The sequence below is a fragment of the Streptomyces sp. NPDC003027 genome, assembly GCF_053591435.1.
In genome coordinates this window covers 1-56,900 of sequence record NZ_JBSFTU010000029.1, presented here as the reverse complement: position 1 = coordinate 56,900, position 56,900 = coordinate 1, and the positions used below count along the sequence as shown (strand labels likewise).

Below are 56,900 nucleotides of genomic sequence, written 5' to 3'. Positions count from 1 at the left end.
GGGCGTCTTCAAGAAGCTCTGGGCCGGGATCTTTTTCACCTCGGGGGCGGCCGGCCCCTCGGGCCTGCCGGGGACGGGCACGGCGGGCGTGACGCCGGACGGGACGGCACCGGACGGGACGGCGCCGGGTGGTGCGGGGTCGGACGGTGCGGGGTCCTCCGAGGCCGGGGCCGGGTCCCCCGGGGGCGCGACCCCGGCTACCGCCACCCCCGCCACCGCTCTCGCGTCCGCGCAGCCCTCGGCCTGCGGGCGGTTCACCCCCGAGCTCTGCTCCCTCTACGAACGCGTCGCCGTCGCCGGGAAACCCGACGCGGCCGCCCGTACCCTCCTGGAAGCCCGCAGCCCCTCCGCCGTCGGCGACCGCATCAAGGTGCCCGCCCTGATCGTGCAGGGCCAGTCCGACTCGCTCTTCCCGCTCTCGCACGCCGACGCCATGGCGAAGACGATCGCCGCCAACGGCGCCCCCGTCGCCGTCGACTGGATCGCGGGCGGCCACGACGGCGGCAACCGCGAGACCGACCGCGTCGAGGCACGGATCGGTAACTGGTTCGACCGCTATCTGAAGGACGACAAGGGCGCCGACACGGGCCCGGCCTTCCGCGTCAGCCGCGCCGGAGGGGTCGACTCCACCGACGGCCAGGCGCTGCTGCGCGGAGCCGGCGCCGACGCCTACCCGGGGCTGTCGGCCGGTGCCACCTCCGTCCCGCTCGTCGCCGCCCGCCCGCGGACCTTCCACAATCCGGCCGGCGCCAACCCGCCCGCCATCTCCGCCGTTCCCGGCGTCGGCGGCGGACTCTCCCAGCTCTCCTCCCTCGGCGTCGGGCTGTCCCTCGACTTCCCCGGTCAGCACGCCCGGTTCGAGTCCGAACCCCGGTCCGCGCCGCTGCGGATCACCGGCGCGCCGACCGTCCGCGTCAAGGTCACCTCGGACAGCGCCGACGGCTCCGCCGTCCTGTTCGCCAAGGTGTACGACGTCGGGCCCGACGGACGTCAGCAGGTGCTGCCCGCCCAGCTCGTCGCCCCCGTCCGGATCGAGGGCGCCCGCCAGGGCAGGAGCGTGGAGCTGACCCTGCCCGCGATCGACCACGAGGTCGAGGCCGGGCACCGGCTGCGGCTGGTGCTCTCCGCCACCGACCTCGGCTACGCCTCCCCGGCCACCCCCGCCGCCTACACGGTCGCCGTCGAGAGCGCGCTGACCGTGCCGACCGCGCCCGCCGTGGCCACCCAGGCGACCGGAATGCCCTGGTGGGTGTGGGGCCTGCCGCTGATCGGTCTCGTGACCGCCGCCGGCCTGCTGCTCACCTCCCGCCGCCGGGTCGCTGCGCCCGCCCCGGACCCCGAACTCGCCGCCGTACCGCTGCAGATCACCGGGCTGACGAAGAAGTACGCCAGATCCGCCGACCGGTACGCCGTACGGGATCTGTCCTTCCGGGTCGAACAGGGCCAGGTCCTCGGTCTCCTCGGGCCCAACGGCGCCGGGAAGACCACCACCCTGCGCATGCTGATGGGCCTGATCACCCCCGACGACGGCGAGATCCGGGTCTTCGGGCAGGCGATCCGGCCGGGCGCCCCGGTCCTCTCCCGGGTCGGCGCCTTCGTGGAGGGTGCGGGCTTCCTGCCGCATCTGTCCGGCCGGGACAACCTGGAGCTGTACTGGAAGGCCACCGGCCGGCCCGCCGAGGACGCGCACATCGAGGACGCCCTGCGGATCGCCGGCCTCGGTGACGCGCTCGCCCGGGCCGTACGGACGTACTCCCAGGGCATGCGTCAGCGGCTCGCCATCGCCCAGGCCATGCTCGGACTGCCGGACCTGCTGATCCTGGACGAGCCGACCAACGGACTCGACCCACCGCAGATCCGCGAGATGCGCGACGTGATGATCCGGTACGCGGCCGGGGGCCGGACCGTCATCGTCTCCAGCCACCTCCTCTCGGAGGTGGAGCAGTCCTGCACCCATCTCGTGGTCATGGACCGCGGGCGGCTGGTGCAGGCGGGACCGGTCGCCGAGATCACCGGCGAGGGCTCCGCCCTCCTGGTCACCCTGGGCGGGCCGGTCTCGGACCCGCTGGTCGACAAGGTCGCCGCACTGCCCGGGATCGCCTCGGTGGTCCGGGCCGACGACGGGCTCCTTGTCCGGCTGGACGGCGCGACCCCCACCGCCCTGATCGGCGAACTCGTGCGCCTGGACGTGCCCGTGACCGGTGTGGGGCCGCACCGGCGCCTTGAGGACGCGTTCCTGACCCTGATCGGAGGAGGATCCGCATGAGCACGACCGCGGAACTGGTGGAGACCGCGCCCGGCTACCGGGCGCGGCACACCCTGCCGCTGCGCGTCGAGGCCGTACGGCAGCTCAAGCGGCGCCGCACCCTGGTCATGGGCGTGGTGCTGGCGGCCCTGCCGTTCGTCCTGATCGCCGCCTTCGCGATCGGCGGCGGCCCGGACGGCAACGGCAACAACCGGATCACCCTGATGGACACGGCGACGGCGTCCGCCGCGAACTTCGCGGCGACGTGCCTCTTCGTCTCGGCGGGCTTCCTCCTCGTCATCCCCGTGGCGCTGTTCTGCGGGGACACGGTGGCCTCCGAGGCCGGCTGGTCCTCGCTGCGCTATCTCCTCGCCGCTCCCGTGCCCCGGGCCCGGCTGCTGTGGTCCAAGCTCACCGTGGCCCTCGGGTTCAGCGCGGCCGCGATGGTGCTGCTGCCCCTGGTCGCCCTCGCCGCGGGCACGGTCGCCTACGGCTGGGGCCCGCTGCGGCTCCCCACCGGCGGTTCGCTGCCGGCGGCGGAGACCCTGCCCCGGCTCGCTCTCGCCGTCGCCTTCGTCTTTGTCTCCCAACTGGTCACGGCGGGCCTCGCCTTCTGGCTCTCCACCCGCACCGACGCCCCGCTCGGCGCGGTCGGGGGCGCGGTCGGCCTGACGATCATCGGCAACGTCCTGGACGCGGTGACGGCGCTCGGCTCCTGGCGCGACTTCCTCCCGGCCCACTGGCAGTTCGCCTGGGCGGACGCCCTCCAGCCCCAGCTGGAATGGTCCGGCATGGCGAAGGGCGCGGCGGTCTCGGTGACGTACGCCCTGATCCTCTTCGCCCTCGCCTTCCGAGGCTTCTCCCGCAAGGACATCGTGTCCTAGTTCCGCTCCGGAGAGCCCCCCGACCTGTCACAGCCACCCCCGTCGAGCCGCTTCCGCGCCCGCGCGGAAGCGGCTCGACGTGCCCAGGGCGTGCATCAGCTCGCCGACCCGGCGGCTGTATGTGCGGGACGACATGCCGAGGCGGGCCGCGGCCGCCTCGTCCGTGAGGCCGGAGAGGAGGGCGTCGAGGACCGGGCGGAGCTGCGGGGGCAGTTCGCGCGGTGGCGCGCCGGCGCCGGCCAGTTCCTCGCCCGTTTCCCAACTCGTGTGATGGGCGCGGACCAGGGCCTGGACGACGACCGGGTCCCGGATCAGGAGCAGGCCGTTGTAGAGCAGCTCCAGATCGAGCGGGACGGCCGCGACCGTACGGTCGACGAGGATCATCTTGAAGGGGATCGCGTCCGTCAGCCGGGCCCGACCGGGGACGTCGACCGTGCCCGCCACCTGAGGGAGTGCGTGGCGGGGCACGATCCGTCTGACCTCGCAGGCCCGCTCCGTCGCGGCCCGCATACACGCTCCCGCCAGCTCCAGGAACGGCTCGGGGATCGCCCGGCCCGCGGAGGCGGCCGGGTCGTCGAAGGTCAGCAACTCGTGCCGCGTCGAGGCCGCGAGGCCGGCCAACACCGCGCTGATCCGGCGCATTCCGCGCACCGGCCGTCCCGCCGGCCGCTGCGCCTCCGGCGCGGCACGGCTCATCGCCGCCCGGGCGAGCATCACGGAGCCCGCAGTCTCTGACACCGCTGACCACCCCCGCCCGATCGGTGTGCCACTCCATGTACGCATGTGACTGCGCACGGTGACAACCCCTGTTGAAAAGGATGGCGAGTCCATGCCACGGTGGTCTGGGCCCCGCCATGATGGGCCCATGGCCACCCTGTTGCTCGCTCTCGCCGTCGCCTCCACCGGTCTCTACGCCGGTTTCATGCTGATCTTCCTCACCGGGATCATGCCCGCGCTCGCCCGGCTCGACGACGCGGATTTCGTCACCGCCATGCGCCGGATCAACCAGTACGTTCCCCGGGCGGTGTTCCTGATCGTCTTCCTGGGCGTCGTGGCCTTTCCCGCCGCCGCGTTCCTCGTGCCCGTCGACGGGCGTACGGACACGCAGAAGTGGCTGGTGCTCGCCGGGTCGGTCTGCGCCGTCCTCAACCATCTGGTCACCATCGGCGGCAACATCCCGCTGAACACGGCGTTGGCGGCCTCCGAGAGCACGGGCGAGACCCCGGCGGCGGTACGGGCGGCCTTCGAGAAGCGGTGGAACGGCTTCCATCTGATCCGTACGGTGCTGATCACCGCCGCGTTCGGGCTGCTGATCGCCGGGGCCCTGGCCTGAACCGGGGGAGCGGGTCACCGATGTGAGCCGGGGCGGGCCACTCAGGGGGGAGCGGCACCGGCTCGGCCTTCTCCCCCGTGGGCGGCCCGCCCGCCGGATCAGCCCGCGGAGCGCCCCGACCGGTACACCGCGTCCCAGTCCGTCGCGAGGACGGTCGCCGCGTGGGCGGCCGACGCCAGGGTGATGTGACGGTGCCAGCCGCGGAAGGAACGGCCCACGAAGTCCCGCAGCCCCGCGCCCTCCCCGACCTGGGTGAAGTCGCGCTCCACCCGCCGCGTCAGCTTGGTCAGGCGCAGCAGCGTGCCGACCGTCGACCCCGTCAGATCCGTGATCCAGATCCGGCTCACCGGCTGCCGCGGGTCGTCCCACTCGCCCAGCAGCAGCAACGGCCGCGCCCGCTCACCGGGCGGCGCCGGCAGCGCCACCCGTACGACCGTCGCGAGCGAGGTGCGCGACGTCCGGGAGGGCGCCGCGGTGTCCAGCCAGCCCACCGGCCGGCGCAGGCCCTTGAGCGATTCGAGGATCTGCTGCGCCGGCAGCGGTCCGGCGCCGAAGCCGGGCATGGCCCGGTCCGCGACCGACAGCCTGCAGGAGGCGCCGATCCGGGCGATCACCGGCACCCGGGCCGCGGCCAGCCGGTTCAGCGCCGTCCGCGCCGTCCCGCCGCGGAGGTCGATCAGCAGCGGCTTGCGGATGACGTCCCGCCAGCGCGCGGTGTCGAGCGCCGCCGCGACCGCACACTCCTCGAGCGTCTCCTCGCCCGCCCCCTCCGGAACGTCCGCGCGGTCGCGCCGCGTCCGGTCCTTGACCCAGAGATCGGGCAGGAAGAGGCGCCAGTTGACCGGCACGCTCAGCTCCTCGGAGGCGAACCACACCCCGAACGCCTGCTGCCCCTGGACGACCTGCCCCCGCTCCGGGTCGAACCTGCGGTCCACGCCCACCGAGTGCTCCCCGGCCTTCGGTATCGGCATCGACCGGACCACCCACGCCTGCGGGCAGCTGTTCCGCTCCAGGACCCCGGCGAGCGCGGACCGCATCGGCCGCCAGTCCCAGGTGGAGCTGGAGATGAAATGGTGCAGACTCTGCTCGGCGGCGGGGCCACCGATCTGTGCGGCGATGTTACGGATCGACTTGCGGCCCTGTGCGGTCAGCAGCCCCCGAAGGTACTGCTCCGCCTTCAGGCGCTGATCGCGCCGGGGAAACCCCGAGAAGAGCGTGGCGCAGAGCTCGTCGTAGACATCGTCGGTCACCACGTTCCGGTACGGCGCCGGCTGCGGCCCCTGCTCGGTGCGGTGCTGGATCCCCAGTGATTCGAGAACGGTCCTGCGCTTGGTTGCGACGGAAGTACTCACGACACTCCTGCCCGACGGTTTCGCAGCTCCCTCCAGCTGCCCCTCCACCGTCGCCCCTCGGGTGCCTCGCGGACGAGGTGTACCCGGCACCCCTCTGGGCCGCCGGATGGTGGCCGGACCACCAGGGGCGGGGCTCGGCCGCGAACGTGTCACCCGGAAGTCTGTTCACCGTCCGGCGCGGAACCGATCTGACAGACTCCGCACGTCCGCTTTGACGCGGGTGCGGGACGGGCCGACCATCGCAGGACGAGGCGGCACGGGCCGGTCCCTGGTTAATGCCCCAGGCCAGGGGGCCGCGCCTGTCCGCCTCGCTCAGTCGGCGTCCCGCGCCGCCCCGGATGGACGGGGGTGTTGTGGACGTACGGAGAAACCCCCGTACCGCGTCTGGGAGTTCTTGCCCCGATACATCGAGGGCGAAGTCCGCGAGGCTGGACGGCTCCGCCACCCGGCGCCCAGGCTCGTGATGCTCGGCCCCCACCGCCCCGAACTGGGCTCGCACCTCTTCGCCCCCGGCGGCTGCGACGCGCACAATCCGGGCACCGCCTGCGTCTTCACCGGCGATCTGTACGGCGGGGACTTCCCCCGGCTCGACCATGACGACGCGGGCCGGGCGGCCGCGCTGCTGGACTCCTGGCCGATTAGCCTGGCGGGATGGGATTCCGCGGGCAGCTGCCGGCCGTCGCGGCCGTGGCGGCCGGTGGCGCCCTCGGCGCGGCCGCGCGCTATGCCGCGGTGCTTGCCTGGCCCACCCCGCCGGGCGCCTTCCCCTGGACGATCCTCACCGTCAACGCGGCCGGCTGCGCGGCGATCGGCGTCCTGATGGTCCTGGTCACCGAGGTCGCCGCCACACACCACCGGCTGCTGCGGCCCTTCCTCGGTACGGGGGTGCTCGGCGGCTTCACCACCTTCTCCACGTACGCGCTCGACACGCACTCCCTGCTGACCGCCGGGGACGCGCCCCGGGGCATCCTCTATCTGGGAGCGACGGTGGTCGTGGCCCTGGCCGCCGTCCGGGTCGCGACCACGGCGACCCGTGGCGCTCTGGCGAGGAGAACGCGATGACGAGACTGGCGGGCAGGGCCCTGCACGAGGGCCTGGTGATCCTCGACGACTGCGAGGTCATCCGCTACGCGGGCCGGGAGCGGCCGGGGTGAACTGGCTCCTGGTGATCGCCGGGGCGGCTGTCGGCGCACCCCTGCGCTATCTCACCGACCGCGCGGTCCAGTCCCGCCACGACTCCCTCTTCCCCTGGGGCACCTTCACGGTGAACGTGGCCGGCTCCCTCGTCCTGGGCCTGCTCACCGGCGTCTCCTCCGCCCAGACCCACCTGCTCCTCGGCACGGGCCTGTGCGGGGCGCTGACGACGTACTCCACGTTCTCGTACGAGACGCTGAAGCTGTACGAGAGCGGTGCCCGCGGCTACGCCCTGGCGAACGTCGCGGGGAGCGTGGCCGCCGGTCTGGCGGCCGTCTGGCTGGGAGCCGGAACGGCCGCGCTCCTGTAGGTCTTTCCTCGGCCTCCTGGCTGCTCAGCCGAGCGATCCCAAGGGAACGGAGAACAGCACCCGTTCCGGCACGACCTTGTCCTGCCAGCCGCTCACGCGCGGATCGACCCAGTTCGCGCCGGCGTCGGCGGCCCATTCGGTCTGGCTCCGGACCGTCTTCGTGCTCCACCACAGCGACATGCCCTGTGAATGCTTGGCCCAGCACGCCGTCGGCGCGTCCGTGCCGGTGCACGTCGTGGCGGAGGCGCCGTTCAGATCCTGCCGCCACGGCACACCGTGCTGTCCGGCGCCGCCGCGCGCCTTGGGCACGTACCAGCGGCGGACACCGGTGGTGGGGTCCTGTACGAGAGTGCTCCCTGGACGCCGACGACCTTCGTCCGGTACGCCTCGGCGGCCCGCACCAGGCCGGAGGAGTCCGCGGCCAGCGGCATGCCGCTCTCCGAGGGCGCGGCGAGGCCGTAGCGGAACAGCCGCGCGGGCTGGGTGCCACCGGAGGAGAACCACTCGTTGGCCACGATGCTGTCCGGGGTCGTGCTGCGGTCCACGGAGACCGAGGCGAAGCAGGGGACGCCGGCGCTGTCGGCAGCAGAGCACTTGGCGCTCAGGCCGTACGACCCGATCGCGGGCATGACGGACTGATAGCCGTGGGCCGAATAACCTCCGCTGACGCGGCCGATGGCATCGCCGCTCACGGTCGCCTGCAGGATGTGCTTCATCGAGAAGACGAACATCGCGTTGTTGCTGTGGTCGCCGTTGGACGCCGTGACGATCAGTTTGTCGCCGTACCACGCCATGCCGTGATGCCCTGAGGAAGCCATCGCTGCGTGTAGGCGTCGCCCTCGGCCCAGCAGTACGCGGAGGCCGCCGTGGGCGCCTTCGGAAGCGCCGCCGTCTCGGCGGCGTGGCACGCGGGGTCGCTGCTCGGGGTTCTCATCCGGTGGTTCGCGCTGCGCAGCACGGTGTCCACGCCCACGTTCGGCAGCCGCGCGTCGAGTTCGGCGACGGTGCTCGCGGACACCCGGCGTTCGGCCAGCTCCAGCTTCGACAGCTCCGCCGCCGACGTCACGGCCGTGAGAGCGCCCGGATCGGCCTCCACCGCCCCGGCACCCGAGGGCGCCAGCAGCACGACGACGATGCCGGCGACGACGGCGAGCCGACCGCGCCGGCGGGTCGATCGGTGAGGTCTCCGCACGGTCGGGGCCGCCTTGTCGGTCGGAGCGGGGAGGACCCGGGCCGTCCATACGAGACGGCACGCATTGTCAAAGATCACGGGACCGGCCGGCTGCCCCACTTTGCGCCCTGGCCGGCAAAAAAGACCCTCCCGAAGGGAGGGTCTTGATAAAAGCGCCCCCGGCAGGACTCGAACCTGCGGCCAAGTGCTTAGAAGGCACTGGGTGGGTGGGGGAGTGGGGTAGCTCTGACCTGCACGAATGCGCCCAAGGGCCCGCCATTCCCCGGAACTTCGGGTGATTTCGGGACGGCGAAGAAGCGGCGGCCCTGGACGTCGGCGTCATTTGCCTGGCACAAGCTCCAAGAGGCGACCCACGCGGTGCCAGCCGCCGACCAGGATGGCTGCCAGTACAGAGCACCCGACGATGAGCCAGGGGCGCAGGTCGTCGTTCACTCCCAATGCGGGGAGTGTCGGAGAGGCCCCGATTGCTGCCGTCATGGCAGCGATGATGACCAAAGCCACGTGCGCGGACTCCCGCAGCGCGGTGCGCGTCGCGGACGCGGGGGTGACCCCTGAGAGGGCCGCTTCTGGCAGCAGGGCTCCGATGCGGCCCTCTGCAGAGCGTTCCGCGATCGTGGCCAGCATCGCCCCGAGCTGTGGTAGCGCGCTATCCGGCTCTGCGTCGATCTTCAGGGCCTCGGCTCGCAGGGCTCCGGCAACTAGCGCCGCGTGTGAGCGCGCAGCCGCACGCCTGACTGATCTGCGAGGGATCGTCCCGGCATGACGATGAGCGCGAAGGATGGCATCCTCTGCCGCCCTGAGTCCCCAATCGAGATCCCGAAGCTGCGAAGCACGGTCTCCTGGTGGCTGTCTGTACGCCGCCGCGCAAAGGTTGAGGGCATCCAAGGTCCGCATCGTCGCTTGGTGGCGGAAGATGGCTCCTTGTGCCATCCGGCGTTCCATCAGCCACCACACTGGCACTACCAGAGGCGTGGACACTACGACCACGAAGACGAGGCTGCCCCAGCCGTGGGCGGGCTGGTTCGCGACTTCAGGGCGGAGCTGCCACAGAACGTACTTCATCGCCCGTGCAGTCGAGTCGGCTCCAGCGGACTGGGCCAAGTTGTGGAGAAGGATCACCGATGGCTTGATCATCTTCAAGCCCATCAACGCGGCGAAGAGAGCCACGCCCATCGATCTGTATGGTGCTGTCTCGAGAGTCATCCGTGTGTTCCGTAATGCCCTGCGGGTGTGCGGGAAGGACCTTTCCGCCACGCGAAGCGTTTGAAGCGAGGCCCTGAAGTCGCGTACCCGAGTGCGGATCACCCGCTGGTTGACACGGAGACGCCAGGACTTGATCTTCGATCGCGCTTGTGAGACATGCGGAGATATCTGTGCTGGGGTCGTGCGTAGCCAGGCTCAAAGCATCCCTCTCTCGGTACCGATGGACTGATGGTGCCCGGGACGCGCGACTGCTGTGTCTCCTCTAGAAAAGGATCTGCGGCTGGGCTGGGCACGGATGCTGGCAACTGAGGCGGAGTCGGGGCTGGATGAAGGCCGGCCATGCTGTGTCGGGACCCTAGCCGCACCCCCGTAGTCGGGCAGAGCGACAGCGATCCACTCTGCCCGCCCTGGGCGCTCTGACAGGAAGCAGTCCTTCTGCGCAGGGTGACGCGCCGGCGCGGACGCATTCGACCGTGATTCGGCATCGCATCTTTGTGGAGGCAGCCTGGCGCACTCATATGGGTAGAGCGTGTACATCACCTTGGGAGCTCGTGACGTACATGACGCCATCGCTGATCGCGGGGGAGCCGTGGGGGTCCGGACTCACAAGAAGGTCTTGCGATCGGACCTTTCGGCCTGTTGGGAGCTTCCAGCTGGCCAAATTCGCGGCGCGGTCCGCCGTGAACAAGGTGTCACCCGCAACGAGCGGTTGGTGGAGGAGAAGGCCCTCAGTCTTCTTCTCCTTAGCCCATAGGCGGGCTCCAGTCCTCGTGTCGAGAGCTACGAGCCGTCTGTCTGTGTCGCCGAAGATCAATGTCCCATCTGCGACGACCGGCGCCGAGGCGAGACGGGCCTTTGTGTCGAACGACCAAAGAAGTTGTCCGCTCTCAGGGTTCACCGCCACAATCCTCTGGTGTGCTGAGGGACCGTTCGGCTGCACGACCGCATATACGCCTTGGTCCGTTACCGCCCAACCCGGGGACAGAGGAGCGTCGGTCCTGTACGACCAGACCTCACGTCCCTTGGCGACGGCCACTATGCGATCTGCACCAGGGCCTGTTGTGGCGCCCGACGCCTGAGATTCCCTGGCCATGAACAACACGTATCCGGCGGCGGCCTGGGGTCTGGAGACGATAGTGAGCTTGTTTGTGGGAAGAGACCAAAGGGGCCTGAGGTTCGACGGATCGAAGGCGTGCAAGCTGCCATCCTGAGCTGGCGCGTACAGCACATCATTCGAAACGCTCAGCAATCCGTCGCGGACCAGTACCGGATGAGACGCGCGGGGCTTTCCGGTCCGCAGGTCGACCGCATATAGACGGCCGTCTTTGCCGGGGAAGTAGGCGGTGTCCCCATGAAGGGCAGGGCTGCCGGGGTACCGCATCTGGATCAGACCAGACCGCTGCCGAGACTCGAGGTCGATCACATGCAGCCTGTATGCCTCATGTACCACCAATAGACCGTCGGACAGGATGGGCTGCCGAGCGGGACGGGAGGCAGCACGGGTTTGCCAGGGCTTGGGCTTGTGCCGCGCCCGGGGCCCAGCGGACCTGCGGCTCTGGCTATCCGCGCGGTCTGGGGACCGCTGCTTCCGCTTCTTCCGAACCTTGGCCAGTGCGATGTCGTACTGCATCTCGCCACCCATACGAGGGTTTTGCGCGGCCCCCTCCTGGTGAAGACGCTCACAGGCATACCGATAGAGCTCCTGGAGAGTGACGAAACCGTCGCCATTGAGATCAGCGGCACCACTGGAAATGCCTTCGATGAGCATCCCTGTGAAAAGGGACGGTGCGGGCGTACCAGCATCAGGGTGATGCCCTTCCCAAGCCCTCTGCGACCTGGTGCCAGCAGTGATGACGACGCGACCGTGGCCGGCCAGCGCCTCCTCGAATCTCGCCGATTCGTCGCTCTTCGCCCCTGGAAGAAAGAGGCCGCTGTAGCAGCAGTCGAGGATCACGACGATGCTCCGTGCGCGGCATTCTTCGATGGCATCGTGGATGTACGACGCAGGGATTGTCGTATAGGCGGGTCGCTTGGGATCCGTTTGACGGATGGCGAAATGCAGCTTGTCGTTACGGTTCAAGATCCCGTGACAAGAAAGGTACAGGAGGCGCACGTCGTCGCCCCAAGCGGTGAGGAAGAACTCGTAAATCGCCCGCTCCAGCGTGGAGCGGTCGGCATCGATAAGTGTTTGGACCTCGAACGCGCCGATCTCGGGATCACGTAGGAGTGTGTCCAAGCGAGTGCAGTCCACTTCAGGTGAACGGAGTGCTGGCAGGTCCGGATGGTCGTATGTCCCCGTCCCGATGAGCAGGGCACCACGGTTTCCTTTGCCGAACGACTGTGTGGTCATATTTGTCAGGTCTGCTCGGTGGAACGTTCTTCGGTCTGGCGCTCGGCTGGGACCTCGCGGTTAGCGAGGAACTGGTCGATCAAACGTTCCCGCTCAGCAGTCGAGGCGTCACTCAACTCGATCACGCGGCCTTCCAACTCCACCTTGATGCCGCGCACAGGCCTGTTCTTCAGCCAGGTGTCGGCGAGGAGGAGAGCTTGACGCAGGGCAAAGGACGCGGCCGTGACGACAACCGACCCGGCGGCGATCAGCTCGCCGCTCTTGGCCCCGTTCGAGATACCTCCTGCGGAACGCCCCGACCGTACGTCCACTACATCCAGCTCTTCGAGAGCACGGCGCAACTGGCTCCCAAGACGTAGCAGCTCGTCATCGTCAGAGTCGGCAAGCCCCAGAAGTTCCAACCGTACGATCTTGTGCATAGTCCCACCCCACTGTCAGCGCTCTGTGCGCTCGACATTTTACGGAGAGAGTTGGCTGGGCTGGGACGAACGTCGGGACTGGGGCGACAGCCTTCTCCTGGTAGGCACCCGGAGGCCGATCGGCATTTGAGGTTGTCGGGGCGCCACCCATCAGTTGAAGGACCCGCACCGTCCCCGTCCCCCCGCTCTCGTCGCGAGCCTTCGGGGCCTGATCGCGCGCGATCAGCTGAAGCCCGGCGACTTGCTCTTCCCCGGAGAGAAGGGCGGCCTCCTGGCCGGCTCGGTCTACCGGCGCATCTGGGCCAAGGCCCGCGAGGCCGTCCTGCCGGAGCACGAGTACAACTCGCCCGTCGGCAAGCGGGTGTACGACCTCCGGCACACCTGCCTGACCACCTGGCTCAACAACGGCATCCCGCTCGCCCAGGTCGCCGAATGGGCTGGCAACAGCGTCCCGGTTCTGCTCTCCACCTACGCCCGCTGCATCACCGGCCAGATCGCCGAACTCCAGCAGCGCATCGAAGGACCTCAGACTCTCCCGATCATGCTGCTGCCTTCAGGCTCGGTTTCTGGGCGTCGCGCACTCCCTCGAGCACAGGGCTTCGTTCGCTGAGAGCAACACGGAACACCTTGAGGCTGTTGGGCTGAGTACTTGGTGATGGATGTGGCCCGTAGCCGCCGGAGACGGCATAGGCGAGACGGCGCGGGCCAGTGCCATTCACTTTCCCCGCTAGGGCTTCACTGAGCCTGCTGCCTCAGCTCTTTGAGGCGAGAGCGCATCTCCTTGCGTACGGTGCTTCGTTGCTGTGGATCGTGGAGGAGATCCTGACGCCGACGACCGTCCGGACCGGCCTCGCGGAGCCACGCCACGCATTCTGCCGTGGCGTCGAGAGGTTTCACCTCGTCGTCCTCGCGCTCGGTGCACCACTCCTCGATCAGGTCGGCCTCCTCATAGACGCCAACGTTGGCTTCCTGGAACTGGAAGGTGGGGACGAGGACACGGCTGAAGTGCTTGACCCGTCGTTGCAGCAGCAGGTTGATGCCGAAGTGGCTCAGGCAGGCGATCCTGGTACCGGCCTCCAGCTGCGTTGGCGAGACGTGGTAGCACTTGTCAAAGAACGCGGCACACGGCTGTGCGCGGCCGTGTGCCCGCGGGTACGGCTCAGGGAGGAACATGCGGTTGAAGCTGCCGTTCCACTGCGCCCCCTGGACGGTAGTGACCTCAGCCACTGTCAGGCGGTGCGTGAGGTTGACACCGTCGGTCCGCAGCGAGCACGGATGGTCCAGGATCATGGCGGTGATCAGCCGTGTGGTGCCGTCCGCGTCGGATATCGACACGCCTTCAAAGACGTCCCCGGTGAGGACAGGGCGCGCGGTGACGATGTCGTCGCCGCACGCGTAGTACAGGTCGGCCGGGTCCGTTGGCCGCTCCATTTCCTGCGCCACTCGTCACGCTTCCCTCAGGCGGATGGACATTGCGCTGTCGGAGTCGAGGTATACCTCGAAGTCGGATCGGTACCGCTCACGCCAAGCAGGGTCATGAGCAGTGAGGATCTCCTCTACGTCGCTGTGCCCGCTGGCGTGGTCCAGGACGAGATCGGGCCTGTTGTCCGCAAAGAGGTCGATCGGGGTGATGGGAGCCTTCGAAGTGAGAGGCATCTCGAACCAGGAGGCAACCTCCTGGATCAAGTAGTGCTCCGCGATTTGGTCGCAGAGCGCGAGCAGGCTGGCCAGGTGTCGGCGATTCTCCCCGCTAACTCCACCTTGACGACGCCACTTCTGGATGGCGGGGACACTGACCCGCAGCATGCGGGCGATGTCCCGCCAGGAGAAGCCGAGGTCAGAGAGTTCTACGAGGAGGGCGGCGGGGGCTTCCTTGGCGCGCTCGTTGGTCCGCTGCTGCCAGTCGCGGAACAGCAACGCCCTGTGGAACTCTGCGGTGTTCTCGTATACGTCCTGCGCTTGAGAGCGGAGTGATCCAGCCGTCTGAGTCAGATGAGACAGTTGGTTAGACGAGGTGGCCGTGGGTTCTTGGGGCTCTACCAGGCTCTGAGGGGATGGCGCAGTGGGCAGGCTCAGCGCGCGGTGAATGTCAGTGGTCATGGCGCAGGACCTCCTTGCGGTATTCGTCAGTGATCAGCTGCTCGAAGAGCTCGTACGCCGCCAGCCCTGCCTCATCGAACCGGGGTTGGATGAGGGCCCACTCCAGCGGCGGCGTTTCACTGTCAGGCATCCAGTAGCAGTCGAGGTCGACCAGATAGAAGGGACCTGGCGGCGGGGTGGGGCGTCGCAGGTCGCCGGCGGGGTCGACGGCGTAGCCGTCGAAGTTGCCATGACGTAGCACGATGCCTGCTGACGGGGTACCGAAGACGGCCATCCCTTGCCAGGACTGCGGGTGGCTGTTCTGGGCGGTCCGCAGACCGGTAATGCTGGTGAGTGGCGCAGTGATCCACTTGTTCCAGCTCAGGGGCCCTTCGATGTCTGGCACTCGTACCTCGTTGATGTACCGGATGCCAAGGCGCTCGATACCGTCCGCGGGTGCGACAGCCTGGCGGGCGCTGACAGCCTGGCGGAGGAGCTCTCTCAACGCGCTGCGGCGTTCGTACCGGGTGGTTTCGACGACGATTGCATCGTTCCGGAAGGTGATCGAGGCTGCGTTGTCGCGAGCCATGAAGCGCGGATGGACACGCTGGTCCTGAGTCACCCCGGCGTTCGTCATGGTGACGCTTACCTGGCGGGCTGGCCGGAGCAGAGGAAAGGACTCGGCGAGCAGTGCCTTCAAGGCCGCTTGCTGAGCATCTGAGAGCGGCGGTGTGCCCGTATGGCGAAGCTCGACGACGGTGAGCGCCAACGGCGGATTCGGATAGATCTCCCGGTTCCCCATGTCAACCAACCTATCGAGTAGAAACCGAAACGACAACCGTAGATGCAACTGATCGTCGCATGTCTGCCCGTGTGGGTGAACGCGGCCTGTGGGCGTGCCCTTAGCCTCAGAGCGCCCCTGGTGGGTGGTGTAGGAGTGCCGCGTGAGGCGGGTGCGGTTTGGCGCCTGCGGCTACGCGTAAAGCGTGCTGCTGGCGTCGAGGCTCACGCGTTGTGTGGCATGCTGCCAACTGGTCAACGGGTCTGCATGTAGGAGCAAGTCGAGGTAGCGAGCGGCTTCAAACTTCGGGAAGTTTTCGGGAAAGCCAGCCGCCGGAGGCCGCCTCTGGCCGGTTTCAGCCGGACAGATCAAGCCATTCAGAGCCCTTGCTCTGGCACGTCCGCCTCCGGCCGGAAACCACCCCTGACCAGCAAAAAGACCCCTCCCGAAGGAGGGGTCCCGCTGTGCGCCCCCGGCAGGACTCGAACCTGCGGCCAAGTGCTTAGAAGGCACCTGCTCTATCCACTGAGCTACGGGGGCCGGGTGGTGGCCCGGTGGCCGGAGCCCCCTGGTGGGTGGGGTCTGGCCTGCCCGGGTCAAGGATAGGGCTCCGATCGCCTTGGCCCGGTTGCTTCACCTGCGTGGCACGATGTGGAGGTTCAGTGAAGCGGAACGATAATCGCAGGCAGGTGCGATTCCCGCAGCGCTTTTCGCGCCACTTGGCCCGGGTGTTGTGCACTCGTTATGCCTGAGGCGCGCGTCATCGGTTGTTCGGTCGGCGCGTAGGACCGTTATACGCTTCAAAAAGGCTCCAAAATTGGGCATTCTTCGCATGTGGTGACCTTGGACGAACGGCCTCAGCTGATCGACGCACTCTCCGCCCTGCGCGACTGTGTCGCCGCCGTGCGTCTACCCCTCCCCCTTCCAGGCGCCCCCCGCGCCCGGCAGACCCGTGCCGAGCTGCTCGCCCAGCTCGACGACTACCTCGTCCCCCGCCTCAAGGACCCCGACGCCCCCCTCCTCGCCGTCGTCGGCGGCTCCACCGGAGCCGGGAAGTCCACCCTCGTCAACTCCCTTGTGGGGAGGCGGGTCAGCGAGGCCGGAGTCCTCAGGCCCACCACCCGCACCCCCGTCCTCGTCTGCCACCCGGAGGACCACCACTGGTTCGCCGGGCTGCGCGTCCTCCCGCAGCTCACCCGCGTCTGGCTGCCCCAGCAGGACGACGACAACCCCGCCGAGGACCCTCCGGAGGACAACGCGCTGCGCGTCGAGACCTCCTCCGCCCTCGCCCGCGGGATCGCCCTGCTCGACGCGCCCGACATCGACTCCCTCGTCGTGGAGAACCGATTGCTCGCCGCCGAGTTGATGTGCGCCGCCGACATCTGGGTGATGGTCACGACCGCCTCCCGCTACGCCGACGCCGTCCCCTGGCACCTCCTGCGGACCGCGAAGGAGTACGACGCCACCCTGGTCACCGTCCTCGACCGCGTCCCCCACCAGGTCATCGGCGAGGTCTCCCGGCAGTACGAGGCCCTCCTCGACAAGGCCGGGCTGGGAGACGTGCCCCGGTTCACCATCCCCGAACTGCCCGAGTCGACCGGCGGCGGCAGCGGCCTGCTGCCCGACAACGCAGTCGCCCCGCTGCGCGCCTGGCTCGCCCACCGCGCCCAGGACCCCGCCGCCCGCCAGCAGGCCGTCGTCCGCACCGCCTCGGGCGTGATCGACTCCCTCGACACCCGGATGCCCGAGCTGGCCGCGGCGGTCGCCGCCCAGTACGCCGCCGCCGTCCGCCTCGGCGGCGCCGTCGAGGCGGCGTACGAGGAACAAGGGGAGCGGGTCCGCCGCCGGTTGCAGCACGGCGCCGTCCTCGCCGGCGACGCCCGCACCCGCTGGCGCGCCTACCCCCGCGACAGCTCCGCCGAAGAGCTCCTCGACGCCCTCGCCGAATCCCTCGCCGCCCTCGTCCAGTGCGCCGTCGACGCCGCCGAGGAGCGGGTACGGGACGCCTGGCGGCGCGAGCCGGCCGCCGCGGCGCTCCTCGCCGCCCACACCGGGCCCGACCGGGAGACGGCCGAGCGGATCGGCGTGGTGGTACGGCGCTGGCGGCGCGTCCTCGAAGAGCTGGCCGAGGACGAGGTACAGGCCATGGAGCGCGCCACCGCCCCCCGTACCGCCATCCCCGACGCCGAAACCGTCGCCGCCCTGCTCGCCGCCGCCCTCCTCGGCGGGCGCCGCGCCCGGGGCGCCGGCGAACGGCTCGCCGAAATCCTCGGCGCCCAGGGCGCCGTCCGCCTGCGGGACAAGGGCGGCGAACTGGTCACGACGTACCTCGACCGCGCTCTGCACGCCGAACGCGACCGGCTCCTCGCCCCCCTCGACGCCCTCGACGTGACCCCCGAGCCGCAGGCGGAGCTGATCGCCGCGCTCTCCGTACTGCAGAAGGAGAAGTGAGGACCGGTGAGCAGCAGCACGGTGGACGACCGCTGGGACGACGGCCTGATCGCGCGCAGAGCGGCCGAGCGGGGCGGCGAGAGCACGCTCGCCGGTGACGAGGAGCGGGCGGCGGAGCAGGACGGCCTGCCGCCCCTGGGAGGCCGGTACGGAGGCTCCCTGCGCGCCCGCCTCGACGCCCTCCACGAACTCGTCGGCCTCTCCCGTACGAGACTCGACACCGAGACCCTCGCGGAGGCCGGACGCGTACTGGACGAGGCCGCGGCCCGGCAGCGGCTCTCCGCCCGCCATACCGTCGTCGCCATCGCCGGCTCCACCGGCAGCGGCAAGTCCACCCTCTTCAACGCCCTCGCCGGGGTTCCCGTCTCCGAGACCGGCCTGCGCCGCCCCACCACCGCCGCGCCCATCGCGCTCAGCTGGTCCGAGGGCTCCGCCGGACTCCTCGACCGGCTGGCCGTGCCCAGCCGGCTGCGCCGCCGCCCCCTCGCGGGCGGCGCGGCCGACGAGGACCTGCAGGGGCTGGTCCTCATCGACCTGCCCGACCACGACTCGGCCGTCACCACCCACCGCGACCAGGTCGACCGCGTCCTCGGCCTGGTCGACGCCGTGATCTGGGTCGTGGACCCCGAGAAGTACGCCGACGCCTCCCTCCACGAACGCTATCTGCGGCCGCTCGCGGGCCACGCCGAGGTCACCTTCGTCGTCCTCAACCAGATCGACCGGCTGAGCGGCGAGGCCGCCGATCTCGTCCTGGACGATCTGCGGCGCCTGCTCGACGAGGACGGTGTGGCGCTCGGCGAGCACGGCGAGCCCGGCGCCACCGTCCTCGCCCTCTCCGCACTCACCGGCGAGGGCGTGGGCGAACTGCGCGAGCTGCTGGGACGGTTCGTGCAGGAGCGGACCGCGCCGGCGCTCCGCCTCTCCGCCGATGTCGACGCGGCGGCGAACCGGCTCCGCCCGGTGTACGTCGCCGAAGGCCCCACCGGCCTCGGAGAACGCGCCAGGGAGGCCTTCTCGGCCCGACTCGCCGTGGCCGTCGGCGCCACGGCGGCCGGCGAGGCCGCCGAACGCGTCTGGCGCCGCAGCGCCATCCGCGCCTGCGGCACCCCCTGGCTGCGGCTCTACCGCTGGTACGAGCGGATCCGCGAGCACGGCTCCACCGACCCGCGCCTCCAGCCGCCGACCGAGGAGGAGCTGACGGCACGCCAGCGCGTGGAGCAGGCCGTACGGTTCGTCGCCGAGGACGCCTCGCGGGGGCTGCCGGCGCCGTGGGCGCTGGCGGTGCGCGAGGCGGCGGTACGCGGAGCGGAGGGGCTGCCCGAGGCACTCGACGAGCTCGCGGCGCGCGTCGGGGACCCGTCGGCCCGCCCGCCCCGCCCGGCCTGGTGGCCCGCCGCCGTACTGGCCCAGGTGCTCATGACGCTCCTGCAGTTCTTCGGCGCGCTGTGGCTGGTCGGCCAGATCATCGGCGTCGTGGAGCCGGGACTCCTGCCGCCCGTCCTGATCATGATCGCCGGCATCGTCGGCGGGCCGCTGGTGGAGTGGGCGTGCGCGGCCGCCGTCAAGGGGCCGGCGCGGCGGTACGGGCAGGAGGCCGAGCGCAAGCTGCGCGAGGCGGCGGCCGCCTGCGGCCGGGCACGCGTGCTCGACCCGATCTCGGCGGAGCTGATGCGCTACCGGGAGGTTCGCGAGCAGTACGTGACGGTGTCCGGGACAGGGGCGGGCGCGCGGGTCACCCGGCTCGGCGGCGGGCGGTGGGGAGGCATCCGGTCCGGCGCCCGGATGAGGTGAGGCGTCCGGCCCGGTGCGCGAGGCGTCTTCGGCTCCGCGCCCGGATGCGGTGAGGGTCTGGTTTCACCCGGGTGGGTGACGAGGTTGTCCCCAGGCGCTCGACCGTCCACAGCCGCCGACGGGTTCCGCTCGACGGGTCCACCCTGAAGACCGGGCCGACGACTTGGACAGGGGGAGGGCCATGAACGACACGACGGTGACACTGGTCGGGAACGTGGCGACGGGCGTGGAGTACCGGGACACGGCGACGGGAGGGGTGGCGAGGTTCCGCTTCGCGGTGACCGCGCGCCGCTGGGACCGGGAGCGGGGCACCTGGTCCGACGGACACACCAGCTTCTACACGGTCTTCGCCTGGCGGGCCCTGGGCGCCAACCTCGCCGCCTCGGTCTCGGTGGGCGAACCGCTGGTCGTGCACGGACGGCTGAAGGTGCGCGAGGAGGAAAGAGAAGGCCAGCGCAAGACGTTCGTCGACATCGACGCGCTGTCGGTGGGCCACGATCTGTCACGCGGTACGGCGGCGTTCCGGCGCGTGGTGAAGGGAGAGCCGCGGCTGACGGAACGCCAGGAGAACGGCGCCTCCGGCCCGCCCCGCGACCCGTGGGACACCCGCCCGGAGCCGGTGGCGGAGGAGCCGACCCCCTCGGAGAGGCCCGTACCGGCGCCGGCGGCGCGGGAGCCGCAGGTCCTGGAGCCCGCGCCCTGACCGCGAGTTGAGGGGATATATCGACACCGCGACCTGCGCTTCTACGCGAATCGGACCTCGGTCATAACGATTCCGAGACGGAATGGTTATCAGACCGTACGGGCGGGCACCGGGGGCTTCCCCGTCCCTAGGATTCCCGGGTACTCATACGGGACTTGAGTCTGCACCAGAGCCAGTCTCGAGCCTGTTGGGTCTGTGAGTCTGCTGGCGAAGCGCTCCCCCCACGCGGATCGACCATCGACGCGGAGCAGCTCGCCCGGAGGGGAAATTCATGTTTTCTGTTCGGAGGCGCGGCACCGCCCGCCTTGCCGCCGCGACCGTGGTCTCGGGCCTCGTCGCGGCGGGTGCGATAGCCGTCGCGGGACCGGCGATGGCGGACGACGGGCCGCAGAGCTCCGGTGGCGCGACCGCCACGCTCGGCAAGCTCGCCGTCTACGACACCGTGAACGTCGCGGGCAAGGGACAGGTCTCCGCCGGTCTCTTCGAGATGAAGGTCACGCCGGGCGGGGCGCTGCAGACCTACTGCATCGACTTCCACACCGACGCGCTGAAGGGCCAGGAGTACAAGGAGGTCGGCTGGGACCAGTCCTCCCTGCACAACAACAAGGACGCCGGCAAGATCCGCTGGATCCTGCAGAACTCCTACCCGCAGGTGAACGACCTGGCCGGCCTGGCCAAGAAGGCCGGTGTCGCCAACCTCACCGAGAAGACCGCCGCCGCCGCCACCCAGGCCGCGATCTGGCACTTCTCCGACGACATCGACGCCGTGCCGGTCGACGCCAACGCCAAGGCGCTCACCGAGTACCTGGAGAAGAACGCGCAGAACCTGGAGGAGCCGAAGGCATCCCTCAGCCTGTCGCCGTCGTCCGTCGCCGGTAAGACCGGTGAGCGCCTCGGCCCGATCACGGTGAGCACCAACGCCGCCTCGGCCGCCGTCTCGCTCGCCCCGGGCGCCCCCGAGGGCGTCAAGCTGGTCGACAAGGACGGCAAGGTCGTCACCAACGTCGCCAACGGCGGCCAGGTCTTCTTCGACGTTCCCGCCGGTGCCGCCGACGGCGCCGCCGAGCTGACCGTCCAGGCCGACACCACCGTCCCGATCGGCCGCGCCTTCGTCGCCACCAAGGTGAAGAGCCAGACCCTGATCCTGGCCGGCACCAGCACCTCCACGGTCAACGCCAAGGCTTCCGCGACCTGGGCGAAGAAGGGCGCGATCCCGGCCGTCTCGGCCGTGAAGAACTGCGCCAAGGGCGGCCTGGAGGTCACGGCCTCCAACGAGGGTGACGAGGACTTCACCTTCGAGCTCAAGGGCGTGAAGTACACGATCGCCGCCGGTTCCTCCAAGACCGTGACGGTCCCGCTGGCCGAGGACCAGGCGTACGACTTCACGATCACCGGCCCGAACGGCTTCGAGAAGACCTTCAAGGGCGTCTTCGACTGCAAGACGGCCACCCCGGCCCCGACGCCGTCGGAGACCCCGTCCACCGAGCCGTCCCCGACCACCCCGGCGGGCACCACCGGCGGCACGGGCACCGGCACCACCTCGGGCGACCTGGCCGAGACCGGCAGCTCCAACGCCACCCCGATGATCGCAGGCATCGCCGTCGTCCTCGTGGTCCTCGGCGGCGGCGCGGTCTTCTTCCTCCGCAAGAAGAACGCGGCCGGCCAGTAAGACCGTGAACAGCCAGTGACGCGGGGCAACCCACAGTCACCGAAGGCCCCGGTGCGCACCGCGCGCACCGGGGCCGTCGCCGTACCCGGAGGAGTACGGGTTTCCATCGCGGGGTGGACGTCAGGCAAGATGGGGTGTATCTGCCCACTCACTCTTTGCCGGACGGTTTCTCTTGGCTGAGTACATCTACACGATGCGCAAGACGCGCAAGGCGCACGGCGACAAGGTCATCCTCGATGACGTGACGCTGAGCTTCCTGCCCGGTGCGAAGATCGGTGTGGTCGGCCCGAACGGTGCCGGAAAGTCCACCGTCCTCAAGATCATGGCCGGCCTCGAGCAGCCGTCCAACGGTGACGCGTTCCTGTCGCCCGGCTACACCGTCGGCATCCTCATGCAGGAGCCGAAGCTGGACGAGGCCAAGACGGTTCTGGAGAACGTCCAGGACGGCGCGGCCGAGATCATGGGCAAGCTCAAGCGCTTCAACGAGGTCGCCGAGCTCATGGCGACCGACTACTCGGACGCGCTGATGGACGAGATGGGCAAGCTTCAGGAGGACCTGGACCACGCCAACGCCTGGGACCTCGACGCGCAGCTGGAGCAGGCCATGGACGCGCTGGGCTGCCCGCCCGGCGACTGGCCGGTCACCAACCTCTCCGGTGGCGAGAAGCGCCGCGTCGCGCTCTGCAAGCTGCTGATCGAGGCCCCGGACCTGCTCCTCCTCGACGAGCCCACCAACCACCTCGACGCCGAGTCGGTGAACTGGCTGGAGCAGCACCTCTCGAAGTACGCGGGCGCCGTCGTCGCCGTCACGCACGACCGGTACTTCCTGAACAACGTCGCCGAGTGGATCCTCGAGCTCGACCGCGGCCGCGCGATCCCCTACGAGGGCAACTACTCCACGTACCTGGAGAAGAAGGCCACCCGTCTCAAGGTCGAGGGCCGCAAGGACGAGAAGCGCGCCAAGCGCCTCAAGGAAGAGCTGGAGTGGGTCCGCTCCAACGCCAAGGGCCGTCAGACGAAGTCCAAGGCGCGCCTCGCCCGTTACGAGGAGATGGCGGCCGAGGCGGACAAGATGCGGAAGCTGGACTTCGAGGAGATCCAGATCCCGCCGGGCCCGCGTCTGGGTTCCGTGGTCGTCGAGGTCAACAACCTTTCCAAGGCGTTCGGCGACAAGGTCCTCGTCGACGACCTGTCCTTCACCCTGCCCCGTAACGGCATCGTCGGCATCATCGGCCCGAACGGTGCCGGCAAGACCACGCTGTTCAAGATGATCCAGGGTCTCGAGGCCCCGGACTCGGGCTCGGTCAAGATCGGCGAAACCGTCAAGATCAGCTACGTCGACCAGACCCGCGCCAACATCGACCCCAAGAAGACGCTCTGGGCCGTCGTGTCGGACGAGCTGGACTACATCAACGTCGGCCAGGTCGAGATGCCGTCGCGCGCGTACGTCAGCGCCTTCGGCTTCAAGGGGCCGGACCAGCAGAAGCCCGCCGGTGTCCTCTCCGGTGGTGAGCGCAACCGCCTGAACCTGGCGCTCACGCTCAAGGAGGGCGGCAACCTGCTGCTCCTCGACGAGCCCACCAACGACCTCGACGTCGAGACCCTGTCCTCCCTGGAGAACGCGCTCCTGGAGTTCCCCGGTGCGGCCGTGGTCATCTCCCACGACCGTTGGTTCCTGGACCGGGTGGCCACGCACATCCTGGCGTACGAGGGCGACTCGAAGTGGTACTGGTTCGAGGGCAACTTCGAGTCCTACGAGAAGAACAAGATCGAGCGGCTCGGCCCGGACGCGGCCCGTCCGCACCGCGCCACGTACAAGAAGCTGACCCGAGGCTGAGCGTGCGCCATATCTACAGCTGTCCCCTGCGCTGGTCGGACATGGACGCCTTCGGGCACGTCAACAACGTCGTCTTCCTGCGGTATCTGGAAGAGGCGCGGATCGACTTCATGTTCCGGCTGGCCCCGGGCGACGGTTCCCCGTCGTTCTCCGGCGGGTCCGTCGTGGCCCGGCACGAGATCGACTACGTACGCCCGCTGGTGCACCGGCACGAGCCGGTCACCATCGAGTCGTGGGTCACGAAGATGGGCGCGGCGTCGCTGACGATCGCGTACGAGATCAAGGATCCGGACGTCGTGTACGTACGGGCCTCGACGATCGTCGTGCCCTTCGACCTGGAGGCGCAGCGGCCGCGCAGGATCACCGCGGAGGAGCGCTCCTTCCTGGAGGAGTACGTCGACGACGGGATGACGTCCGCCGCATGATCGCGCCGCTGCACTTCGCCGACGCCAGGGAGGCGGCGGACCTCGCCGCCTTCCTGGCCCGGCTGATCCACTACGACCGCGCCGCCGCCGTCCGCCTCCAGGCGGGGGGCGGGGCGCTGGCCGTGTTCGGACGGCCGCCGTCCTTCGAGGTGCTCGCCATCCGTACGGCTCGGCTCGTCGACGCGGTGGGTCTGGACGTCACGGTCTCCGCCGGTGAACTCCTGGAGGGGATCGAGGAGTCCGCCGGCAAGGCGGTCGTGCCGGACGCCGTCACGGGACCGCCGTGGGCCGGTGTCCTGCCGCCTCGGGGCGGCTGGGAACCGGTCACCGGAGTACCGGGCGGCGCGGAGCTGCGCGGCGCCGTCGCGGCGGCGGTCGCCGAGTTCCGGGCACGGGACGAGGAGCTGCCTGAGGAGCGGCGGACGCGGGCCGAGCGCGACCGGATCGGTCGCGAGATCTGGTCGCGGACGGTGGCGGGTACGCGGCTCCCGCTGCGTGCCGTCCACGCCGCCCAGTCGCTGGGCTTCCTCCCGCCGCACGAGGTGCCGGTCGCGCTGCTGGCAGCCGGCCCCTGGCTCCGGCTGCGTACGCCCTACGGCTCGATCGCGCTGCGCACGGTCACGCCGTCGCTGAGCGTCTCCCCGGCGTCACGCCACTGACCGGTCCACCGGTCACGCCGTGGTCGCGCCCCCAGGGCTTCCCTTCCCGGGGCTTCACTCCGCCGCGTTCACCATCGAGGCCGCCGCGTACGTGAGGTAGTTCCACAGCTGCCGCTCGTGCTCGGGGGCGAGGCCGAGCTCGTCCACGGCGTCGCGCATGTGCTTCAGCCAGGCGTCGTGCGCAGCCCTGTCGACCGTGAACGGCGCGTGCCGCATCCGCAGCCGGGGGTGGCCGCGGTGGTCGCTGTACGTGCGGGGGCCGCCCCAGTACTGGATCAGGAAGAGCACGAGCCGCTCCTCCGCCGGTCCGAGGTCCTCCTCGGGGTACATCGGGCGCAGCAGGGGGTCCTCCGCGACGCCCTGGTAGAAACGGCGGACCAGGCGACGGAAGGTCTCTTCGCCACCCACCTGCTCGTAGAAGGTCTGCTCCTGAAGCGTGCCGCGCGGAATCTCGTTCACCGCTCCATGGTCTCAGATGCCCCGGCCGAGTACCGGAGGTCTAGGACGCCCGCCCGGAACCGGGCCGGATGCTCGCCTCCGGGGCTGTCGCGCAGGACAGTGGAGGCATGGGCGCACAGGTGGATGTCTTCGCCGAGGAAGGCGAGCGGGCGCGGCAGGCTCTCGTACGGGAGATCGAGACGTACGGGGTGCTGCGCGACCCCGCCTGGCACGCGGCCTTCTCCGAGGTGCCCCGCCATCTGTTCGTCCCCTATTACTACGTCTCCGGGGTCACCGGGTACGAACGCCTCTGGTCCGGCCACCCCGACCCCGCCCGCCGCGCCCGCTGGCTGCGCGGCGTCTACCGCGACGAGCCGCTGGCCACCCGCGTACGGGACGGGGAGCTGGTCTCCTCCTCCAGTCAGCCCTCCCTGATGGCGCAGATGCTGGAGGCGCTGGAGATACGGGACGGGCACGACGTCCTGGAGATCGGCGCCGGCACCGGCTACAACGCCGCCCTGCTCTGTCACCGGCTCGGCGACGAGCACGTCACCACCGTCGACCTGGACGAGGAGATCACCGAGTCCGCCCGCGCCCATCTCGCCGCCGTCGGCTGCAAACCGGCGGTGATCACCGGCGACGGTGCGCGCGGCTGCCCCGAGCGCGCGCCCTACGACCGGGTGATCGCCACCTGCACCCTGCCCTCGATCCCGTACGCCTGGCTCGCGCAGTGCCGCCCCGGCGCCCTCGTTCTGACGCCGCTGTCCACGGGGCTCGTGCTGCTGCGGGTCCGCGACGCCGCCCACGCGGAAGGACGGTTCCTGGCCACCTCCGCGTACTTCGTCGCGCTGCGCGGCGGCAACGCGCGCTTCGGCCGTGGGCGGCCGATGGGGCTGCCCAGGCAGGCGTACGAGGACGACCGGTTCCGGTTCCTGTTCACGCTGGCCGAGGAGAGCCTGGACGCGCGCGAAGCGCTCTCGCTCTGGCAGCGCGAGGGGCGGCCCGGGCGGGAGCGCTTCGGAGTGACGGTGAGCGAGGGCCGGCAGTGGGCGTGGCTCGACGACCCCGCCGGGCCGTACGCCTGGCCGCTGCCGAGCCCGTGACCCGGGCGAACCGGTGGTCCGGGCCGTCCGGTGTCAGCCGCGGCGGACGGTGATCGTCGTCCAGGCGCCGACATGCACCCGGTCGCCGTCCTGGAGCGGGACGGGGACGTAGGGCTGGATCGGCTCCTCGGCGCCATTGATCGTGGTGCCGTTGGTGGAGTTCTGGTCCACCACCGCCCAGGAGCCGTCCGGCTGCTGCACCAGTACCGCGTGCTGGTGCGAGACACCCGGGTCCTCCGGCGGCACCGACAGGTCGATGTCGGGCGACTCGCCGGTGGACTGCCGGCGGCGGCCGATGCTGACCTGGTTGCCCTGGAGCGGCAGATGCTGCTCGGGGGAGTACGCGGGCAGGTTGAGACCCGTCGCCTCCGGGCCGCTGCGCTGCATCATCGCCAGGAAGTACTCGCGGTCCGGGCCGATGTAGGCCGACCAGCCCATCGGCTGCGGGTGCTGCGGGTGCTGGGGGTGCTGCGGCTGGGACTGCTGCTGCGGCTGTGACTGCTGCGGCGGGTACGGCTGTTGCTGTTGCTGTTGCTGCGGGGGCGGCGGTGGAGGAGGTGCCTGCCGTCCCTGCGCCTGCGAGGGCGGCGGCAGCATCCAGTCGTCGTCCGCCCTACTGGGCGCCGGCTGCGGGGGAGCGGACGGCGGAGGGCCCTGCGGGAACGACGGCGGCGCGGGCGGCTGCCCGTGCTGGAACCCCTGAGGGGGCTGCTGCGGCTGCTGCTGCTGTATCGGGGGACGCTGCGGGGGCGCCTGGTGGTGCGTGGGATCGGCCGGCAGCGGTTCCGCGGGCCGGTTCATCTGCGAGGGCCGCGAGCCCTGGTACTCGTACGGATCGGGCTGCCGCGGCGGGGACTGGAAGCCCGGCGGCAGGTTCAGCCCCGGGGGCGGGCCCTGCTGCGGGGCCGGTGGAGCCATCGGCGTGTAGGAAGTGGCCGTGTTCGTGAGGAAGTTCCAGCGGCACTCCTCGCAGAACGGCGCCATGTGCTCGCGCGGCGTGCGGCACTGCGGGCAGAGCTCCGCCTGCGCGGTCGCGTTCGGGTCGCCGCCCGGACCGAAGCCGGCGGAGGCCGGCGGCGGGCCACCGGGGCCGGCCGGATGACCAGGGCCCCCGGGACCACCTGGGCCGCCGGGCCCGGGATAGCCGTAGGCGGGAGGCGGCGGCGGGGGAGGCGGCGGTACGGCACCCGCAGGCGCACCCGCCCCGGCCATGCGATGGCCGCAGACCTCGCACCAGTCGTCGGAGACCGACTGGTGTCCGTTCGGGCAGGTCGGCATGTCGGTGCTTCCCCCTCTCGTCGTCCGGCTCCCTGGCCGGCGGGCTACTTCTTCACGCGAACGGTCTTGGTGGAGCGCGTCTCGAGAGTCATCTCGTCCGCTTCCGCGACCTTCGCCTTCAAACGCACAGTACCCGTCGCCGCGTCGACGACGTCCACCACCTTCGAAAGGAGTTTCGCCGTGCCCTCGTTGCCGGAGGCGGCCGCCAGCTGCACCGCGCGGCCCAGCTTGGCGGTCGCGCCGTCGTGGTCGCCGGACTTGCGGGCGTTCAGGCCCTGCTGGATGACCTGGGCCAGTTCGACCTGGCCGGTGTAGTGCGCGACCTGCGGATTGATGGACGTCGACATGGCCATGTCGTCCGTCCACACCGCCCGTACGAGCCCCTGGGACAGGGTCCGCGGAGCGCCGCCCGCCGGGTCCGGGATGATCAACGAGACACGGGCGGCGAGCATCTCCTGCCCGATCTGCGCCTGCGGCACCCGCACGCGGATGTGGTAGTCCCGGGACTCGTCGCCCCACGAGCCGGTGGGGTAGTCGCCGGCCCGCGGGCCCGCCTCGGTGCGCCGGCCGGTCAGCTCCTCGACCGTCGGCGCCACCTGCTTCACGAACGTGATCTCCACGCCGACCGGGGTCCACAGGCGCAGGGCAACGTCCGCGACCTCCTTGACCTCCCAGTCGGTCCCCACACCGCGCGCGTCGCAGGTGAACCGTCCGGCGCAGGCCTCCAGCGCGGCCCGCAGGTCCTCAGGCGACTCGTGCTCGTTACGGCCGTCCGTGAGCAGGATGCCGTGCCGGATGGACGCGTCGGCGGAACCGAGCAGCCGGTCCGCGATCCCCAGCCACGTGCCGATCGCCGTACCGCCGCCCGCGCTCAGGCGGCGCAGCGCCTCCTTGGCCCGGGCACGGGTCGTGCCGTCGGCGACGGCGAGCCGGCCGTCGCCGGGATAGACCTCCTTCGCCTCGTGCGTACCGGCGACGACCGCGAAGGAGGTGCCGTCGCGCAGGGCGTCGATGGCGGCGGCGGTCGCGTCCCGCGCGCCTCGCATCTTGGTCGGCGGGTATTCCATCGAACCGGAGCAGTCGACCATGATCACCACGGCGGCGCCGGCCCCCGCACCCGGCCGTGCGTCGGCGAGCGCGCCGCCGCTGGTGCCGCCGCCGGTCGAGGTGACCGTGACGATGGCGCTGACATCGCGGCCGCCCTCCGGCAGGAACTCGTTCTGGTACACGTCCACCGAGAACTGCGGCACGGTCGACTTGGAGAAGTTCGCCATCTGATTCGGCTCCTCGACAACAACGGGCACAACAACGGCGTGAGGACGGGGACGGGCCGGGGGCTGGCGACCGCTCAGGCCGATCCTGCCCCTCGGGATCCCACGGTGAACGGCAGGAGCGCCACTGTTACGTTGTCGTGGCCGCCACCGTCCAGCGCGTGCCCGACCAGGACCTGGGCGCCGTGCAGCAGCCGACCGGCGGAGTCCGGCGGCACGACCCGGGCCATGTCCTCGGCGGCCTCGGCGTAGTTCCACAGCCCGTCGGTGCAGACCACGACCACGCCGGAACGGTCCGGTTTGAACGCGGCCGTGTGCGGGGCCAGTTCGTACGCGTCGGCGCCCAGCCAGCCGGTGATCGCGTGGGCGCGCTCGTCGGCGTACGCCTCCGCCTCGTTCATCAGGCCGGCCGCGACCATCTGCGCGGCCCAGGAGTCGTCCTCGGTGAGCCGGGCGGGCGGCGCGGTGCGGTCGTCCGGCACCCAGTAGACCCGGCTGTCGCCGATCCAGCCGACGATCAGCAGCCCGTCGGCGACGATGGCGCCGACGATGGTGCAGGCCGGAGCGTTCTGGTGGCGGTGCGGATCGTGCTCCATGGCGTCCTGGCCGGGCTGCTCGGCCAGCGCGTTGACCGCCTCGGCGGCGGCGACGATCGCCTCGTGCATGGCCTGCTGGGGGTGTGTGCCACGGGGCAGGGCGGCGAGCAGCGACCGGCCGGCGGCGTCCGCGGCGGCGGCGGAGGCCTCGTCGGGACGGGTCGCCGAGGAGACGCCGTCGCAGACGATCGCGAGGGTGGCCGGGGAGCCGTCGGGCAGCGCGGTGGCGGAGACGGCGAACGCGTCCTCGTTGCGGTGGTGGCGCAGGCCGCGGTCGCTGACGGCGGCGACCGTGGAGAGCTCCTGCTCCATGTGGTCGCGCTCGCGCGGCTGCGCGTGCCCGCAGTTCTCGCAGTACCCGTCGGCGTCCACCCGCCCGGCCCGGCACGCCACGCACACCTTGGCCCCGGCGGCGGGCCGCGCGGCGACCGGCTGCGGCGCGGCGGGCTGCGCGGCGGCCCGCGGGTCGGGCGCGGCCAGGGTGAAGTCCCCTTCCGTGGAAGGGGACGGGGAGGAAGGCGGCGCGGGGGGCGGGGAGGGCACGGGGCCGGTTGCCGCGAGTGCCGCGAGGCCGTCCCCTGACGTCGCCGCCGCGTGCGGCCCGTCCGTGCGGACCGGGATGGTCGGCAGGTCCCGCGCGGGCGCCGGGCCCGCTTCACCGGCCGCCGGCGCCTCCTGGCCGGAGCCGCCGTGCGCGGGTGCCTGCGGGGGCAGGTCGTGACCGCCCGAGTCCATGACGGGCAGGTCGCCCGGGTGCTGGGTCGAGGTGGACAGCGCGTACGGGTCCCGGGGCGGGGCCTCGGGCCAGTCGACGGGGGTGCCGATCGCCACCGTCGGGCGGTCGGACACCGGCTGCGGTGCCGGTACGGCCGTCAGGTCGTATCCGCACGCCCCGCAGAACCGGTCGCCCGACTCCAGTGGTTCCGCGCAGCCGGGGCAGGCGGAGAGTTGGTGCTGGGGCTTCTGGGACATACTCACACCCACGTCCGGGGACGGAAACGGTTGGCCCGCTCCACCAGTTCGATCCTCTCCTCGCCCTGCTGAGCGAGCCGGGCGAGCACCCGGTACGAGCGTTCGAGGCCGAAGCGCAGACCGCGCTCGTCCAGTTCACTGCCGAGCAGCCGCGTGCCGCCGGGCCCCGCTCCGGGACTCCCGGAGAGTACCCAGTCGAGCGCGGTCCCGAGCACCTCGGTCGACAACCGCTCCCGGCGCACCGCGTCCAGGCCGAAGCCCTGGAGCGCGGAGACCTGCGCCGCGGCCGCCGTCAGGTCCTGGCCGAGCGGCTCGTGCGCCGCGCGCCGCCGCAGCCGCGCCCGCACCGCGGCCACCCGGGCCGCGGTGTAGTGGATGGACGCCTCCGGTACGGACTCCAGGGTGCGTACGGCTCCGGCCCGGTCGCCGGCCGCCAACCGGACGCGGGCGAGCCCGAACGCCGAGCTGACGAAGCTCGGGTCGGTCGCCCACACCAGGCGGTAGTACTCCGCGGCGTTGTCCAGCTGGCCGAGCACTTCGGCGCAGATGCCGAGGGCGAGCTTCGGCGCGGGTTCGCCGGGGAAGGCGTCGTAGACCGCGTCGAACGAGAGCGCGGCGTTCTCGTGGTCGCCGGTCACCAGGGATGTGACGCCCCGGTACCAGACCACCCGCCAGTCGTCCGGGTGCCGCTCCTCCAGCGTGGCCAGGGCGCGCCCGGCCGAGTCGGGATCGCCCATCTCCAGCCGGGCGCGCAGTTCGCGCAGCCGCAGCTCCAGGGAGGGGGCGGGCGCGGTGTGCAGGGCGCCGATCAGCTCGGCGGGCGCGGCGGCCGTCAGGCCCGCCAGGAGACCGGCGTTGGGGTCGCCGGGGTCGACCCGGGGCACGGGCAGCGCGAGCGCGGCGGCCCCACCGTCCAGCGGGACGAGGAACGGCCCGCCGACCTGAACCCCGCCACCCGCCAGAGCCCCGGAAGGCCCGGCCGCCGCGGGGGCTCCCGCCAGAGCGCCGGAAGGCCCGACCGCCGCGGCTCTCGCGCGTCCCCGTCCGCCGCGCGGGCCCCGGGCGCCGAGGACCGAGACGTCCTTTGCCGGTTCGGCGAACAGCTCCGTGTCCGTGACCCGGACCTCCGTGCCGAACAGCGTCGACAGCGCCGGCCGCGGCCGGCCCGACTGCAGGGCGACGACCTCCCGCAGCACACCCGTCAGCTGCTCCGCCATCTCCTGCGCGGAGGCGAACCGGCGGGCCGGGTCCGGATCCGTCGCGCGGACGAGGAGCCGGTAGAAGGACTCGTACGTCCGGAAGACCTGGATGTGGTCGGGCTCGGGCAGCGAGTCGGCGAAGACGTTGGTGTACCCCTGGAAGTCGAAGGTGAGGACCGCCAGCGTGCGCGCCACCGTGTACAGGTCGCTGGCGACCGAGGGCCCGACCGCCGCCACCTCCGGCGCCTGGTAGCCGACCGTGCCGTAGATCGCCGACTCGTCGTCGTCCATCCGCCGCACCGCGCCCATGTCGATCAGCTTGAGCTGGTCCTCGGTCTGGATGGCGTTGTCGACCTTGAAGTCGCAGTACAGCAGGTTGCGGCTGTGGAGATGCCCCAGCGCCTCCAGCGCCTCGATGCCGTACGCGCACGCCTGCTCGACCGGCAGCGGATCGCGTCGGCCCTCCGGCGTGCGCCGGTCGTTGGCGATCTCCTTGAGCGACTTGCCGCCGACGTACTCCATGACGATGTAACCGTCCAGGGAGCCCGTGCGCTGGTCGAGGTGCTCGACGAAGTTGTAGATCCGGACGATGTTGGAGTGCTCGATCTCCGCGAGGAAGCGGCGCTCGGAGATCGCCGCCGCCATCGCGTCCTGGTCGCCGGTGTCCAGCAGGCCCTTGAGCACCACCCAGCGGTCGGAGACGGCCCGGTCGACGGCGAGATAGACCCAGCCGAGACCGCCGTGGGCGAGACAGCCCGCGACCTCGTACTGCCCGTGCACGATGTCCCCGCCGCGCAGCTTCGGCACGAAGGAGTACGGATGCCCGCACTTGGTGCAGAAGCCCTCTGTGCGGCCCGGCCGCTCGCCGCGCGAACGGCCCACCGGGGCGCCGCAGTCCGAGCGCGAGCAGAATCGCTTCCTCTCTGGAACCTCGGGGTTCTTCATCACCGCGCCGCGGGGATCGGGGCGCGGCACCTCGGGAATCGTCACCAGGCCCGCGCCGAGCCGGTTGCGCCCGGACTGGCCGGTCGACGAGCCGGAGCTGCGCACCGAGACGGAACGGGCGGTGCTCGTCCCCGACAGCGACCGCGACAGTCGGCCGGAGACCGAGCGCCGGGAGGTCGAGGAGCGCGAGGAGGCGCGGGAGGAGGCGCGCGAACCGCTGCGGGACGAACCGGTGTCCGCGCCGGTCCTGCCCGGCACGGCCATCCCGGTCGGGGTGGACCGCAGCAGCCCGCCGGGCGGGACGACCGGGGCGAGCCCGCAGGTGTCGCAGTACAGCTCGCCGCCGCCCATGTCCTCGTACGAGCCCTCGCACGAGGGACGCTGACAGGTGTTCACCGCTGACTCCCCCTGGCGTCTCTGGGCCCGGACAGGACCTCCGCCGCGGCCTGCTGGTAGCGCAGCACCGCCTGCTCGGCGACCCGCAGGTCGCACGGCGCGCTCCACAGCATCCGGCGCGCCAGGTCGTACCGCTCGATCAGCAGCGGGTCCTCCGCCGCGCCCAGCCGGGCCACCTTCGCCCGGTACGCGTCCAGCCGGCCGCGCAGCTCGGCGCGGACGGCGAGCGGGGCGGTGACGGCGGTCAGGGACTCGCGGGCCCGCATCAGTTCGTCCTCGGCCTCCCGCTCCAGGGACTCCAGGAGCGGGGAGAGCCGGTGCCACTGGGCGTGCCTGCGGTACTCGGCGGCGGTCGCGAGCCGCTCCTGGAGGGCCGTCGGCGGGCCGCTGACGGCGGGCACCTCGGAGGCGGCGATCTTGGCGAGGACCTCGCCGCGCGCGGCCCGTGCCTCGGCGAGGGTGCGGTCGGCGCGCGAGAGCACGTCGCGCAGCCGCAGCAGCCGCTCCTCGGAGTCCTGCCGGACCGCGAGCACCGCCTCGATCTCCCGCCGCACGTCCTCCAGGGCGAGCGCCGCCCGGTCGTACCGTGTGGTGTCGGGCCGGCCTCCGCCGGGCGCCGAACTGCCCGCCGCCGGCCGCCAGAACGCCAGCGGGTCGGTGACGACCTGCGCGCGCAGCGCGGTCAGCTCCGCCGTGATCTCCTCCAGCTCGTCACCGGCCGGGTGCTCCCCGGGCCGGACGCCGACCGAGTGCGCGAGCGAGCGCGTACGCCGCAGTTCGGCGGCGAGCAGGTCTATCCGCGCGGGCAGCGCCGACCAGACGGCGTCGGCGGTCACCACCACGTCGAGCGAGGCCGCGTACAACTCGTTCATCCGGCTCACCAGACGCTCCAGGGTGAAGCTCTCGGAGAGCCGTGGCGGGCCGTCGAGCGACGCCGGGAGCCCCTGCTGCCCGTCGGACACGTGCACGCTCTCGCCCCGCAGCCGCTCGGTCAGTTCGACCAGTTCGGCCGGGCCGGGCCAGCGGCGGCGGGAGCGCAGCTCACGGACGTCGTCCAGGGCGGCGGTGTACGCGTCGAAGTAGGTCCAGAGCCGGGTGATCGTCCTCTCGGTGGTCTGCCAGCGCTCCCTGGTCGTGCCGGTCAGCTCGGCGCCTTCGAGCAGCCTGCGGCCCGCGTGGTCCTGGAGCGCGAGGAGCGAGTCCTCGATCGCCTTGTGCTCCGCGCCGAGCCGCGCCAGCGCACGGTCCACCTCGTCCCGGTCCATTACCGGCCCGGGGGGTCCCGCGACGCCCATCGATCACCTCTCGCTCTACTTGTACTTCGGTGCGGGGGGCCCGGATATCCCGGGCAGGTCCGCCTTCAGCCACTTGGCGTACGCCGCCGTCCAGGCACCCTGCCGGTACCGGACGAGGACCTGGTTGACCCGGCGGACCAGGTCGTCGTTGCCGAGCTTGGCGGCGACGCCGTAGTACTCGGTGGTGAACGGGCTGCCCTTGAGCTCGACGGCCGGGTCCTGGGCGGCCTGCCCGGCCGCCAGGGCGTTGTCGGTGACGACGGCGTCGACCTCGCCCATCTGGAGCCGGGCGAGGCAGTCCAGCTGGTTGGGGACGGTGAGCAGGTCCTTGTCGTGCTCGGTGCCGTCGCCCTCGTCCCTGTACAGGGCGCCGAAGGAGTCGTGCTCCAGGGCCTCGTAGGCGGTCGAGCCCTCGGCCGTGCAGACCCGCTTGCCGCGCAGCGAGGAGTCGTACCCGGTGATGGGGGACTCCTTGGGCGCGAGGACCTGCTGCCCGGCCTGGAAGTAGGCGGTGGAGAAGGCGACCTGCCGGATCCGCTTGCAGTTGATCGTCATCGTGCGGACGACGAGATCGACCTTGCCGCTCTCCAGGGCGGCGATCCGCTGGTTGGTCGGAATGGCCCGGAAGACGATCTTCTGGTCGCTGCCCAGGATGTCCGTGGCGATGGCCCGGGCCAGGTCGATGTCGAAGCCCTCCAGCGCGCGTGTGCCGGGGTTGCGGTACCCCCAGCGGTAGCTGGACTGGTCGACGCCCACGACGAGCCTGCCGCGCTCCTTGATGGCGGCGATCGAGGGGCCGTCGGCGCCGGACGGGGTGAGCGAGGCCTCCGGGTTCTCGCAGGTGTCCGCCCTGACCGGCATGCCGGTCGCGAAGCCGGCACCGGGGCCGGAGACGCGGGGCGGACCCGCCCGGCCTGCTCCGCCGTGCGCCAGCGGCAACAGCGTGAGCGAGGCGGTGAGTCCGCAGGCGACGGCCATGGCGGCGACCCCGCCCCAGCCGCGCAGCCGCGCCAGGGGACGCCGCGGAGCCTGGTGGCGCGTTCCCGTGCCGTCGACGCCGTTGTGCATCCCGCCCCCTCTCACCGGTACTCCGACAGCCTGCGGTTGATCCCCAGGATTGCACCGGCCGCGCCGAGGACCCCGAGCGCGGCCGCGCCGAGCGGGAGTCCGGTCAGCGCGCCCCGCCCGCCGCCGGCGGCGCGGGTGAACTCCCTCTGCTCGTGCTCCAGAGCCTCCTCCAGGGCCGCGTCGACCTGGTCGAAGGACTGCCCGGTGGACTCCTGCGACCCGATGACCCGCGCCAGCGCGCCCTCGAAGTCTCCCGCGTCGTCCTTCTCGCGGACGACCGTGTGGCGCTGCCGCCACTCGGCCGCGCGGTCCGCGGCCTCGCTCACCGGATCGCGCCCGGCGTCGTCGTCGGCCAGCTCCCGGCCCCGGGCGAGCGCGTCCGTCAGCGCCCGCATCCCCGTGGCGTAGTCCGTCTCGTACTTGTCGTTCTTGCCGTCGTCGGTGAGGACCGCGCCTCGCGAGACCATCGCCAGGTTCTCGTTGGCACGGGCCTTCAGGGAGCTGATCCGCGCGGTGTTGAGGACCTGGAGCGAATCCTGCCCGTGCTCGCGCGCCTCGCTCAGTCCGGCCCGGGCGACCGTGTGTCCGCCCGCCAGCCAGAGCAGCATGATCACGGAGGCGGCCGTCGCGGCGAGCAGTCCGTGGTTGAACACCCGGTTCGTCCGGGCGTAGTCGCGGCGCTGGGCCCACAGGAGGGCGGCGAGGGCGAGGATCCCGAGGGCGAGGGAGAGCAGCGGCCAGTCCCGCGCTTCCTCCTCGTCCCGGTGCAGCCGGGCGGTCTCGGACTCGTACAGCCGCTCGGCCGCCGGGAGCAGTTGGGTGGTCATCTGCTGGTTGGCGTACCGCAGATAGGCGCCGCCCAGCGGCAGGCCCTGCCGGTTGGCGGCCCGGGCGCGCTCGATCAGGCCGGTGTAGCGGGGCAGGAACTCGTTGAGCGTGGCGATCTCGCGGGCCGACTCCGTCGAACCCCCGGTGCTCGCCGCCGCCTTGACCAGCAGCCGGGAGGCCGTCGTGATGTCGTCGGCGTACCGCTTCAGCACGTCCGGGGGCTCCTCCGCGCCCGCCAGGAAGGCGCTCGCGGCGGCGGTGTCGGCGTCGGCGAGCGAGCGGTAGATGTCGGCGGCGTCGGCGCTCAGGGGCTGGCTGCGGCTCACCACGTCGTCGGCGGAGGCGGCCCGGTCGGCGACCTCGAAGGCGGTGACCGTCCCGAACGCGATGACCAGCAGGGCCAGTACGGCGCCGAGGACCCGCAACCGGCCGGGTTCGGTGGTCGCGGCCTTGCGCAGCCACTCCCTGCCCTCGTCCCAGGCCCCCCGCCCGGGGGGCGGGGCCGCGCCGGGCGCGGGCGGCGGCTGAGGGGGCAGCGGTCGAGGGGGCAGCGGCGACGGCTGCGCGGGCACGCCGCCGTCCGGGCGCGCGGGCGCGGTGCCCGGCGCCGATGCGGCGGGCGCGTTCGGCGGGTATGTCACGTGACCTCCCCCATGGTCGACGACGGCTGCCCGGCCAGCAGTATGACCTCAGGAGCCCCACCCGCACACCGGAAATGACGCGATCTTGTTCCTATCGTGCCCCATGTCCCGGCCGTCCCCACGGGCGTACCCCCTCCGTGGAACACGTCACCCGGCCGGGACCGGTTCCACCACGAAAGGGTGAACGGGGCGCTCCCCGGTGGGGGAACGCCCCGTTCACCCGGCGGGAAGGGGTCTCAGGAGTAGTGCTCCCGCAGCCGGGTCGCGGCGTCCGGGCCGTCCCCGCAGGCGTCGAGGGCGAGGAGTGCCGCGCCCAGGACCGGCGGCGCGGTCACCACCCCGAGCACCGCTTTCGGCGCCTTCACGGCCAGCAGTTCCGCGATCCGGTCGTCCAGCTCCGGGTGGCGGGCGGCGAGCACGCTGCCGCCGAGCACCACCGGGGCCTGCTCGTCGAGGAGTCCGAGCCGCCCGAGCGCGACCGACGACAGGGCGACCACCTCCTCGGCGAGCCGGTGCACCAGCGAGCGGGCGACGGCGTCGCCCCGGGCGCTCGTCCGGAACAGCACGGGCGTCAGCTCGTGCCGCCGCTCGAAGGGGATGCGGCCCAGATGCAGCGCCTCGATCAGCGCGTACATCGTCTCCAGGCCGAAGTGCGCGGGCAGGGCGCGGGCCAGCTCGGTCGGCTCGCCGCGCCCGTCCTCGGCGCGGGCCGCGAACCACAGGGCCTCCTCGGCCAGCCCGCTGCCGCCGCCCCAGTCGCCGGAGATCCGCCCGATGGCGGGGAAGCGGGCGGTCCGGCCGTCCGGCAGCATGCCGACGCAGTTGATCCCGGCGCCGCACACCACCGCGACACCCCGGGGCTCGTCGAGGCCGGCGCGCAGGACGGCGAAGGTGTCGTTGTGCACCCGGACCGAGCCGCTCCAGCCCCGCGCCTCCAGTGCCGAGGCCAACTCCCGCTCCTCCAGCGGCAGATCGGCGTTGGCGAGGCAGGCGGAGACATGCGCGAACGACAACGGGACCCCCGCTTCGAAGGCCGCGCGTCCCACCGTCTCCGCGATCCCGTCGAGCGCCGCCTCGACGCCCACGACCGGCGGCTGGAACCCTGTACCGCGCGCCGAACCGAGGACGTCACCGCCCCGGCTGACGACCGCCACGTCCGTCTTGCTGTTCCCGGCGTCGATCGCCAGCAGGACTCCGTTCAGGCCCACGCGAGGTGCTCCCGGTTGTGCGCGATGAGCCGGTCCGTGAGCCCCTCGGCCCGCGCGTACTGCCCGACCAGCGGGTGCGCGAGCAGCGCCTTGAACACCCGGTCGCGGCCGCCTCGCAGGGCCGCTTCCAGGGCCAGGTCCTCGTACGCCGTCACGTTCGCGATCAGCCCGGCGTACAGCGGGTCGACCTCGGCTACCGGCAGCGGCGAGGCGCCCTGCGCTCCCACCGCCGCCTGCACCTCGATCACGGCGTCGTCGGGCAGGAAGGGCAGGGTGCCGTTGTTGTACGTGTTCACCACCTGGTACGGCGATCCCCCACCGCCCAGCAGCGAGGCGGCCAGGTCCACGGCGGCCTCCGAGTAGAAGGCGCCGCCGCGCCTGCCGAGCAGGGCCGGCTTCTCGTCGAGCGCCGGGTCGCCGTACATCTCCAGGAGTTCCTTCTCCATCGCGGCCACCTCGGCGGCCCGGGAGGGCTTGTCGCCGAGCTCGCGTACGACCTCGTCGTGCGCGTAGAAGTAGCGCAGGTAGTACGAGGGGACGACGCCGAGCCGGTCGACGATCGGGCGCGGCACGCGCAGGTCGTCGGCGATGGCGTCACCGTGCTCGGCGAGCAGCCGGGGCAGCACGTTCTCGCCCTCGGGTCCGCCGAGGCGGACCGCGGTCTCCCAGGTCAGGTGGTTCAGGCCGACGTGGTCGAGATGGACCTCGGCCGGTGCGACGCCGAGCAGCTTCGCGAACTTCCGCTGGAACCCGATGGCGACGTTGCACAGGCCGACGGCCCTGTGGCCGGCCTGGAGCAGCGCGCGCGTGACGATGCCGACGGGGTTGGTGAAGTCGATGATCCAGGCGTCCGGGCTGGCCCGCCGGACGCGCTCGGCGATGTCGAGGACCACCGGAACGGTCCGCAGCGCCTTGGCGAAACCGCCGGCCCCCGTCGTCTCCTGGCCGACGCAGCCGCACTCCAGCGGCCAGGTCTCGTCCTGCAGGCGCGCGGCCTGCCCGCCGACCCGCAGCTGGAGCAGGACGGCGTCGGCGCCCTCGACGCCCGCGTCGACGTCCGGCGTGGTGACGATCCTCCCGGCGTGGCCCTGCCTGGCGAAGATCCGCCGGGCGAGCCCGCCGACCAGCTCCAGACGGTCGGCGGCCGGGTCGACGAGGACGAGTTCGGTGACGGGCAGGGTGTCGCGCAACCGCGCGAATCCGTCGATCAGTTCGGGGGTGTAGGTGGAGCCGCCCCCCACGACAGCGAGCTTCATATCGGTCAGCTAGCCCTTCACTCCGGTCAGTGTGACTCCCTCGACGAACGCCTTCTGGGCGAAGAAGAACACGAGGATCACAGGGGCCATGACCAGGACGGTCGCGGCCATGGTCAGATTCCAGTCGGTGTGGTGCGCCCCCTTGAACGACTCCAGGCCGTAGCTCAGCGTCCACGCGGCCGGATTCTCGGAGGCGTAGATCTGCGGCCCGAAGTAGTCGTTCCAGCAGAAGAAGAACTGGAACAGCGCCACGGCGGCGATGCCGGGCCTGGCCATCGGGAGCACGATCTTGAGGAGGGTGCGCAGTTCGCCGCAGCCGTCGATCCTGGCGGCCTCGATGTACTCGTCGGGGATGGTCAGCAGGAACTGGCGCAAGAGGAAGACGGCGAAGGCGTCCCCGAACGCCATCGGGACGATCAGCGGCCACAGGGTGCCGGAGAGGTCCATCTGCTTGGCCCAGAAGAGGTACATCGGGATGATGACGACCTGCGGCGGCAGCATCATCATCGAGATGACCAGCAGCAGCGACAGATGCCGGCCCCGGAAGCGGAACTTGGCGAGCGCGTACGCCACCGGGACCGAGGAGACGACCACGAGCGCGGTGCCGGCGCCCGCGTACAGCAGGGAGTTCCGCCACCAGGTGAGGAAGCCGGGGGTGTCGAGGACCCGGAGGTAGTTGTCCCAGTGCCAGGTGTCCGGGGTCAGGTCCCGGGTCAGCGCCTGCTGGTCGCTCATCAGGGACGTCAGGAGGACGAAGACGAACGGCAGCACGAAGAAGAGGGCGGCGGCGATCCCGAGGGAGTGCACGGCGATCCAGTGCAGCAGCGACCTGCGGCGCGCGCGCTTCTCGGCCGGGCTCGCCACGGGCCGGGCGGGGAGGGTGGATGCGGTCGTCATGGATCAGTCACCCGAGCCGATCAGGCCGCCGCGCCGGCGCATCAGCAGCGCGGTGAAGGCCATGGAGAGGGCGAACAGGACGAGGGCCACGACGCAGGCCGCGCCGTAGTCGAAGCGGCCGAAGCCGAGGTTGTGGACGAGCTGCGGGAGGGTGAGCGTGGAGTCGTCCGGGTAGCCCGGCTCGAAGGTCCGGCCGGAGCCGCCCATGTTGCCGGAGGCGACCTTCGCCGCGACGATCGGCTGGGTGTAGTACTGCATCGCGCCGATGACCCCGGTGACGACCGCGAAGAGCACGATCGGCGAGATGTTCGGCAGGGTGACGTAGCGGAACCGCTGCCAGGCCGAGGCCCCGTCCAGCTCGGCGGCCTCGTACTGCTCCTTCGGTACGTCGAGCAGTGCCGCCATGAAGATGACCATGAGGTCGCCGACGCCCCACACGGCGAGGACGGTCAGGGCCGGCTTGGCCCAGTCGGCGTCGTTGAACCAGGAGGGGGCGGGGATGCCGACCGCCTCCAGGAGCGAGTTGACCGGTCCGGTGCCGGGGTTGAGCAGGAAGACGAAGGCCAGCGTGGCGGCCACCGGCGGGGCCAGGTACGGCAGGTAGAAGAGGGTGCGGAAGACCCCGACCCCCGTCTTGATCTTGGTGATCAGCATGCCGACGCCGAGGCCGAACACCACCCGGCAGGCGACCATGACGACGGCCAGCCAGAGGGTGTTCCCCATCGCCGGCCAGAACTTCGGCAGGTCCGAGAAGACGTACGTCCAGTTGTCCGTGCCCCGCCACGTCGGCGGGTTCAGGCCGTCGTACTTCATGAACGAGAAGTAGACGGTCGACAGGAGCGGATAGGCGAAGAAGACGCCGAATCCGATCAGCCAGGGCGACATGAACGCCGCGGTGCGCAGCGCGTGGCGCAGGCGCTTCGACCGCAGCGCCGCCCGGCGCCGGTCGAGGGTGTCGGAGGACATGAGGTACCGGTCCCGGTTCTACTTCGCCTGGGCGATGTCGCGGTCGATCTGGGCAGCGGTCTCCTCAAGGCCCTTCTTCAAGTCCGTGACCTGGCCCTTCTCGTACTTCTGGGCGAAGTCCTGGAGGGTGTCCTGGTACGTGGAGCCGTTCACCGCGCCGTCCGACGTGGTCGACGCGGGGTGCTGGGCGATGTCCAGGAAGGTCTTGAAGCGCGGGTCGAACGCCAGCTTCGGGGACTTCAGCGCCTCCAGGGTGGAGGGCACGTTGCCGATGTCGTTGGCGAAGTCCACCACGGCCTCGGTGTCGGTGGTCATGTACTTCACCAGCTGCCAGGCGGCGTTCTGCTTCGTGCTCCGCGGGGCGATGCCCATGATCGTGCCGGAGAGGTAGCCCTTGCCGTACTCGGCCACCTCGTCGTCGGCGACCGGCAGCGGCGCGACGCCGACCTCGAAGCCGGGCTTGGCGTCCTCGATGAAGTTCAGCCGCCACTCGCCGTCGAGCTGCATGGCGACCTGTCCGGTGTGGAAGGGGTGCTTGGCGCCCCACTCGTCACCGAAGGTCGTGCGGTACCTGTCCAGCTTCCGGAAGCCGCCGAGCGCGTCGACCAGCGACTTCTGGTACGTCATCATCTCGGCGAACGCCGGGTCCTTGGCGATGTTCGACTTGCCGTCCGCGTCGAAGTAGCTGTGGTCCCACTGCGACATGTAGTGGCTCACGGCGGTCTCGTAGCCGAGGTAGTTCGGCATGAAGCCGAGCTGCTCGTACGAGTCGCCCTTGGGCTTCGTCAGCTTCTTGGCGACCTGGGTGAACTGCGACCAGGTCTTCGGCGGGGCGTCGGGGTCGAGCCCGGCCGCCCTGAACGCGTCCTTGTTGTAGTAGAGCCCGTACGCGTCGGAGAGCAGCGGCAGGGCACAGCGCACGCCCTCGAACTGGGTGTACTGCTGGAGGACCTTCGGGAAGATCTTGTCGAGGTCGAGCCCGTCCTTCTCGATGAACGGCTTGAGATCGGCGAGCGCGCCCGAGGCGCAGAACTTGCCGACGTTGGCCGTGGTGAAGGAGGAGACGACGTCCGGCCCGTTCGAGCCGCCCGCGCGCAGCGCCTGGTTGAGCTTGTCGTCGTTGATGTTGCCGACGACCTTCACCGTGATGTTCGGGTGGGCCTTCTCGAACCGGTCGACGTTGTCCTGGATCGCCTTGACCTCGGCCGGCGCCGACCAGCCGTGCCAGAAGGTGATCGTCGTCTTCGCGTTCGGGTCGTCGCTCGCGCCGTTGCCCGCGGAGCCCGTACAGGCGGAGGCGAGGACGGCCATGGAGGCGGTGGCGGCGAGCGCGATCGCGGCTCTGCGGGGGCGTACGGGCATGGCGAAGTCTCCCTGGGGCGGAGGGCGGTGGCGGAGAGTGCCGGCGGGACGGGGCGGGGCTAGCGCGAGGTGTCGAAGACCTCGTCGCGGGTGGCGGCGAGGGCGCGTTCGAGCGCGCCGCGCAGCACGGGGTGGCGGTGTACGGCTCCGAGGACGAGCCGGGGCCGGGACGCGGCGAGCTCGGCCAGTTCGGACTGGACGCGCTCGCGCAGGGGCTCCCCGCCGGCGACGGTCACGGCGCCGGAGAGGACGATGAGTTCGGGGTCGAGTACGGCGACGAGTGAGGCGAGACCGGTGGCCAGCCGCTCGGCGTACCGGTCGAGGAGCGCGGCGTGGCGCGGGTCGGCGGCATGGTGGACGGCGGCGTGGGAGAGCAGCGCCGACGCGGTGGGGACGTACGGCTGCTCGACGGTGTCGATGCCGAGGTCCCGGGCGATCCGGGGGACCGCCTGGACGCCCGCGAGCTCCTGGAAGCCGCCGGAGTTGGCCTTGGTCACCTTCCGTACGAGCGGGGTGCCCGGCACGGGCAGGAAGCCGACCTCGCCGGCGCCGCCGGTGAAGCCGCGGTGGAGACGGCCGCCGAGGACGAGGGCGGCGCCGAGACCCTCCTCGTTCCACAGCAGCACGAAGTCGTCGTGGCCCCGAGCGGCGCCGAGGCGCTGTTCGGCGACGGCGGCGAGGTTGACGTCGTTCTCGTACTCGAACGGCATCGGGAGGACGGCGGCCAGCTCCTCCAGGAGGGTGGGGGAGTGCCAGCCGGGCAGATGGGAGGCGTACCGCAGCCGTCCGGTGGCCGGGTCGAAGGCGCCGGGGGTGCCGATGACGAGCCGGTGCACCTCGGACCGGGTGATCCCGGCGTCCTTGGCGGCGCCGTCGAGGGCGGTGGTGACCTGCCGTACGACGCCTTCCGCGGCCCGGCCCGGGGTCGCCAGCTCGAACTCGCCGACGACCTCGCCGGTGATGTCGGCGACGGCGGCGCGGATGCGGTGCGGGGTCACGTCGAGTCCGGCGGCGAAGGCGGCCCGAGCGTTGACCGCGTACAGCTGGGCGCTGGGTCCCGGCCGGCCCGCCGTGGTGCCGGTGGCGACGACGAGCCCGGCGGCCTCGAGGCGGGCGAGCAGCTGCGAGGCGGTCGGCTTGGAGAGCCCGGTGAGCTTGCCGATCCGGGTCCGGGACAGGGTGCCGTGCTCCAGCAGGAGATCGAGGGCGGCCCGGTCGTTCATGGCGCGCAGCACGCGGGGGGTACCGGGGGTTCCCGGGGTCGTACCGGCCATGACGGATGCACCTGCCCTTCGGCTCTGGTCGGGGGCCCATTCTGATGCCCCGCGGCCCGGTCTCCCAACTGAGCCGAGCGGCTCTGTTAGGAAAGTTTCCTATTCGGTGGGAGGACCGTAGGACGGGCGTCGGCGGGGCGTCAATACCCCGGAACGCACGACGCCCCCGAAGGCAACCAAAGCGTTACCTGCGGGGGCGTCGCGGAGCGGGGCGAGCGTTACTTCGAGAGGTTCGGCGAGGACGGCGGGATCGGCGTGGCCGCCGCCGACTGCGGGGAGGTCGCGGAGGCGAACGCCGAGGGCGCCGCCATGCCGGCGGTCGGGTCCGCCGCGGACTCCTCGCTCTGCGCCGGGACGCCGCCGACGATACGGATGCCGGCCTCGTCCAGGGCCCGCTTGATCCGCCAGCGCAGCTCGCGCTCGACCCCCAGGGCCTTGCCCGGCATCGTCTTCGCCGCGACCCGGATCGTCATCGAATCCAGCAGCACCTCGTTGAGGCCGAGGATCTCGACCGGCCCCCACAGCCGCTCGTTCCACGGCTCTTCCTTGGCCATGGCCTCGGTGGCCTCGCTGATCACCGCGCGGACGCGGTCCAGGTCCTCGGTCGGGCGGACGGCGACATCGACCGCCGCCGTCGCCCAGCCCTGGCTGAGGTTGCCGATCCGTTTGATCTCGCCGTTGCGCACGTACCAGATCTCGCCGTTGTCGCCGCGCAGCTTCGTCACCCGCAGACCGACCTCGATGACCTCGCCGGAGGCCACGCCCGCGTCGACCGAGTCACCGACGCCGTACTGGTCCTCCAGGATCATGAAGACACCGGAGAGGAAGTCCGTCACGAGGTTCCTGGCACCGAAACCGATCGCCACACCCGCGACACCGGCCGACGCGAGCAGCGGGGCCAGATCGATCTGGAAGGCGCCCAGGATCATCAGACCGGCCGTGCCCAGGATCACGAACGACGCGACCGAACGCAGCACCGAGCCGATCGCCTCGGAGCGCTGCCGGCGCCGCTCGGCGTTGACGAGCAGCCCGCCGAGCGCGGTGCCCTCCACCGCCTGGGCCGAGCGGTTCATCCGCTCTATCAGCTTGGTCAGGGCACGGCGGATCGCCATCCGCAGCAGCAGGGCGACGACGAGGATGAGGAGAATGCGCAGACCGGTGTTGAGCCAGGTGGACCAGTTCTCCTCCACCCAGCCTGCGGCGTTCGTCGCCTTCTGCGCGGCCTCGTCCAGGGTCACCGGAACAGGCTGCGGATCGGCGGCGGCCACCAGGGCGGACCAGGACACGACAGAGACCTCCAGGCATCACGTACGCAGACCATCCACACTAACGGGGCATCCGAGTGCTCCCCTTGCCCTGTTCGAGGGAGAGACCGACCTCACGTGGGAAACACTCCGGAGACGATGCCGTTGTGGTCGAGAACACCCCGAGCCCGTTACGGCCGCATGGTGGCGTTCCGACCAGGCATGAGGAGAGACTGAGAGCAGTTCGTCCCGGCGCGAGCCACGCGCCGCCGGCGTATTAGGAGGCATCCGTGCCGCATGTCCTGGTCCTCAACGCGTCGTACGAGCCCCTCGGCGTCGTACCGCTCCGCCGCGCGCTCGTCCTCGTCCTCGAGAACAAGGCACTGTGCCTCGAGGAGTCCGGCGCCTTCCTGCACAGCGAGACCCGCGTCATCCCGGCACCCAGCGTGGTCCGGCTGAAGCGGTTCGTGCGGGTCCCCTACCGGGGGCCCGTTCCTCTGACCCGTAGAGCGCTCTTCGCCCGCGACGGCGGACGCTGCATGTACTGCGGTGGCGTCGCAACCAGCGTCGACCACGTCGTTCCGCGCAGCCGCGGGGGCACGCACGCCTGGGACAACGTCGTGGCGGCCTGCCGCCGCTGCAACCACGTGAAGGCCGACCGGCATCTGCGGGAGCTGGGCTGGCGCCTGCGCCACCAGCCCGCGCCGCCGACCGGCCTGGCGTGGCGGATCATCGGGACCGGGCACCGGGACCCGCGCTGGCTGCCCTACCTCCAGCCGTACGGCGCCGACGACGTGATGGCCCGGATCGACGCCGTCTCCCAGGCCCCCACGGGGGCCGTGCGGACGGGCTGACCGGGGGCGACTCCGCGGGCGGGCCGCCGGTGCGAGGGGTCCTACTCCCCGGGTCGCGGCGGCTCCTCGGGCTGCCGCGGCTGCTCCGGTCGTCCCGCCCCGCCGGGGTCCGCCGGCTTCCCGGACCGCTTCGGCGGGGCGACCGCGTAGGTCTCCACCGTCCAGAGGGAGTAGCCGTACTCCGTCGCCCGCGCGTCGCCCTGCACGCGCAGGAAGCGGGTGTCCGCCGCGTCCATACGGACCGACTCGCGGCCCCCGCGTCCGTCGGCCACCGTGGCGGCGGTCCGCCAGGTCCGGCCGTCGGCGGAGACCTGGACGCGGTAGCGGGAGGCGTACGCGTCCTGCCAGTGCAGGACCACCTGTCCTATCCGGGCGGGCCGCGGGAGCTCCAGCTGCCACCAGGCTCCGTCCTCCGCCTCGGAGGACCAGCGGGTGGCCGGGTCGCCGTCCACGGCCGAGGCGGCCGGGAAGTCGGGGGTCTCGTCGCCCGAGGACGACGCCTTCGCCGTCCGCGCCAGATCGGGTCCCGCCGTGCGCGGGAAGGCGCGGACCGTGAGCACCCGCTCCTCGCCGGCGAAGCTCACCGGCACCCGGTAGGAGCCCGCCGGCACGTCCGCCGCCACCGACACCCGCACGGGCACCGTCGCGCGCGTGCCGCGCGGCAACCGGATCTCCTTCGGCAGCCGCACCTCGATGCCCTTCGGCGCCTTCGCGGTCAGCGCCCCGCGCACCTCCCCGGCCCGCCGGGGAGCCAGCCGGATGTCGACCCGCTGCGCGGGACCGCCGATCTCGGCGTCCGTCTCGGCGCGGGCGAGCTCCAGTTCGGCGCGCGGTTCGTCGGCGAACCACGGCACCAGGGACCGGACACGCGGAGCCGTACCGCTCCACGCGATCCGCACGGCGTCCGCCCGCAGCCCCTTGAGCTCCGTCTGGGTGTAGCCGGACCCGGACAGCGGGCCGAGCGTCCGCCAGCCCTCGCCGGGGACGTGCGCCTCCACGCGCGCGTGCCCTCCCGCGGCCGCGCCCGGCTCGGTCATCGCGGTCACGGTCTCCAGGGGCCGGGCACGGTCGAGCCGGACGGTGTACGAGTCCGGCGCCCGGTCCGCCGGCCGCCCGGCCCGCCCCGCCCGGTCCGCGCCCGTCCAGGCCGCCGACTCGGCCACCGCGCGGGTGAGGAACGGATCGAGGACGCCCTTGCCGACCGTCACCTCGCTCGACCCCACGGCCTCGCGCAGCGGCTCCAGGCGCAGCTGGGACCGCCAGGCCGTCGCCCCGTCGCCACGGGCCTGGGCCAGCAGCATGTCGACCGCCGTCTCGCCGGCCAGGCCGTACCGCGACAGCTGCTCCAGCCACGGCCGGGCCTCGTCGTCCAGCGCGCCGTCGGCCGTCGCGGCCAACCGTCCGGGGGCCTCCCGCATCACCGTGAACGCCGCCCGCAGTTCGCGCGCCGCCTTCTCCCGTGCCGCCGGGTCGGAGGCCGTCCGGCTGTTCCAGAAGGCGGCCATCAGCGGTTTGAGATACGCCGACTCGCCGTCCGGGTCGAGCAGCGAGGAGGCGTCGTTCCCGGCCAGCGCCCACAGCGCGGCGCGCGCCGCGGGGTCCGGCCCGGCCAGCTCCGCGACGGCGGCCCGCCAGGACTCCTGCGGCCGGTAGCCCTTCGGGTTCCAGGCGTAGTCGGCGGCGGTGAACAGCGGGATGCGGGAGACCGCGGCCTGCTCCATGGCGTTGGTGAGGAGCGCGGCGGATCCGGCCGCCACGGCCGGCTCGCGGCCCGTGTAGGGGCCGAGGAAGAGCCGGTCCTGGGCGTAGTCGTTCACCGGGTAGTTGTCCATGGTCACCAGCGGATGACGGAACACCCCGCGCGCACCGGCCAGTTCGCGCCCGGTGATCGTGCGCGGCACGACCCCCACGCCCGTCCAGGCCACGCGTACCCGGTCGTCCAGCGCGGCCGCGAGGGCCGTGCGGTACTCCGTGGCGCCGTCCTGGTAGTACTCGGTCGGCATCAGGGTCAGCGGCTCGGCGTCCGGATACCGCGCGGCCAGATGCCGGTCCACGGCGCCCGCCACGCGCGCGTGGGCGGTGGCCGCCGCCCGGGGCCCGCGTCCGAAGGTGTCCGCGTCCTTCCCGCAGTGCCACTCGCTGTAGCTGACGTCCTGGAACTGGAGCTGGAAGGAGCGCACGCCGAGCGCCCACATCGAGTCGATCTTGCGAAGCAGCGCCGTGACGTCGTCGTCCGACGCCAGGCACATGGACTGGGCGGGCGCCACGGCCCAGGCGAGGGTCACATGGTTGGCGCGGGCCCGCTCGGCGAGCGCGCGGAACCCGGCGCGCTGGTCGGCCGGGTAGGGGTCGCGCCACTGCGTCTGGCGGTAGGGGTCGTCCCCCGGGGCGTAGAGGTAGCGGTTCTGCTTGGTGCGGCCCATGAAGTCGAGGTGGGCCAGGCGCTGGTCCAGGCTCCAGGGGCGGCCGTAGAAGCCCTCGGTGAGCCCGCGTACGGCGGTGCCGGGCCAGTCGCGCACGACCACGCCCGGGACCTCGCGCCCCTCGCCGACGAGCTGACGCAGCGTCTGGACGGCGTGGAAGAGGCCGTCCTCGCCGACACCGTCGAGCGCGACCGTGTCCCGGCCCTGGACCCGCCCGGTCGCGAGCCGGTAGCCGCCGCGCGGCAGATCGGCCCGCTCGGGCACGCGCAGCGCCCGCAGGGCCGCGCCGGAGGAGGCCGAGCCCGCGCGAATCACGGTCCCGCCGCCGGGCAGGGACGTGTGGACGGTCCGTACGCCCGCCGCCCGCAGCACCTCGCGCAGCGCCGCGACCGCGTACGGATCGGCGTCCGCGTCCGTGATCAGCGTCACCTGCTCGCCCAGCGGCACCGAGGGACCCGCGCCCTCCAGGGACTGCGGACGCGGCCACACCGAGGGCAGGGCCCGCCGCTGGTCGGGGGCGGTGAGGGGGGAGACCGGCGCGGCCTGGGCCAGACCCGGCAGGCCGCCGCCGAGGAGACCACCGATCACCGCGGCGGCCACGGCCGACGCGGTCCGCTTCCTGCGCCCGAGGTGCACGTGGGACTCCTTTGGTCACGAGTGGGTTACGAGCCCACCACCCGTCCGGCTGAGGTGTCAATGCGCATGGTCGATGTGTCTGCTTTGCCCGGCGGGGTGGCACCCCTTCGCCAAGTCGGGCCGGTAAAACGGGTGGGGCTGGGTAGGGCTCAGTCGTTGTCCCCCCTGTCGAGACGCAACGGGAGCCCCCATGTCCGTGTCCACCCCCCACGCCTACGTGACGATCGCCCGCTCCAAACAGATACCCCTCCTGATCCCGGGTCCGCTGACCAGCGAACCCCCGCTCGCCGACGCCGCACCCCTCACCAGCGAGCCGCCCCTGACCGACGCGGCCCCCCTGACCAGCGAACCCACCGCCCCGGGCACCGCGGGCGGCACGGAGTCCCCAGGAGTGTGACTCCCCCTGGGCCTCGTGGCCCCCGAGCCCCCGGAGCGTGAAGTGACCCTGGCCCGCCTCGCCGCCCTCCACGGCGTCGCCACCGAGTACGAGCCCTCCGAGGGCGTCACCGTCCGGGTGCCCGACGCCACGGTCGTGGCCGTGCTCGGCGCCCTGGACGTCGACGCCTCCACGCCGGAGGCGGTCGACGCCGCGCTCGAGACGGCCCGGCGGGCCGAGCGGGAGCGCCTGCTGCCCGCCACCCTGGTGCGCTGGCGGGAGGACCCCGCGGGCCCGGTGCGCCCGCCCGAGGAGCTGCCGCCCGGAACCCGGCTGAGGGTCACGACCGAGTCGGGCGACGTGGTGGAGGGCGAGGACTGGGACCGGCTGCCGCCCGGCGTCCACACGGTCGACGCCGTCGCCCCCGAGGGGCGCGGCGGACGGAGCACGCTGATCGTCGCCCCCGCGCGCGTGCCCCGCCCGGAGCGGCGGTCCTTCGGCCTGCTCGTCCAGCTGTACTCCGTGCTGTCCAACCGCTCCTGGGGCATGGGCGACCTCGGCGACCTGCGGGAGCTCGCCACCTGGGCGGGCCGGACGCACGGCGCCGGGTTCGTCCAGGTCAACCCGCTGCACGCGGCCGTGCCCGGGGCGCCCACCGACCCCTCTCCGTATCGCCCGTCCTCGCGCCGCTTCCCCGACCCCGTCCATCTGCGGATCGAGGACATCCCCGAGTACGCGCACGTGGCCCCCGAATACCGGGCCGAACTCGACTCCGTCCTGACCGACGCCGCCGAGCTGCGCGAACGGGTCCTGCGCAAGGGGGCCCTGATCGACCGGGACGCGGTGTGGGAGGTCAAGCGGCGCGCCCTGGAGCTCATCAGGACCGTGGAGCTCGGCCCCGGCAGACGCGCCGACTACCGCGACTTCCTGGCCGAGCGCGGCCGGGCCCTGGAGGATCACGCGACCTACTGCGCGCTCGCCGAGCGCCACGGTCACCACTGGCGCACCTGGCCGCAGGAGCTGCGGGAGCCGCGCTCCGCCGAGGCGGCGGTCCGCGCGGGCACGGGGCCGGGCACCGGGCTGCTCGACCGGATCGACTTCCACTGCTGGCTCGCCTGGCTGACGGACCGCCAGCTGGCCGCCGCGAGCGCGGCGGCCGGCGAGGCCGGCATGGACATCGGTGTCGTCCACGACCTCGCGGTGGGCGTCCATCCCGACGGTTCCGACGCCTGGGCCCAGCAGGACGCCTTCGCCGCGGGCATGTCGGTCGGCGCCCCGCCCGACGCGTTCAACGCCCTCGGTCAGGACTGGGGGCTGCCGCCCTGGCGCCCCGACGCCCTGGCCGCCTCCGGCTACGCCCCCTACCGCAGGCTCCTGAAGGAGCTCCTGCGCCACGCGGGCGCCCTGCGCATCGACCATGTGATGGGCCTGTTCCGGCTCTGGTGGGTCCCCGAGGGACGCGAGCCCACCGAGGGCACCTACGTCCGCTACGACGCCGAGGCCATGCTCGCCGTCCTCTGCCTGGAGGCCCACCGGGCCGGCGCCGTCGTGATCGGCGAGGATCTCGGCACCGTCGAGCCGGGCGTACGCGAGCGGCTGTCCCGGCGCGGGGTCCTCGGCACGTCCGTGCTCTGGTTCGAGCGGGACTGGGCCGGCACGGGCCGCCCGCTGCCGCCCGAGGCGTGGCGCGCCGACTGCGTGGCCACCGCCACCACGCACGACCTGCCCTCGACCGCCGCCCGCCTCAGCGGCGACCATGTGGCGCTGCGCCACCGTCTCGGTCTGCTCACCGGGGACCTGGAGCGCGAACGGAGCCGGGACGCGGCCGAGACCCGCGAGTGGCTCCGCGTGCTGGAGCGGCTCGGGCTGCTCCCGGAGGGCCCGGGGGACGAGGAGGCGGAGATCAGGGCGGTGCACCGGTTCCTGCTGCGCACCCCGGCCCGGATGGTGGGGGTGTGGCTGCCGGACGCGGTGGGGGACCGGCGCCCGCAGAACCTGCCGGGGACCTGGGACCAGTACCCCAACTGGCGGCTGCCGGTCGCCGGTCCGGACGGACAGCCGCTCAGCCTGGAGCAGCTCGCCGCCTCACCGCGGCTGCACCGGCTGCTCAGCGTGTTCGGCGCCCGTACGGCACCCCCGGGCGCGCGGCCCGTTTAGGCGTTCGCTACGTTTGCACCGTGGACAAGAAGAACGCCCTGCGCGCCGGTGCTGTCGCGGCCGGTACGACGCTGATGATGCTGCTCATGTCGTCCCCCGCGCTCGCGCTCACCCGCGACGACGGTGACGACCCGGCCCCCAAGCTGAGTGTCGTCGAGACGCTCGGCCTGTACGTGGCGGCACCGATCGTGCTGTTCCTGGTGATCGCCGGTCTGGTCATGGTGCTCGACAAGTCCAAGAAGGCCTGACCGCCTCCTCGACGTTCCCGCGAGGGCGCCGCACGGTACGCGAACCGTGCGGCGCCCTCGCGTGCGTTCAGGCCGTACGGCGCCCTCGCGTGCGTTCCGGGCCTGCGGCGCTCGTTGTGCGTTCAGGCCGTGGTCGCGAGCAGCTTGCGCAGCAGCCCGGCCAGCTGCTCCGCCTCCTCCTCGGTGAGTGCGGACTCGAGGGCCGCCCGCTGCTGGGCGAGACCGGCCCCGACGGCCTCGTCCACCAGCTCCCGGGCGTGCTCGCTCAGGGTGACCCGCAGCCCGCGCCGGTCGTTCGGGTCGGGGCTGCGGCTGAGCAGTCCGGCCTTCTCCAGCTTGTCCAGCCGGCCGGTCATCCCGCCGGTGGTGATCATCAGCGTGGCGGCCAGCTCGCGCGGTGAGAGCGTGTACGGCTCCCCGGACCTGCGCAGGGTGCCGAGCACGTCGAACTCGCCGAGCCCCATGCCGTACGGCGCGTACGCCTTCTCGACCCGTCCGCGCATGGCGGCGGCCAGCCGGTAGATCCGCCCGAAGACGGCCATCGGGAGGGTCTCCAGATCGGGCCGGACGGCCGCCCACTGGTCGATGATCGCGTCGACGGGGTCGTGGGCGGGGCCGGGACCCGGGGTGTGCTTCTCCATGGCGTCAGTCTCCTCCCTCTTTCCGCTCGATGACAAGAAAGCCACTTGCAAGTAAGTAGCTTAGTGCTAAGTTAATTACCGCCAAGCCAAGTGGTCCGGGTCCCTCGGGGGCCGGAGCCCCGGCACTCCGGATCAGGGGGGAACCGTCATGTCCCGCAAGGCCGCCGTCGTCGCGCTCACCGCCCTCGCCCCCATCTCCTGGGGCTCCACCTACTACGTCACCACCGAGTTCCTGCCACCCGACCGGCCGCTCTTCACCGGGCTGATGCGCGCCCTGCCCGCCGGACTCCTGCTCCTGGCGGTCACCCGCAAGCTCCCGACGGGCGCGTGGTGGTGGAAGGCGGTGATCCTCGGCGGCCTCAACATCGGCGCCTTCTTCCCGCTGCTCTTCCTCGCCGCGTACCGGCTCCCCGGCGGCGTCGCCGCGGTCGTCGCCTCCGTCGGCCCGCTCTTCGTCGTCGGCCTCGCCGCCCTGCTCCTCGGCGACAAGCCCACCGTGCGCTCCCTGCTCACGGCCGTGGCCGCCGCCTTCGGTGTGAGTCTCGTCGTGCTCAAGGCCGGGGCCGCCCTCGACCTCGTCGGCGTGGCCGCCGGGCTCCTCTCCGCCCTCTCGATGTCCGCGGGTGTGGTCCTCACCAAGCGCTGGGGCCGCCCCGAGGGCATCGGCGCCCTCGCGCTCACCGGCTGGCAGCTCACGGCGGGCGGCCTGATGATCCTGCCGGTCGCGTTCCTGGTCGAGGGCGCCCCGCCGGCCCTCACCGGGGCCAACCTCGGCGGCTACGCCTACCTCGCGTTCGGCAACACCGCCATCTCCTACTTCCTCTGGTTCCGGGGCATCGAGCGGCTGGACGCCTCCTCCGCCACCCTCCTCGGCCCGCTCTCGCCGATCACCGCGGCCGTCATCGGCTGGGCGGCGCTCGGCCAGGCCCTGGGTCCGGTGCAGCTGCTCGGCATGGTGATCGCCTTCGGTGCCACCGTGACCGGCCAGCTGGGTCCCCGTACCCCGAAGCCCGCGAACGAGGGGGAATCATTCAGCTCAGCTGAAAGGAATGCTGAGAAACTTTCGATGGACCTGGAGAGTTCCGGGGTGCGACGGTAGGGCCACCGCAACAGAAGGGACCACCGTGGCACTCCTGGACCGCGTCCGGACCGCACCGAGAACGACCGACGAGCCGGCCACCGCGAAGAACCTCGCGCGGGGGGCCGGCCTCGGCCTTCTCCTCGCGCTCGTCGCCACGGTCGTCTGGTCCGGCAGCTTCGTCGCCACCCGGGACATGGCCGACTCCGTCCCGCCCGTGCAGGCCGTCTTCTGGCGCTGGATCATCGCCCTCCTCGCCGTCGCCCCGCTCGCGGCCCGGCGGACCTGGAACCAACGAGCCCTCCTCCGCCGGCACTTCGGCTTCGTCGCCCTCGCCTCGCTGTTCGGCATCGCCCTCTACAACACCCTCGTGCACCAGGCCGGACTGACCACCTCCGCCTCCAACATGGGCATGATCATGGCCGCGTCCCCCGTGATCATGGCGCTCTTCTCCCGGCTCGGCGGCGAACGCCTCGGCGCACGCCGCACCGCCGGGATGCTGCTCGCCGCCCTCGGGGTGCTGCTGCTCGTCGGCCGGGGTTCGCTCACGGTCGACCTGGCCGCCGGCGACCTGTGGATGTTCGCGGCCGCCCTCTCCTTCGCCTCCTACAGCGCCCTGCTCAAGCGCAAGCCCACCGAGATCGACCCCCTCGCCTTCCTCCTCACCACCTTCGTGCTCGGCGCGCTGATGCTGCTCCCCGCGTACGCGATCAGCCTCGCCCTCCAAGGCGGCTTCGAGCCGTCCACCGGCACGGTCGGCCCCCTCCTCTACGTCGGCGTCCTCTCCTCAGCCGTCGCCTTCTTCGCCTGGAACAAGGCCATCGCCCTGATCGGCGCCGCCCGCGCCGGAGCCGTCTACTACCTCCAGCCCGTCTGTGTCGCCCTGCTCTCGTACCTGCTCCTCGGCGAGGAGCTGGGCCTGCTCGGCGGGGCCTGCATGGCCCTCATCCTCGGGGGAGTCGCCCTGGCCTCGGCCCACGGCGGACGGACCGCCCGATAGGTTGCGCCCCATGACCGAGTGGGACATCAAGAAGCTCCAGATCCTCCGTACCCTCCGTGATCGCGGCACCGTCACCGCGACCGCGGAGGCGCTGCTCATGACCCCCTCGGCCGTCTCCCAGCAGCTGACCAACCTGGCCAGGCAGCTCGGCGTCCAGCTCCTGGAGGCACAGGGCCGCCGGGTCCGGCTGACCGACGCCGCCCATCTGGTGCTCCGGCACGCGGAGGCCGTCTTCGCCCAACTCGAGCGGGCCGACGCCGAACTCGACGGCTATCTGCGCGGCGAGGCCGGCGAGGTGCGGGTCGCGGCGTTCTCCACGGCCGTGCCCGCGCTCGTCGTCCCCGCCGTCCAGCACCTGCGGACCGCCCACCCCGGGCTCGGCGTCCGCGTCCGCGAGGCCGAGGCGGCGGAGGCGTACGAACTGCTCACCGCCGGCGAGGTCGACCTGGCGCTCTCGCTCGCCGCCCACGCCCCCTCCGTCCGCGACCCCAAGTTCAGCCGCGTCCCCCTGCTCGCCGACCCGCTCGACATCGCCCTGCCCACCGGGCACCCGCTCGCCGGCGCACCCGGGCTGCGGCTCGCGGACCTCTCCGCCGAGCCCTGGATCTTCGGCGGCTCGGGACCCTGGTCCGAGATCACCACCGCCGCCTGCGAGGCCGCCGGTTTCGTGCCCGAGCAGGCGCACAGCGCGGCGGGCTGGACCGCGATCCTCGCCATGGTCGAGGCCGGCATGGGAATCGCCCTCGTGCCCCGCATGGCCTCCGCGGAACGGCGCGCGGGCGTCGTCATGCGCGTCCTCTCCGCCGACCAGCCGCGCCGCCATGTCGTCGCGGCGGTACGGCGCGGAGCGGAGGAAGGCCCCGCCGTCGCCCGGGTCCTCACGGCGCTCCGGCAGGCCGCGGCAGCCCGCGAAACCGTTCAGTAGAACTGAAAGCGCCCATCGAAAACATTCGATGGACCTGAGGGCTCCCGACACGGGAAGGTCAGGGCATGACCTTCCGGACGAGCGACGACCAGGATCCGCACGCCAACGACGCCGCCCCCTACGGCGGCGGTGACCCCTACGCCGACTACCGCACCGGTGACTTCCCCTTCACCGAGCTGGTCGACCTGGCCGACCGCCGTCTCGGCGCCGGTGTCGTCGCCGCCAACGACGAGTTCTTCGCCGAGCGCGAGAACCTCCTCGTCCGCGAGCGCGCCGTCTTCGACCCGGAGCGCTTCGGCCACAAGGGAAAGACCATGGACGGCTGGGAGACCCGGCGCCGCCGCGGCGCCGACGCCGAGAACGTCTTCCCCGCCCCCGAGGACCACGACTGGGCGATCGTCCGCCTCGGCGCTCCCGGCGTCATCCGGGGCATCGTCGTCGACACGGCCCACTTCCGCGGCAACTACCCCCAGCGGGTGTCGATCCAGGCCACCGCTGTCGAAGGTTCCCCGAGCCCCGAGCAGCTCCTCGCCGACGACGTGAAGTGGGAGGAGATCGTCCCGCCCACCCCCGTCCGTGGCCACGCCGCCAACGGCTTCGAGATCGGCTGCGAACGGCGCTGGACCCACATCCGCCTCTGCCAGCACCCCGACGGCGGCATCGCCAGGCTCCGGGTCCACGGCGAGGTCGTGCCCGACCCCGACTGGCTGGAGCTGCTCGGCACCCTCGACCTGATCTCCGTACTCAACGGCGGGGTGTACGAGGACGCGTCGGACAAGTTCTACTCCTCGCCGACCCAGATCATCCTGCCCGGTACCTCCCGCAAGATGGACGACGGCTGGGAGAACCGCCGCCGCCGGGTCCGCGGAACCAACGACTGGGTCCGCTTCCGGCTCGCCGCCCAGGGCGCCGTGCGCGCCGTCGAGATCGACACCGCCTATCTCAAGGGCAACTCGGCGGGCTGGATCGCCCTCCAGGGCCGCGACGGCGAGGCCGGCGAATGGTTCGAGATCATCCCCCGGACCAGGCTCCAGCCCGACACCCCGCACCGCTTCAAGCTCCCCGCGCGGGCCGTCGTCACCCATGTCCGTCTCGACGCCTTCCCCGACGGCGGCGTGGCCCGCATGCGGCTCCACGGCACCCTCACGGAGCAGGGCGCGGCCGAACTGCGCCGCCGCTACCAGCAGCTGAGCGGCTGACACCGGCTTCCGCCCGGCGGCGCGGCCGCGCACCGACGCCCGCCCGCCGGGCGGACCTCAAGCACACCGAAAGCACGCCGACAGGAGCCTGGGCTGACCGCCCGTACACATGAGGAAGGGGCCCCGGACGGTCGTCCGGCGGGGACGGGCTCAGGGTCGACGCCGGGCGGGGGCGGGGCGCCGGAAGGACCGGGCGTGTCGGGGGGCGGGGCGCCGGAAGGGCCGGGCGTGTCGGGGGCCGGGGGTCAG

50 protein-coding genes and 1 tRNA gene (1 of these 51 running past the window's edge) are annotated in these 56,900 nt (G+C 71.9%); 22 read left to right on the top strand and 29 right to left on the bottom strand.

What is annotated here, in order from left to right; translation table 11 throughout:
- Together ACWDX6_RS21030 and ACWDX6_RS21025 are read left to right on the top strand one after the other, a co-directional pair.
- Positions 1-2,266, top strand: partial view of an alpha/beta fold hydrolase gene (locus ACWDX6_RS21030; protein WP_451486406.1) — the 3' portion only. It extends 551 nt beyond the left edge of the window; the window shows 2,266 of its 2,817 coding nt (coding positions 552-2,817); its start codon lies off the left edge, out of view; it ends in the stop codon at positions 2,264-2,266.
- Positions 2,263-3,129, top strand: coding sequence for an ABC transporter permease (locus ACWDX6_RS21025; protein ID WP_451486405.1), 867 nt, complete (start codon positions 2,263-2,265; stop codon positions 3,127-3,129). Before ACWDX6_RS21030 ends, ACWDX6_RS21025 begins: the two co-directional genes overlap by 4 nt.
- A 27-nt stretch (positions 3,130-3,156) precedes the next feature.
- Here ACWDX6_RS21025 and ACWDX6_RS21020 read toward each other — a convergent pair whose 3' ends face one another.
- A complete protein-coding gene (locus ACWDX6_RS21020; RefSeq protein ID WP_451486404.1) occupies positions 3,157-3,867 on the bottom strand; it encodes a DNA-binding response regulator in 711 nt (236 codons plus the stop codon).
- Positions 3,868-3,994: 127 nt separating this feature from the next.
- Between ACWDX6_RS21020 and ACWDX6_RS21015 the strand changes: the two genes are divergently transcribed.
- Positions 3,995-4,462, top strand: coding sequence for an anthrone oxygenase family protein (locus tag ACWDX6_RS21015; protein WP_451486403.1), 468 nt, complete (start codon positions 3,995-3,997; stop codon positions 4,460-4,462).
- Positions 4,463-4,560: 98 nt separating this feature from the next.
- Here ACWDX6_RS21015 and ACWDX6_RS21010 read toward each other — a convergent pair whose 3' ends face one another.
- Positions 4,561-5,763 (bottom strand): IS701 family transposase, encoded by a 1,203-nt coding sequence (locus ACWDX6_RS21010; RefSeq protein ID WP_451486427.1) that lies wholly within the window; start codon positions 5,761-5,763, stop codon positions 4,561-4,563.
- Positions 5,764-6,465: 702 nt separating this feature from the next.
- On the opposite strand from ACWDX6_RS21010, the gene ACWDX6_RS21005 reads away from it, so the two are divergent.
- Both ACWDX6_RS21005 and crcB read left to right on the top strand, forming a co-directional pair.
- Positions 6,466-6,876, top strand: coding sequence for a FluC/FEX family fluoride channel (locus tag ACWDX6_RS21005; protein ID WP_451486402.1), 411 nt, complete (start codon positions 6,466-6,468; stop codon positions 6,874-6,876).
- Between the two features lie 88 nt (positions 6,877-6,964).
- Positions 6,965-7,318, top strand: a complete 354-nt coding sequence (gene crcB, locus ACWDX6_RS21000) for a fluoride efflux transporter CrcB (RefSeq protein WP_451486401.1) — start codon at positions 6,965-6,967, stop codon at positions 7,316-7,318.
- Between the two features lie 24 nt (positions 7,319-7,342).
- On the opposite strand, the gene ACWDX6_RS20995 is transcribed toward crcB, so the two are convergent.
- The 6 genes from ACWDX6_RS20995 to ACWDX6_RS20970 form a co-directional block, all read right to left on the bottom strand.
- Positions 7,343-7,498: a hypothetical protein gene (locus tag ACWDX6_RS20995; protein ID WP_451486400.1), complete on the bottom strand. Its 156-nt coding sequence runs from the start codon at positions 7,496-7,498 to the stop codon at positions 7,343-7,345.
- Between the two features lie 71 nt (positions 7,499-7,569).
- Positions 7,570-8,112, bottom strand: a complete 543-nt coding sequence (locus ACWDX6_RS20990; RefSeq protein ID WP_451486399.1) for a hypothetical protein — start codon at positions 8,110-8,112, stop codon at positions 7,570-7,572.
- Complete coding sequence (locus tag ACWDX6_RS20985) at positions 8,088-8,510, bottom strand: hypothetical protein (protein WP_451486398.1); 423 nt, start codon at positions 8,508-8,510, stop codon at positions 8,088-8,090. The genes ACWDX6_RS20990 and ACWDX6_RS20985 overlap by 25 nt, the downstream gene beginning before the upstream one ends.
- A 318-nt stretch (positions 8,511-8,828) precedes the next feature.
- On the bottom strand, positions 8,829-9,683 hold the full coding sequence (locus ACWDX6_RS20980; protein ID WP_451486397.1) for a hypothetical protein: 855 nt from the start codon (positions 9,681-9,683) through the stop codon (positions 8,829-8,831).
- Between the two features lie 544 nt (positions 9,684-10,227).
- Positions 10,228-12,063, bottom strand: a complete 1,836-nt coding sequence (locus ACWDX6_RS20975; RefSeq protein WP_451486396.1) for a caspase, EACC1-associated type — start codon at positions 12,061-12,063, stop codon at positions 10,228-10,230.
- Between the two features lie 5 nt (positions 12,064-12,068).
- A complete protein-coding gene (locus ACWDX6_RS20970) occupies positions 12,069-12,482 on the bottom strand; it encodes a hypothetical protein (protein ID WP_451486395.1) in 414 nt (137 codons plus the stop codon).
- 241 nt (positions 12,483-12,723) lie between these two features.
- Here ACWDX6_RS20970 and ACWDX6_RS20965 point away from each other — a divergent pair, with 241 nt between their 5' ends.
- Positions 12,724-13,092 (top strand): hypothetical protein, encoded by a 369-nt coding sequence (locus ACWDX6_RS20965; protein ID WP_451486394.1) that lies wholly within the window; start codon positions 12,724-12,726, stop codon positions 13,090-13,092.
- A gap of 125 nt (positions 13,093-13,217) precedes the next feature.
- On the opposite strand, the gene ACWDX6_RS20960 is transcribed toward ACWDX6_RS20965, so the two are convergent.
- The 4 genes from ACWDX6_RS20960 to ACWDX6_RS20945 all read right to left on the bottom strand — a co-directional run bounded on the left by ACWDX6_RS20960 (position 13,218) and on the right by ACWDX6_RS20945 (position 15,882).
- On the bottom strand, positions 13,218-13,925 hold the full coding sequence (locus tag ACWDX6_RS20960) for a hypothetical protein (protein ID WP_451486393.1): 708 nt from the start codon (positions 13,923-13,925) through the stop codon (positions 13,218-13,220).
- Positions 13,926-13,928: 3 nt separating this feature from the next.
- Positions 13,929-14,582, bottom strand: coding sequence for a helix-turn-helix domain-containing protein (locus ACWDX6_RS20955; protein WP_451486392.1), 654 nt, complete (start codon positions 14,580-14,582; stop codon positions 13,929-13,931).
- Complete coding sequence (locus ACWDX6_RS20950; RefSeq protein WP_451486391.1) at positions 14,572-15,363, bottom strand: TIGR04255 family protein; 792 nt, start codon at positions 15,361-15,363, stop codon at positions 14,572-14,574. The genes ACWDX6_RS20955 and ACWDX6_RS20950 overlap by 11 nt, the downstream gene beginning before the upstream one ends.
- A gap of 446 nt (positions 15,364-15,809) precedes the next feature.
- Positions 15,810-15,882, bottom strand: a tRNA-Arg gene (locus tag ACWDX6_RS20945).
- A 303-nt stretch (positions 15,883-16,185) separates the two neighbouring features.
- On the opposite strand from ACWDX6_RS20945, the gene ACWDX6_RS20940 reads away from it, so the two are divergent.
- From ACWDX6_RS20940 to ACWDX6_RS20910, 7 genes are all read left to right on the top strand, one after another.
- Positions 16,186-17,793, top strand: a complete 1,608-nt coding sequence (locus tag ACWDX6_RS20940) for a dynamin family protein (RefSeq protein WP_451486390.1) — start codon at positions 16,186-16,188, stop codon at positions 17,791-17,793.
- A gap of 6 nt (positions 17,794-17,799) precedes the next feature.
- Entirely contained in the window at positions 17,800-19,584 is a 1,785-nt protein-coding gene (locus ACWDX6_RS20935) for a GTPase (RefSeq protein ID WP_451486389.1), read from the top strand.
- 181 nt (positions 19,585-19,765) lie between these two features.
- Positions 19,766-20,287 (top strand): single-stranded DNA-binding protein, encoded by a 522-nt coding sequence (locus ACWDX6_RS20930; protein ID WP_451486388.1) that lies wholly within the window; start codon positions 19,766-19,768, stop codon positions 20,285-20,287.
- A gap of 271 nt (positions 20,288-20,558) precedes the next feature.
- On the top strand, positions 20,559-21,956 hold the full coding sequence (locus ACWDX6_RS20925; RefSeq protein ID WP_451486387.1) for a Cys-Gln thioester bond-forming surface protein: 1,398 nt from the start codon (positions 20,559-20,561) through the stop codon (positions 21,954-21,956).
- Positions 21,957-22,128: 172 nt separating this feature from the next.
- Positions 22,129-23,793 carry an energy-dependent translational throttle protein EttA gene (ettA, locus tag ACWDX6_RS20920; RefSeq protein WP_451486386.1) on the top strand — a complete coding sequence of 555 codons (1,665 nt, stop codon included), beginning with the start codon at positions 22,129-22,131 and terminating at the stop codon, positions 23,791-23,793.
- 2 nt (positions 23,794-23,795) lie between these two features.
- A complete protein-coding gene (locus tag ACWDX6_RS20915) occupies positions 23,796-24,218 on the top strand; it encodes an acyl-CoA thioesterase (RefSeq protein WP_451486385.1) in 423 nt (140 codons plus the stop codon).
- The gene (locus ACWDX6_RS20910) at positions 24,215-24,877 is read left to right on the top strand and encodes a hypothetical protein (protein WP_451486384.1); all 663 of its coding nucleotides are present in this window, start codon (positions 24,215-24,217) and stop codon (positions 24,875-24,877) included. Before ACWDX6_RS20915 ends, ACWDX6_RS20910 begins: the two co-directional genes overlap by 4 nt.
- Positions 24,878-24,931: 54 nt before the next feature.
- Here ACWDX6_RS20910 and ACWDX6_RS20905 read toward each other — a convergent pair whose 3' ends face one another.
- Positions 24,932-25,336, bottom strand: coding sequence for a globin (locus tag ACWDX6_RS20905; RefSeq protein ID WP_451486383.1), 405 nt, complete (start codon positions 25,334-25,336; stop codon positions 24,932-24,934).
- A gap of 107 nt (positions 25,337-25,443) precedes the next feature.
- Between ACWDX6_RS20905 and ACWDX6_RS20900 the strand changes: the two genes are divergently transcribed.
- On the top strand, positions 25,444-26,418 hold the full coding sequence (locus ACWDX6_RS20900; protein ID WP_451486382.1) for a methyltransferase domain-containing protein: 975 nt from the start codon (positions 25,444-25,446) through the stop codon (positions 26,416-26,418).
- 33 nt (positions 26,419-26,451) lie between these two features.
- Here the strand turns inward: ACWDX6_RS20900 and ACWDX6_RS20895 are convergent, their stop codons facing one another.
- From ACWDX6_RS20895 to ACWDX6_RS20830, 14 genes are all read right to left on the bottom strand, one after another.
- On the bottom strand, positions 26,452-27,696 hold the full coding sequence (locus ACWDX6_RS20895; RefSeq protein ID WP_451486381.1) for an FHA domain-containing protein: 1,245 nt from the start codon (positions 27,694-27,696) through the stop codon (positions 26,452-26,454).
- Between the two features lie 44 nt (positions 27,697-27,740).
- A complete protein-coding gene (locus ACWDX6_RS20890) occupies positions 27,741-28,970 on the bottom strand; it encodes a VWA domain-containing protein (RefSeq protein WP_451486380.1) in 1,230 nt (409 codons plus the stop codon).
- A gap of 74 nt (positions 28,971-29,044) precedes the next feature.
- Positions 29,045-30,535, bottom strand: coding sequence for a PP2C family serine/threonine-protein phosphatase (locus ACWDX6_RS20885; protein WP_451486379.1), 1,491 nt, complete (start codon positions 30,533-30,535; stop codon positions 29,045-29,047).
- Between the two features lie 2 nt (positions 30,536-30,537).
- Positions 30,538-33,030 (bottom strand): tetratricopeptide repeat protein, encoded by a 2,493-nt coding sequence (locus tag ACWDX6_RS20880; protein ID WP_451486426.1) that lies wholly within the window; start codon positions 33,028-33,030, stop codon positions 30,538-30,540.
- A gap of 41 nt (positions 33,031-33,071) precedes the next feature.
- Positions 33,072-34,370, bottom strand: coding sequence for a hypothetical protein (locus ACWDX6_RS20875; protein ID WP_451486378.1), 1,299 nt, complete (start codon positions 34,368-34,370; stop codon positions 33,072-33,074).
- A gap of 15 nt (positions 34,371-34,385) precedes the next feature.
- Positions 34,386-35,438 (bottom strand): glutamate ABC transporter substrate-binding protein, encoded by a 1,053-nt coding sequence (locus ACWDX6_RS20870; protein ID WP_451486377.1) that lies wholly within the window; start codon positions 35,436-35,438, stop codon positions 34,386-34,388.
- An 11-nt stretch (positions 35,439-35,449) separates the two neighbouring features.
- Positions 35,450-36,907, bottom strand: a complete 1,458-nt coding sequence (locus ACWDX6_RS20865; RefSeq protein WP_451486376.1) for a hypothetical protein — start codon at positions 36,905-36,907, stop codon at positions 35,450-35,452.
- Between the two features lie 236 nt (positions 36,908-37,143).
- A complete protein-coding gene (locus ACWDX6_RS20860; RefSeq protein ID WP_451486375.1) occupies positions 37,144-38,115 on the bottom strand; it encodes an N-acetylglucosamine kinase in 972 nt (323 codons plus the stop codon).
- A complete protein-coding gene (locus tag ACWDX6_RS20855) occupies positions 38,106-39,371 on the bottom strand; it encodes a 6-phospho-beta-glucosidase (protein ID WP_451486374.1) in 1,266 nt (421 codons plus the stop codon). The genes ACWDX6_RS20860 and ACWDX6_RS20855 overlap by 10 nt, the downstream gene beginning before the upstream one ends.
- Before the next feature lie 9 nt (positions 39,372-39,380).
- Positions 39,381-40,268 (bottom strand): carbohydrate ABC transporter permease, encoded by an 888-nt coding sequence (locus tag ACWDX6_RS20850; protein ID WP_451486373.1) that lies wholly within the window; start codon positions 40,266-40,268, stop codon positions 39,381-39,383.
- A 3-nt stretch (positions 40,269-40,271) separates the two neighbouring features.
- Positions 40,272-41,234, bottom strand: a complete 963-nt coding sequence (locus ACWDX6_RS20845) for a carbohydrate ABC transporter permease (RefSeq protein ID WP_451486372.1) — start codon at positions 41,232-41,234, stop codon at positions 40,272-40,274.
- Positions 41,235-41,252: 18 nt separating this feature from the next.
- The gene (locus tag ACWDX6_RS20840) at positions 41,253-42,596 is read right to left on the bottom strand and encodes an ABC transporter substrate-binding protein (RefSeq protein WP_451486371.1); all 1,344 of its coding nucleotides are present in this window, start codon (positions 42,594-42,596) and stop codon (positions 41,253-41,255) included.
- Positions 42,597-42,655: 59 nt separating this feature from the next.
- A complete protein-coding gene (locus ACWDX6_RS20835; RefSeq protein WP_451486370.1) occupies positions 42,656-43,870 on the bottom strand; it encodes an ROK family transcriptional regulator in 1,215 nt (404 codons plus the stop codon).
- Positions 43,871-44,088: 218 nt separating this feature from the next.
- Positions 44,089-45,156, bottom strand: a complete 1,068-nt coding sequence (locus tag ACWDX6_RS20830) for a mechanosensitive ion channel family protein (protein WP_451486369.1) — start codon at positions 45,154-45,156, stop codon at positions 44,089-44,091.
- A gap of 248 nt (positions 45,157-45,404) precedes the next feature.
- Here ACWDX6_RS20830 and ACWDX6_RS20825 point away from each other — a divergent pair, with 248 nt between their 5' ends.
- Entirely contained in the window at positions 45,405-45,968 is a 564-nt protein-coding gene (locus tag ACWDX6_RS20825) for an HNH endonuclease (RefSeq protein WP_451486368.1), read from the top strand.
- A 41-nt stretch (positions 45,969-46,009) separates the two neighbouring features.
- On the opposite strand, the gene ACWDX6_RS20820 is transcribed toward ACWDX6_RS20825, so the two are convergent.
- On the bottom strand, positions 46,010-49,027 hold the full coding sequence (locus ACWDX6_RS20820; RefSeq protein WP_451486367.1) for a beta-N-acetylglucosaminidase domain-containing protein: 3,018 nt from the start codon (positions 49,025-49,027) through the stop codon (positions 46,010-46,012).
- 190 nt (positions 49,028-49,217) lie between these two features.
- Between ACWDX6_RS20820 and ACWDX6_RS20815 the strand changes: the two genes are divergently transcribed.
- Genes ACWDX6_RS20815 through ACWDX6_RS20805 form a run of 3 tightly spaced genes read left to right on the top strand, consistent with a single transcriptional unit; the run spans position 49,218 to position 51,808 of the window.
- Positions 49,218-49,424 carry a hypothetical protein gene (locus ACWDX6_RS20815; protein ID WP_451486366.1) on the top strand — a complete coding sequence of 69 codons (207 nt, stop codon included), beginning with the start codon at positions 49,218-49,220 and terminating at the stop codon, positions 49,422-49,424.
- Positions 49,425-49,466: 42 nt separating this feature from the next.
- Complete coding sequence (gene malQ / locus ACWDX6_RS20810; protein ID WP_451486425.1) at positions 49,467-51,560, top strand: 4-alpha-glucanotransferase; 2,094 nt, start codon at positions 49,467-49,469, stop codon at positions 51,558-51,560.
- Between the two features lie 20 nt (positions 51,561-51,580).
- On the top strand, positions 51,581-51,808 hold the full coding sequence (locus ACWDX6_RS20805) for a hypothetical protein (RefSeq protein WP_315893271.1): 228 nt from the start codon (positions 51,581-51,583) through the stop codon (positions 51,806-51,808).
- A gap of 122 nt (positions 51,809-51,930) precedes the next feature.
- On the opposite strand, the gene ACWDX6_RS20800 is transcribed toward ACWDX6_RS20805, so the two are convergent.
- Positions 51,931-52,449 (bottom strand): MarR family winged helix-turn-helix transcriptional regulator, encoded by a 519-nt coding sequence (locus ACWDX6_RS20800; RefSeq protein ID WP_451486365.1) that lies wholly within the window; start codon positions 52,447-52,449, stop codon positions 51,931-51,933.
- A 148-nt stretch (positions 52,450-52,597) separates the two neighbouring features.
- On the opposite strand from ACWDX6_RS20800, the gene ACWDX6_RS20795 reads away from it, so the two are divergent.
- The 4 genes from ACWDX6_RS20795 to alc all read left to right on the top strand — a co-directional run bounded on the left by ACWDX6_RS20795 (position 52,598) and on the right by alc (position 56,651).
- A complete protein-coding gene (locus tag ACWDX6_RS20795) occupies positions 52,598-53,548 on the top strand; it encodes an EamA family transporter (protein ID WP_451486364.1) in 951 nt (316 codons plus the stop codon).
- A 25-nt stretch (positions 53,549-53,573) separates the two neighbouring features.
- Positions 53,574-54,527 carry a DMT family transporter gene (locus tag ACWDX6_RS20790; RefSeq protein ID WP_451486363.1) on the top strand — a complete coding sequence of 318 codons (954 nt, stop codon included), beginning with the start codon at positions 53,574-53,576 and terminating at the stop codon, positions 54,525-54,527.
- 10 nt (positions 54,528-54,537) lie between these two features.
- A complete protein-coding gene (locus ACWDX6_RS20785; RefSeq protein WP_451486362.1) occupies positions 54,538-55,452 on the top strand; it encodes a LysR family transcriptional regulator in 915 nt (304 codons plus the stop codon).
- A 65-nt stretch (positions 55,453-55,517) separates the two neighbouring features.
- Positions 55,518-56,651: an allantoicase gene (gene alc, locus ACWDX6_RS20780; protein ID WP_451486361.1), complete on the top strand. Its 1,134-nt coding sequence runs from the start codon at positions 55,518-55,520 to the stop codon at positions 56,649-56,651.
- The last annotated feature ends 249 nt before the right edge of the window (positions 56,652-56,900 follow it).

What these genes read in the sequence shown, in the direction of transcription:
- ACWDX6_RS20850 (WP_451486373.1), bottom strand. Translation starts at nt 40,268, where the DNA reads ATGACGACCGCATCCACCCTCCCCGCCCGGCCCGTGGCGAGCCCGGCC.
- ACWDX6_RS20800 (WP_451486365.1), bottom strand. Translation starts at nt 52,449, where the DNA reads ATGGAGAAGCACACCCCGGGTCCCGGCCCCGCCCACGACCCCGTCGAC.
- ACWDX6_RS20955 (WP_451486392.1), bottom strand. Translation starts at nt 14,582, where the DNA reads ATGACCACTGACATTCACCGCGCGCTGAGCCTGCCCACTGCGCCATCC.
- ACWDX6_RS20900 (WP_451486382.1), top strand. Translation starts at nt 25,444, where the DNA reads ATGGGCGCACAGGTGGATGTCTTCGCCGAGGAAGGCGAGCGGGCGCGG.
- ACWDX6_RS20970 (WP_451486395.1), bottom strand. Translation starts at nt 12,482, where the DNA reads ATGCACAAGATCGTACGGTTGGAACTTCTGGGGCTTGCCGACTCTGAC.
- ACWDX6_RS21015 (WP_451486403.1), top strand. Translation starts at nt 3,995, where the DNA reads ATGGCCACCCTGTTGCTCGCTCTCGCCGTCGCCTCCACCGGTCTCTAC.
- ACWDX6_RS20835 (WP_451486370.1), bottom strand. Translation starts at nt 43,870, where the DNA reads ATGGCCGGTACGACCCCGGGAACCCCCGGTACCCCCCGCGTGCTGCGC.
- ACWDX6_RS20870 (WP_451486377.1), bottom strand. Translation starts at nt 35,438, where the DNA reads ATGCACAACGGCGTCGACGGCACGGGAACGCGCCACCAGGCTCCGCGG.
- ACWDX6_RS20890 (WP_451486380.1), bottom strand. Translation starts at nt 28,970, where the DNA reads ATGGCGAACTTCTCCAAGTCGACCGTGCCGCAGTTCTCGGTGGACGTG.
- ACWDX6_RS20845 (WP_451486372.1), bottom strand. Translation starts at nt 41,234, where the DNA reads ATGTCCTCCGACACCCTCGACCGGCGCCGGGCGGCGCTGCGGTCGAAG.
- ACWDX6_RS20980 (WP_451486397.1), bottom strand. Translation starts at nt 9,683, where the DNA reads ATGGGCGTGGCTCTCTTCGCCGCGTTGATGGGCTTGAAGATGATCAAG.
- ACWDX6_RS20995 (WP_451486400.1), bottom strand. Translation starts at nt 7,498, where the DNA reads ATGTCGCTGTGGTGGAGCACGAAGACGGTCCGGAGCCAGACCGAATGG.
- ACWDX6_RS20840 (WP_451486371.1), bottom strand. Translation starts at nt 42,596, where the DNA reads ATGCCCGTACGCCCCCGCAGAGCCGCGATCGCGCTCGCCGCCACCGCC.
- ACWDX6_RS20950 (WP_451486391.1), bottom strand. Translation starts at nt 15,363, where the DNA reads ATGGGGAACCGGGAGATCTATCCGAATCCGCCGTTGGCGCTCACCGTC.
- ACWDX6_RS20975 (WP_451486396.1), bottom strand. Translation starts at nt 12,063, where the DNA reads ATGACCACACAGTCGTTCGGCAAAGGAAACCGTGGTGCCCTGCTCATC.
- ACWDX6_RS20815 (WP_451486366.1), top strand. Translation starts at nt 49,218, where the DNA reads ATGTCCGTGTCCACCCCCCACGCCTACGTGACGATCGCCCGCTCCAAA.
- ACWDX6_RS20855 (WP_451486374.1), bottom strand. Translation starts at nt 39,371, where the DNA reads ATGAAGCTCGCTGTCGTGGGGGGCGGCTCCACCTACACCCCCGAACTG.
- ACWDX6_RS20910 (WP_451486384.1), top strand. Translation starts at nt 24,215, where the DNA reads ATGATCGCGCCGCTGCACTTCGCCGACGCCAGGGAGGCGGCGGACCTC.
- ACWDX6_RS20785 (WP_451486362.1), top strand. Translation starts at nt 54,538, where the DNA reads ATGACCGAGTGGGACATCAAGAAGCTCCAGATCCTCCGTACCCTCCGT.
- ACWDX6_RS20990 (WP_451486399.1), bottom strand. Translation starts at nt 8,112, where the DNA reads ATGGCGTGGTACGGCGACAAACTGATCGTCACGGCGTCCAACGGCGAC.
- ACWDX6_RS20895 (WP_451486381.1), bottom strand. Translation starts at nt 27,696, where the DNA reads ATGCCGACCTGCCCGAACGGACACCAGTCGGTCTCCGACGACTGGTGC.
- ACWDX6_RS20930 (WP_451486388.1), top strand. Translation starts at nt 19,766, where the DNA reads ATGAACGACACGACGGTGACACTGGTCGGGAACGTGGCGACGGGCGTG.
- ACWDX6_RS21005 (WP_451486402.1), top strand. Translation starts at nt 6,466, where the DNA reads ATGGGATTCCGCGGGCAGCTGCCGGCCGTCGCGGCCGTGGCGGCCGGT.
- alc (WP_451486361.1), top strand. Translation starts at nt 55,518, where the DNA reads ATGACCTTCCGGACGAGCGACGACCAGGATCCGCACGCCAACGACGCC.
- ACWDX6_RS21025 (WP_451486405.1), top strand. Translation starts at nt 2,263, where the DNA reads ATGAGCACGACCGCGGAACTGGTGGAGACCGCGCCCGGCTACCGGGCG.
- ACWDX6_RS20880 (WP_451486426.1), bottom strand. Translation starts at nt 33,030, where the DNA reads ATGGGCGGCGGCGAGCTGTACTGCGACACCTGCGGGCTCGCCCCGGTC.
- ACWDX6_RS20795 (WP_451486364.1), top strand. Translation starts at nt 52,598, where the DNA reads ATGTCCCGCAAGGCCGCCGTCGTCGCGCTCACCGCCCTCGCCCCCATC.
- ACWDX6_RS20925 (WP_451486387.1), top strand. Translation starts at nt 20,559, where the DNA reads ATGTTTTCTGTTCGGAGGCGCGGCACCGCCCGCCTTGCCGCCGCGACC.
- ACWDX6_RS20875 (WP_451486378.1), bottom strand. Translation starts at nt 34,370, where the DNA reads ATGGGCGTCGCGGGACCCCCCGGGCCGGTAATGGACCGGGACGAGGTG.
- ACWDX6_RS20885 (WP_451486379.1), bottom strand. Translation starts at nt 30,535, where the DNA reads ATGTCCCAGAAGCCCCAGCACCAACTCTCCGCCTGCCCCGGCTGCGCG.